The organism is Reichenbachiella sp. (genome assembly GCF_039969095.1).
GTDB lineage: Bacteria > Bacteroidota > Bacteroidia > Cytophagales > Cyclobacteriaceae > Reichenbachiella.
On record NZ_JBDVOL010000010.1, the window covers coordinates 173,014 to 230,684 of the forward strand.

Consider the following 57,671-nt stretch of genomic DNA (forward strand, 5'->3'; position numbering starts at 1 on the left):
GTTACAGAACTAGTGACGAATATGTCAGCCAGTATCACAGAAGAAATCATCTTTCGAGTCTTTCTGTTTTATATTATTTTCGAATCACTTTCTCTTGTGATGAAGAACCGAACAACGAGTGCGATTGTTACTTGCATTTTTACCTCGCAGCTCTTCGGATTTGCCCATTATGGCAATGACGGAGCCACACTTTATTCTTCCATCAATTTGGGATTCGACGCCTTGACGATCTGCATGCCTTTTCTATTATCAGGTAGATTGGGGATGTCGATTGGGCTACATTTTTCATGGAATGTTACGCAAGCCGCCATCTTTGGCTTTGCCAATAGTGGCCATATTCCCAAGGCATCCATCATTAGTTCAAGTATGCCAGATAATATGTGGACCGGAGGTGCTTTTGGTCCAGAAGGAAGTGTGCTCCTCATGGCCATGGATGTGGTGGCTGTTTTATTGATTTTGGTTTGGAAGTACAAAAGCAAGATTCAGCATTGGGTGCATCCCTCTATTGCTAATCATGATGCTTAATTCCATTGAAAACTAGAAATAAAGGATTAGACATTTTGCGAGCCGTGGCTATCATTTTGGTGCTCTTTCGGCATAGTAATTCTGACAACTTTGTTCAACACTTTGGGTGGTTGGGAGTGGATTTGTTTTTTGTACTGAGTGGGTTTTTGATTTCCAATCTGTTGTTTGAAGAATACAAAGCCACCAAAAGGATTGACATCAAAAGATTCTTTGCTAAAAGAGCGTTCAAAATCTTTCCACCGTTCTATTTCTTTTTGCTCACCACGCTAACAGTGAGCTATCTGGTCAGTGGCGAATCCTATTCTTGGAATCAAATTGCAGCAGAATTTTTTTACGTGCAAAACTATTGGTCTGGCATTTGGCTGCATACCTGGTCATTGGCTGTGGAGGAGCATTTTTACTTACTTTTTGGCTTGTTGGTTGTGATTCTGACAAAAAGGAACATGCTGTCGAATCAAGGATTTATGATTGGCGTTTTGACTTTCATTTTAATTCTGAGTTTAGTTATGAGAGTTTATGTTTCATATCCCCACCGAAACGATGAATTTTTTGGTTTCTTCCAAACCCACCTCAGATCAGATGGAATTGTGTTGGGTGTGTTGCTGTCTTACTTATATCATTTCACGAATTCATTAACATTTCTTAGACGGCACAAAAGAGCAGTTCTGATCTTGAGTGGTGTATTTATTGCTCCAGGTTTTATTTTCCACAGTGGCGGATTCTTTATGAATACACTTGGGTTGACAACAGTCAATATAGGTTTTACCTTATTGGTTTTATTAGCCTTAGATTTTGAGGAATTGTATGAGAGGAGTAAAAGTAGAGCCGTTGTACTAGTGGTGTCATGGCTAAGTTTCGTAGGTATGAATTCCTATTCCATATACATCTGGCACCTTACCATCAAAGACGTTTTCTATTCCAGTTTCAGCTTCGACCCATATCTGATGACATTTTCTTGTTTTCTCTTGTCAATACTTCTGGGAATAGCTATGTCTTATTTGATTGAAAAGCCTACGCTAAGGCTTCGGAATAGGATTTTTGTTTAAATCATTATAACTTGAAAACTCAAGGTGGGATCAGCAGTCCGCCTTATGCAGCACTTCTGAGGGAATTAATGTCACACAAGTTTTGAATGGTTTTAAATGGGGCTATCAAATAAAGAGCTAGAGAGTATCATAAAGCCTCTCAAAGATCAACGCTTTAGGAATATTAAAAAAGACTCAAAAGACATACTTGATAGAGTATCTAGGTTGAGGAAGAATCTCTTCATTTCAGGTGGTGCAATCTTTATTATTGTTATGGCAGGAATAAAAATTGATCGAATCAATCTACTTTTTGCTCAAGGAACTATTGATTATCCGTTTGTTATTCCATTATCGTTAGGAGTGGTCTTTATATACTATTTCTTAATGTATTCTTTAAATATTAATAGTATTAAAAAAACTCTGAATTTGAATTCGATTAAAGAATCATATACATATAATGTAGCTCAGGAAGTTCTTAAATTAAAGGTTAATAGATATTTTAGTTCAAGTAAATTTGAAAATTTTGATGATAAAACAAAGCCAAGAGTAGGTTCAACTCAATTACTTTCATTTAATAGAATTGATAATGTTGTTATATCCTTTAATCTTCTGTCTGGTTCGCAATCATATGAGTCTTTTTATGACGAACCCGATTTTTATAAAAGAGGAAAAGATAATGTTTTAAAGTTTTCTTATACGCTTAGTGAAAATGACTCTAGAATATTCATCAAGGGTTTTCCCTTCTTAAAGAAAATGAGTTGGATTATGCGAATGGATTATTTAATTCCATTATGGTTTGGTTGGTTTGTAATTTTTGGTGTTTTTATAAAATACCTAAACCAAATTTTTGATTTTTTTGCTTGTGCTCTTTCATGAAATCCACCAAACCCACTATCATCTTCTTAGTCACGCTATTCGTTGGCTGGTTCTTTATCGGGATAGGTTATGGGGATGTTGTAGCTGCCCCACTCAATTCGATCTTTTATATGGGAGGCGTCGTATTGTTTTTTGTAGGGCTGCTTGGTACTGTTTATTTGGTGTTTCGGTAAGAGCTTCTCCGTATCTCCGTCATCACCCGACTTGTTCGGGTGATCTGCTTGAGGTAAGCACTGTTCTTTTCTATCATCTTGCTAGACGAGAGGGATTGCCTGAACTTACGTTACGCCGGACAATGACGTGTTTTTAATTGTTCTCTTAACACACCCCCTCTATCTCATAAAATTGCGATAATACAGCCCTCCAATACTTAATAAAAGGTTAGTGGTCTGACAATCAGTAGTTAATAATCACACGCTTTTTTTGTAAAAAGCAGATTATGATTACGACACAACTAAAACCAAGCCTACCTCTGTCTGGCCCCAAGCTGTCTTTCAATTTTAAAAGACCGAAGATAAGAGTTTTTAACGCGATGCAGCAATTCGTAGAAGTGCTGACCCTAAACCTACTACTAAACTTAATTAGGCCCTTACACTCTCCGTTCAGAACCAAATGAGCCGCAAGCCTAGAAAACGAAAAGTAGATATTCTGGTCTTATCAGACATCCACTTAGGCACCTACGGCTGTCGTGCCAAGGAGCTTCTCAACTACCTGCGTAGCGTCTCTCCCAAGCAGGTTATCCTCAATGGAGACATTATCGACATCTGGCAATTCAGCAAACGCTATTGGCCCAAGAGCCATATGAAAGTGGTGAGCCACTTATTCAAATGGATGTCGAAAGGCGTAAAGATGAATTACATCACGGGCAATCACGACGAAATGCTTCGCAAGTTCGAAGGATTCAAGGTAGGTTCCTTTCGATTGCAAAACAAGTTGGTGCTGGAGCTTGAAGGTGAAAAAGTCTGGGTATTTCATGGCGATGTATTCGACGTCACGATGCAACACTCTCGCTGGCTGACGAAGCTGGGTGCGATTGGGTATGATACTTTGATTCTGATCAATCAGGTGGTGAACAACATCAGCGAATTTTTCGGCAAGGGTAGAATCTCCTTATCAAAAAAAGTAAAAAATAGTGTGAAAGGCGCAGTGAAGTTCATCAACAAGTTTGAAGAAACGGCTACTACAATAGCAGCTGAAAACGGCTACAAATACGTGATGTGTGGGCACATCCATCATCCGGAAATCAAAGACTATGAAACCGAGCATGGCAACGTGACTTATTTGAATTCGGGTGATTGGATAGAAAACCTATCATCCCTAGAATACAATAAAGGAGCTTGGTCTTTGTACAAATACACGGATGAGGAATTTGCGAAAAGCGAAACAGAATCTGAGGAACAACACGAAGCGGACTATCACTCAGACTTTTCGCCAAAAGAACTCTATGGGAAGATGCTTCAAGAGATGCTCATCGTAGCTCCAAAAATCTAAACGATTAATAAAATGAAGATTCTATACGCGATACAAGGAACAGGCAATGGCCACTTGAGCCGTGCTAAGGATGTGATTCCGGCCCTGATGAAACGGGCACATGTGGACCTATTGATTAGCGGAGTCCAGGCGGATATAGATTTGCCTTTTCCAGTAAAATATGCTTACAAAGGTTTGAGTTTCATCTTTGGCAAAGGAGGAGGAGTAGATATGCTGGCTACCTATAAAACCAATCGGGTGAGACGTGTTTGGAATGAAATCAAAAGTTGTCCAGTCAAAGACTACGATTTAGTGATCAATGACTTTGAGCCCATTTCAGCCTGGGCGTGTAGATTGAAAGGCGTCAAGTGCATTGGCTTGAGTCACCAAAGTGCATTACGTTCTAAAAAAGTGCCTGTGCCCTCGCATAGTGATCCGATGGGTTGGGCAGTGCTGAAGTCCTACGCCCCTTGTGATAGCTATTACAGCTTTCATTTCAAGAAATATGATGATCAGATTTTTACTCCGATTATTCGTTCAGAGATACGCGAGCAAGAGATGTCAGACGAAGGGCATTACACTGTTTATCTACCTGCTTATGGGGACAAGAAATTGATAAAAGTGCTGTCAGAAGTAAAAAGAGCAGAGTGGCAGGTATTCTCTAAACATACCAAGGAAGCCTATGAAGTGGGTAACGTGAAAATAGAACCGATCAACGCAGAGAAATTTGGCAAAAGCATGGCTTCAGCGACTGGTGTGTTGTGCGGTGCTGGATTTGAGACCCCGGCCGAGGCACTTTACCTGAACAAAAAACTATTAGTGATCCCAATGAAACGGCAATACGAGCAACACTTTAACGCAGAAGGCTTGAAAGATCTTGGTGTACCTGTTATTAAAAAGCTGAATAAAAAGAATGTGAAAAACATTAGAAAATGGGTGAAATCAGATCAACATGTGCCTGTTCATTTTCCAGATGAAACGCAGTTTATTGTAGATAAGGTGCTAGAGGAGCATATTCAGTCCCAACTGAAGCCTGCAGTCACTAAACCAAGCTTCTTCTCTTTTTTGAAATTGAAATTATCATAATAAGTGGGATATTCTAAGTTTGATTTTGGCGAAGACTTTCAATGGGGAGTCTCTACCGCCGCGTACCAAATCGAAGGGGCGCATAATATTCATGGCAAGGGCATGTCCATTTGGGACAAATTCGTACAAAACAGTTCGAAAATCAAAGATGGATCGCATGCCGATGTCAGCTGTAATTTCTATGAACATTTCGAAAAAGACCTTGATCTTATTCAGAAATTACACATTCCGAATTATCGATTTTCAATCGCTTGGTCGCGCATATTGCCTAATGGTATAGGGGAGGTTAATCAGGAAGGTATCGACTTTTACAATCGATTGATCGATGGTTGTTTGGAAAGAAATATTACCCCTTGGGTCACTTTGTATCATTGGGATTTGCCACAGGCCTTGGAGGATCAGGGTGGCTGGACCAATCGTGAAATTCTCAATTGGTTCGAAGAATTTGCTACCCTTTGTGCCAGAAGTTTTGGAGATCGGGTCAGCAATTGGATGGTTCTCAACGAACCGATGGTCTTTACCGGAGCGGGTTACTTTTTGGGTTATCATGCTCCAGGTAGAAAGGGAATGAGCAATTTTCTATCCGCCATGCACCACGCTACACTTTGTCAAAGTTTGGGTGCTCGCATACTTAGAAATGAATTGGAAGATGCTAAGATCGGCACAACTTTTTCTTGTTCACATGTAGATCCATTTTCTGACGACGACAAAGATATTGCTGCGGCCACTCGGTTCGATGCGCTGCTGAATAGACTTTTTATTGAACCTGCCTTGGGGTTAGGTTATCCGCTAGACGATTTACCAATTGCCAAACGTGTGGAGAAATACATGATGCCACATGATGAAAGCCGGATGCACTTTGACTTTGATTTCATTGGTGTGCAGAACTATACCCGTGAGGTGGTAAAATCCAACTGGATGATTCCTTACATGAAAGGACAGATAGTAAATGCGGATGAACGAAAAGTACCCTTGACTACCATGAACTGGGAGGTTTATCCCAAGTCCATATACAATGTACTAAAGAAGTATGATGCCTACGACGGCGTGAAAGAATTGGTCATCACAGAAAACGGCGTAGCCTTTCCCGAAAGAGTGGTCGAAGGGCGAATCAAAGATTTGGATAGAATTCAGTTTATCCAACAATATCTCAATCAGGTATTGAAAGCCCAACGCGAAGGGGTCAATGTGACGGGTTATTTTTTATGGACACTTCTCGACAACTTCGAATGGGCAGAGGGCTATACACAGCGTTTCGGCCTTATTCATACTGATTTTGAAACACAAGAACGTATCATTAAAGATTCCGGTCACTGGTACAAACGTTTCTTGCAGTCGGCCAAGGTGCGTAATTTGGTGGTTTGAAATCCTTACGTCGTCATCACCCGGCGATTGTCCGGGTGATCTGTAATAGGTAAGAGCTGCACACTTCGTGCATACTGCCATCCGCCCAGAATGCTGGGATAAATCGGTAGTTTGAAGAAGTGGTAATTACGCAATGTTAATTTAATTTTAATTTCATTGAATCAGTTGGCAAGTTAGTATTTATCACACCTGAAGGGAGTCATGAATCACTGAGAGAGTAGAGTCAAAAATCTGTTATATTCGCTATTTTTATTCCTATTTTGAATTGGGTATTACTACAAACAAACATTCTCATTCTATGAAACGATTCATATGTGTTATTTCAGCACTTTTCATTTTAAGTATTGCTCACCAGTCCTTTGGCCAGCTAGAGAAAGGAACTTTTTTAGTAGGTGGTTCTATGGATTTTGGCAAGGTTGATGGCGAATATTCCAAATCTAACTCGTACTTAGCTCAATCAGGAATTTCATCCAAAATTTTTAATTTCAATATAAGCCCAGATGTTTCTTATTTAGTAATTGATCGGTTGTCAATTGGAATTATGTTACCGACTAGCTATAGAATTGAGGAATTTGATGGTGATAAAACAAAGAGATTTAAGTTCTCCATTGAACCTAGGATTAGGTATTATATTCCATTTGGAAATTGGGCACTATTTCCGGAATTGTCGTATGCCATTGGTAAAGAATATTCCAGAGCAGATTTCTATTCACCACTTACAGGGGATTTTATTGAAGATAAGAAATTGGTTGCAAACAGTAATAAATTTAGCTTTGGAGTGGGGCTGTCTTATTTTATTACAAAAAATGTTGGGTTAGAAGGCACTGTTTATATAGATAAAAGTGAAAACAAATATGATGAAGATGACGGTAGGCTAGATGGAGATATTACTAGCGCTGGATTCAGAGTAGGTTTACAAATCTATTTGGCTAACAAAGAATAGGCGTATGCTACAAACTTGCCTAAGAAATTGATAGTCCAGATTAACCAGCCAATGATGGATTGTAATTCCATAAGTCAGTGTTTAAACCCTGACCTATGGGAAATGTGTTATCCGACCTTCTTCAATTTCATCTCAAAAAATTGTTGCCAATTTTCTTTATCCATTGAGCGTTCACCGATTTCAGTCCAGGTGCCATCTTTGATAGTGAGTGAGTAACGAATGGTAGAAGGCCCCGCTTCAATCCACCAGACCATATTATTAGCATCTTTAATCTCAAATTTTGCCTGTGTGCTCATGCCTTTGGAAATGAACGAATTCATCTGATACTGCTTGGTAAAAGGATGGAATGAAATAATACCCAAAGCGTTATGAATGACTTGTTCAGTCCCGTCTTCTAGGGTAATCACACCTTTGCCTTCTGCCATGATTACGGTGCTATCTAGTTTGTATCGTAATTTTTCAGTTACTTGAGAAGCTTCTTTTCCTTGAGGTGTTAGGAGATAACCGGTGCCTTCCCAGTCGCCAACCATCACGTCAAGTGCGGAGATTTTTTGTTTAGCCAATTGTGAGAAATCGGGTTGTGCCATGGCCAAAATGGGCATAAGACAAAGAGCGGTTATTAAGATTCTAGTTTTCATGATTATGGTGTTTATGGTTATTCTATATAATTTTTTAATGCTTGGACATAAGTTTCAAAAGCCGTGATTCCAGCTTTGGTAACCTTACAAGTAGTCAATGGTTTTTTGCCCTTGAAACTTTTGATAACCTCGATGTAACCAGCAGTAGACAGTTTGTCTATCTGTACACTGAGATTACCAGCAGTGGCCCCAGTTTTTTCTTTGATAAATGTGAATTCTGCAGACTCCAAACTAATGAGTAAGCTCATAACCGCCAGTCGGAGCTGTGAATGCAATAAAGGATCGAGTGGACTGAATCCTTTCATTTTTCTGCTGATTTCAATAGGTAGCCAGGGATTAAGTATCCAGCCAATATGCCTATAGCTCCGACCAGGTATTGGTCAGTCATGGGGAGACTGAAACAAACGATGCCGGCGAGCCAAAGTGCAAAGGCGCCAAAGATGAGTGGCCTGAATTTCAACATCCGTCCTGATAAATAAGTGCCTGCACCAGCGAGCAGCAGAATGATGGCTGAATGGTTAAAGTTGATTTTGGACATAAAAAGCAAGGTAAGCACCATGCAAATACCTATGGCCACCCATACTTCACCATATAATCTAGAGAAGTGGGTTTTGACTTGGGATTTGTTTTTTTGACGTGAGCCATGCCATGCAGCCAGAATGGCCGCAGGAAATGTGAGCAGCCAAAAGATGAATGGATATTCAAATGAAGTGAATTTATCCAGGAAGTAGTGACCCAAGTTGGCTACCATGACCACCCATCCCCACAACAAGAAGTAAAAGCTTCCGCTTTGTTCATAGTTGTTTTTTGCTTCGGAAATCATCTCATTGATGATTTTAAGGCTTTCTGTATGTGATAGTTCTTCTTTCATGATGTAATTATAAACTAGTTTATATTATAAACCAAATACGAATGTTGAATTCAAAAGGTTGTGTTTGGTGTTAACTCTATCATTTGATTAGTTTAGAGCTTCATAAAAAATGAATGATGAGAAATCTTTTTGCGCTCGCACTATTTGTATGCATTGGCTGCCAGCCCATTCAAAAAGAAGACTTAGTTGGTCTTTGGGAATTGAAATCTGCGCTCCGTGATAAAATGGTTATGTCAGATGATGCCACTTATTTGCAAATTCATTCGAATGGGTCTTACTCTATATCGCGTACGACTGGCGATATGAGTGGGGTATATCAACTGGGCAAAACTAAAATTCATTTTCAAGGGGCGGACCCCAAAGGCTGGTTCAATTCGCCTTGGAAAGCGCAAAGGATAAAAGACCACTTGCTACTGGCCGGTAGGGATGAGATCAATAGAAGGCTAGAATTGAAATTTGTTTTGGTGGATCAAATCCCTGCGTTTGGAGAGTTTGAAAAACAGGTAGTTGGGAAGTGGGAGATGTTTCTGATGATGAAAGATGGCATCCCTGAAAAAATGCCAGAAACATTCATGACTATCGACGATTCAGGAAACTACATGATATCTGATACGACCGGAGTTCAGGATCAAGGCCGTTCGGTCATCAATACCCGTCACCACAAAGTCATTTTCGAAAGAGACGATACGCATTGGGATGTTTGGTTTTGGGGAAAGGAGTTGCGCCTCCAAAACAAAGAAATGGGTATTCAATATCACTTGAAAAAGGTAGGCTAAAACATCTCCTCACTCATTTTAATGGTCACTTCCGAATCACTACTAATCGTTTTTTGCAAGCCTTTGCACCTCGACATTTCATACTTGTAGAAATAATCCATCGTATGGAGTTTGCCCGCTTTGAATGTAGCATCTGAACTTGCTGAAGCTGCAATTCCTATTTTTAACCATTGCCAACCAATAACCACAGTACTGAACAGATCCATAAATACAGTGGCATCTGCCAGATACTTTTCATGATTGCCTTTCATGGCAAATGGCATTAAATGACCTAAACTAGACTGAATGAGTTTGGTACATTCACCTAGCACCGAAGCATGGCCTTTCAATTCCTCATTTTCAATCGCGGTTGTGATTGTACTTTCTATTTCTTTCGCCAGTAGTTGCAATGCTTCTCCATTGTTCATGGTGACTTTTCTACCCAACAGATCTAGGGATTGAATGCCCGTAGTGCCTTCGTAAATTGAAATAATTCGAATATCTCGAAGATATTGCTGCAAGATGAAATCCATCATGTACCCATAGCCTCCCAGGATTTGTAAGCCAGTGTCCACAGCATCTTTGCCTGCCTCAGAAGGATACGTTTTGGCTACAGGATTGAGAATTTCAGTGAGTTGATGATACTTATTCTTTTCGTCGCCAGTGGTGGTCGCATGCTTGTCTAGATAATAAGAGCATTGAAGTACCAAACTCAAACTGCCTTCTACAATTGCCTTTTGATGCAGCAACATTCGTTTGACATCTGGATGATTGATGATGAGCGTTTGTTCGACAGATGGATCTTTCTTGCCAGAGCTTTGAAGCTTGCGCCCCTGTGGGCGTTCTTTTGCATATTGAAGAGAAGCATAGTATGCCGCTGAGGCAATGCCAGTCCCCATACGGCCAGTAGCGACGCGGGCTTCGTTCATCATTTGAAACATATAACTCAGCCCTTGGTGAGCCTCGCCAATGAGGTAGCCAATACTCTCACCACTATCTCCAAATGCCAGATGATTGGTGCAATAGCCTCTTTGTCCCAGTTTTACAAATTCTCCGACCACATCTACGTTGTTGTAGTCTCCTTTTGATCCATCCGCATTCACAAGATATTGTGGAACCACAAAAAGAGAGATGCCTTTGGTGCCTGCCGGTGCGCCATCGATTCTGGCTAGAACCAAATGAATGAAATTATCCGAAAACTGATGATCACTGGCCGAGATGAATATTTTTTGACCTTTGATCGAGTAAGTGCCATCATCCATAGGTTTGGCAGACGCTGTAATATCAGATAGGGAGCTTCCGGCTTGCGGTTCGGTCAAGCACATCGTACCTCCCCATTCCATCGTGAGCATCTGAGGTACATATTTCTTTTTCAATTCTTCCGATCCGAAGGTAAGAATCACATTGGCTGCGCCAGCAGTAAGACCCAGATAACCCGTCACATGATTGTTGGCGGCTTCCATGATGAAATACAGGGCATTGACCACCAGCATCGGCATTTGCAAACCCTGATCTTCTTCATTCATCGCTGCTCCGACCAAACCCATCTCACCCGCTTTTTTTAGGATAGGGCCAAATTGTTCATGTACCGTCACTTTGCCATCTTTAAATACACAGGGCTTTTCATCCATTTCCTGAATAAAGGGAAACAATGCTGTATCACTGAAATCTTTCACCGCGTCCAGAAGTAAATCAATAGAAGCTTGGTCATAAGCTGCATAACGGTCTGATTTCAACAAGTCATTTAATTGATGCACTTCAGTCAACAGAAAGGTGAGGGTTTGCGGATCGTAGTATTTCATTTTTAAGTGGTTAAGTCCTTAAATTAATATTGAATGTCTACAATTCCTTTGAATGGTTAGATTTTTGTTAGTCGAATGGACTGGAATGGATGATTAAGTTAACAGCCAGTGAATGCTCAATTAGACAAGTGCATTCCTTTATATTTACCCCTTTTTAAAAAATTGAATGAATAGAGTAGTATCCAGGATTCGAGATAGTTCTTCGGGACAATTCTTCATCAAGAACAAGAAGTACGCACCCATTGCCTTCTTTATTGGCGGCTTTATTTTCGATACCTTGACGCTGGGGCGCATAGATCGAACGTACGACTTGACCATGTTGTGTTTACACATGATCTCGCTCACTTTCATGATTTATGCTTTTAATCTAGCTGGTGACAAAAGGTGGAAGCATACAATTTTGGAGCGTTTTGAATCCTATTTCCCTTTGGCTATTCAATTCTTCTTTGGCGCTTTGTCTAGTGCTTATGTGATATACTTTTCTCGAAGTGTGTCGTTGACTAAAACAGTATCATTTTTTAGTATTCTGGTGTTGCTGCTGGTAGCTAATGAATTGCTGAAAAGGAAGTTGTCGAATAAATACCTTCAGTTTAGTGTCTACAGTTTTATCAGCTTCACTTTTTTCACATTTATGATTCCCGTGTTTATCAAACAGATGAACACCTTTGTCTTTGTGTGCTCGGGATTGCTCAGTTTGTGCTGTACGTTGGCGTTGGTAGTAAAAGTATATCGTAGAAGCGCCCGTACCAGAAAGGAGGTGCACCTTGGAAAGCTGCTCAGCTTGGTTGTTGGCATCTATTCATTGATCTATGTTTTTTATTTCTATAGACTCATTCCTCCTGTGCCTTTAGCACTCAAAAGCGGCTTGGTTGGGCATCAAGTGAAATACGAAGACGGCAAATATTCGGTTTTGTATGAAAAAGACGAGTGGTATGTCTTCTGGCGGGTACATCGTCTGAAACTTCTCTGGCGCCCCAATGAGAAAGTTTATGTGTTCACATCAATATTCGCCCCGACAGATTTGGAAAAGGCCGTATACCATCGTTGGAAGTGGTACAATGCCAAAACGGAAAATTGGGAGAATGTAGAAGATATTGGGATCAATGTGCGAGGAGGCAGAACTGACGGCTATCGTGGCTATACCTACAAGCACTGGGTGAAACCTGGCCAGTGGAAAGTGGAGGTAATTACTGAAGAAGGTTTGGTGCTCGGAATGGTTGATTTCGAAATCGTGAAAACGCGAGAAGGTGTGCCTAGAAAAACTGAAGTGAAGGTTTTTTAGTTTGTCTTGGGATCTACACTAAAAAATGCGAAATGATGCTGTCGTAATTCAAGGCCATATAAAGTAGAATGGCTAGATTGGCATAGATCACAACTGGAATTACCCAAATCAACACAATCAAAATTGAACCTTCATTGAGATAGATCATACCCAAGCTCAGCAGGAGTCCGAGGTATAAGTCCAAACCAATTTGTCTCGCCCAGTGCAGTGGATATAGTTTTCTGAGCGTAGAGAAGAAATTCTCTTGAGTACTGCAGTAAAGTGAATAGGCGAGAAAACTGAGATAGATTCCCCAGATCAAGTATTTACCCAGAGCATAGGGGCTTTCGCTTATGAAAGGATGTTCACGCTCATGATTGAGAATGACCAACAGGACAAACACTCCGTAGATCAGCCATAGTAGGTTACGTTTTAAGAATCTCGACATCAGATACTGGTTTAGCTATCTTAAAAATAGCTATTCTAATTATTAGATATGGTAGCGAAAAATGAGAATGCAGCGTTCTGCTTTGAATTTTGTTTTCGATCAAGAGCTTAAGATTGCCGCGTTGTGCATTTGATTGTCATCAAATTGCCCGCCTCGCAATGACGTACAGAAGTTTGAGAATCCCCGTCATTGCGAGAAGAGTTATTCATTGGCAAATGAATGAAGCGACGCGGCAATCCCTCTCGGCCTTCTTACGCCGCTTGTCTTTGATCTCACCTAAAAAATTCTTATTCTTGAGTAGTAGCCATTCTGAGAAAATTTAATTACTCAATTTTAACTGTTGATGCAGTGCGGATAAAGTGCATTGCGTTTATACAAATGTTCCCAAAACCTACCCTTTCAAAACCCCTTCTTCCAGCAACTTCTTGATCACAATCTCGGTCATTTCGCTTTTGAATTTGAACTCATCGCGGATGTCGAGGACGTAGGCTTTGATCTTCATTTTGATGATAGACTGGCGCTCCTTGTATTCGTTGGAAAAGACGACCACGATGGGCTTATTGAGGAAGATGTATTTGGAGACTTGGGCGGCTTGCGTGGCGAGGGCACGCACATGTACGGTGTCCGCATTTATGGGTAGATAGATTTCTGCCACCACTTGACAGTTGGCCTCTCCTGCATTGGCATTGGAGACGGAGGTGTTCATGATCTCCGCATTCGGAATGGTGACCAGGTTGTCGTCTGGAGTCACGATCCGAGTTGAGCGCAAGCCTATTTCTACCACTTCACCATACGTGTCACCTACTTGTATTTTGTCACCCGCATTGAATGGTCGATCGAATAAAATCACAATACCTCCGAAGATATTTTTGAGGATGTCCTGCGACGCAAAACCTACAGCCACACCGATCGAAGCAGAGAAAGCGAGCACCGTGGCTGCTGGCGGCTGATAAATGCCCACGATAATCAGGAAGATCACCACCACCCAGCCCATGATCTTGACGACTGGAATGATACTTTTGATGGTGATTCGATACTTTGTACTGCGTTCCGCAAAGATTTCCAGAATTCTAGAAGTGAACTTGATCAAAAAATAACCAACAAGAACAAACACCAAACTCCAGAACAGATTAGGGAAGGAGATCAATTCGCTCACGGGCGGAGGTGTGTTGAGTTTCACCTTTTTCTTGCCAGCGATTTGTTGGGCATTTTGAGCCGAATCCAACGTGTGAACGGAATCCACCTTGGCCACAACGATCGAATCTAACTTGGCCAGATTCAGACTGTCTGAAGCCTGACCAAAAGAAACGAAACTGGCTGTCAACCAAAGGAATATGAAAACTAATTTTTTCATTAGTGGATTAAATTTCTTGATTTCAACAAACTGATCGTATTTCTATACACGATCGGATTGACCATGTAATTCTCATCGGTTTTCACCAAAATACCATCTTCCAAAAGCGCCAACAACGTCAGCTCGCAATTCTTCACGGTCACATTTAGTATCTGAGCTAGCTGCTCAATAGTAAGACCGTCGTGTAAAACCAGTGCATGTAGCGCATAGATTTTGTCCATGGCTAAGACAGTCAAAAAGTTCAGGTTTGGTTTTTTGAATGTCCCCACAGTGATCGTGCTATCATCAACCTCTTTGGTAGACAATAGCCAGTAGATCAGCGCCAGACTGATGTTACTTTGTGCAAAGCTGTTGAGCTCTGAAAAGAACTTTTTCTTCAGCCATTGCTGTTGTTCGGCCTCATTCAGTTTCTTAAACTTCTTGTCATCTGCAGAGCTGGCATCAGTTTCAAACTGAATTTTAAATCCACTGATTCGATTCCGTTTCCAGATGATATTGATGATCTGCTCACTCGAAAGCGTTTTCAGTTCAATTACATAACTGAAATATTCATTGATATTGATGGTCTTTTGCAAGTATGACCACGTGTATACGGTGGTACTCGTCACCCAAAATACATTTTTATAAGTTTTATTCACCAACTGAAACAGCAACTGCATGGCTTCAAAACCATGTACTTTTCGCTGGAATAAGTTTTGAATATCTTCTAAGATCACTACTCTTTTGGAAGAAGAGTTGAGATAGTTAATCACATCATCCAGACTTTCAAATGAGTCTTCTTTGAAAGCGGATCGCATCAGTTGCATGAAGTGGTCTTCATTGCACCCGTTGTCTACCATCTTCATTCGTGTAATGGTAAATGGGAATTGACCTTGATGCAAGCTGTAGGTGAGGAAAGAGGTCAGTCCACTCCATTTTTCTCCTAAAACCACTGTAGCCGCATAGTGCCCTTTTTGCCAGCTATCAAATGCTTTTTTTAGCGTGTTCAGTTCGTCTTTTCGTCCTTCGAAGAGCTCCAAATCTTCCAGAGGTTCGATTTGGTACAAGCGTTTGTAAATCAGCGGAAGTTTATCGATGGCTTGGCGAGATTCAAGAAGGAAATCAGATACCTGCTTCGAGATCTCTGGTTTTTTTGCAGTGAGTACAAAATTTTCACTCAACCTGCTGAGTCCATGGCGAAGATCATTGTAACCAGCAAGAGCAAATAATACGATTCGCTTCTTTCTGGTTGTCATTTTTTCTTCCAGTTTTTGGCGCACCTCTTTGGCCTGTTGTGTGGCTTTGGCTTTGGTGATGCGTAAGCGTAGCTGACTGACGTTTTCATTGAACGTCAGCTCCATTACCCCATCGCAGAAAGTATTGATCGCCGTCTCCAACTCATTGCCATTGATTACCATGGCTTCATTGAGCTGATTGCGCTCTTCGATCAGTCTGGTAGCCGCTCGCTTGAGTCCTTCTTCTGCTATGGAGATCGCCTCTTGTGGGTCGCGTTGCTGATCCATAGATGCAATCCCTGACGACAAGCTGAACGTAATGATATGGTCAAGGTCTTTTACATTCTCTACCATCTTTTCAAGGGAAGAGAACGAGCTTTGCTTGATCAATTCTACTTGCTTTTTGAAAGCGGGTAAAGTTTCAAAAGCGATCAACTCATGGGGAGAAATGACATTGAGCTCAGTTGATTTGATGGGAGCACCATAGCTGCCACTTTTTACTATTACCCGTTCATCTGATAGTTCTGCTACCTGATTGGCAATCTTTACTTCCATTCTGTTGATCAGATTGATAATGGTCTGATTCGAAAGTTTGTCACAAAGTCTGGGTACAACTTCTTTGTCTAATTTCTTTACCGCCTGATAGTTGAGTCGTTTGAGTTCTTTGGCAATAGACTCATGTTCTTTGCTTAAAGAACCGATACTTTCATCAATGAATGATTTGATCTCATCCATTTCGGGGCCTATGTAATCGTCAATTTTCTTGAACTGGGCGGATTGAAACTCATGTAAACTAGCCAGTGTCTTATGCTTGAGCAAATGGATGTTGAGGTCCATTCGCCATTCTTCGAACAGGGCATAGTTGGTATTTCGCCATTCCAGATCGTTAAGACTCCAATGACTTTTGGCAGATTCAATTTTTTTGGTGGTAATTTCTTGACTCAATCTTGCCTCGGGTAATTCGAATGTACCTGCTTTCTCGTATTCTAATTCGAATTTTTCGGCATTCGGTCTGGTGATCCCTTTTATTTTCTTTTTAAGAGATTGGATCAATTCACTTTTGAAATTGAGAATATCTTCTGAAGTATGCTTAGGTGCATCTGAGGCTCCTTGATTCAGTTTCTCTTCCCATTCTTTGAGGTCATAATACTGTTTGGCCAGCTCGCTATAGTATAAACCTGAAATCTCCTGAAGGTCGAGGATTAATTGAGCGAAGAAGTGCTTTTTAGCTAAGTTTCTTAAGGGAATTTCGTGTTTCCAATAGGGCTTTTCTTCTTTCTCCTTTCTAAAAAGATTGGCCAAGTCATTGGGTAGAGAAGTTAGGAAGTAGCCTAGTCTCTTGACTATTTTAAATATTTTGACCCACGTCTGGTCGTGATCCACTACGAAAAACCGCTCACGACTTTGCGCTATGGTTCGATAAATCGGCACCTCTTCCAAAATACCTTGTAAGTCATGCAAGAAAGACTCATGCAGGACGGCGAGGTCATTGGATTCGGGTTTTGGCCATAGCGGTTCTATACGATCCAGTAACTCAGACTTGAATTTAGCCAATTGAGCATCAGAAGATCTTTTTTTAAGGGAAAGCGCATAGTAAGAGTTGACTTGCTCCACGATTAGAAGCATGTCGTCAATTTCCGATTCTAAGAGCTCAGTGATTCTTGTCTGAAAGTGTTTTTTCAGACATTTATCAATTTTACCAACTAGTTCCTCTGCGATAGGGGTCATTACATTTGATTTATAAGTAAAGATTAGTCAATAAAAGTGATTTTACCCCCAATTAAGGAGGGGCATTTTAAAATAATTTATAAGAAAGGTACTCAAAAAAATTCCTGAGTAAGAACTAGAAGGTTTCTCCAATTTGAAAGCTAATACTCCAGTCGTCTATGCCCACACCTGCATCAAGGCCGACGTTCATATGATTTTTTGGAAATACATTGATGCGGAATCCGCCACCGACTGATGGAAGTAATTTGCCATTGTCAGCACTTATGTTTTTATTATGTACCATCGCCATGCCGGCAAATCCAACTAAGCCAAATCGCTCCGTAGGATTCCACCGATACTCACCTTGGAGTGCATAGAGTTGTTCACCTCTGTATTCTCCTTGAGAATAGCCTCTCAGATCTTTTCCTCCTAAAATAAATTGCTGATTGAAGTCTAAATCACCAATGCCAATTCCCAGAAACAATCTAGCAGCAATAATATCTTTGTTTTGTCGGGCACTGAAATACTGATTGTGGTCAATGGTGATTTTATTCGAAGATGTTTCATTACCAAAAAAATCAGGATAGAAATTGTAATTAAAATTAGTGAGATAGCCTGCTCTGGGATAGTACACATCGTCTCGTTTGTCGTAAGACCAAATCAGTTTCCCTCCGTGCAAGGTGGTATACGCTGTGGGAGCATTCTCCACATCATAGGCTGTGGCAAAGTGCGTGAAGACATATCCAAGACCAGCATACATCGACGGGGCTACTTTTCGCTGTATATCTACGCTCAGGTAGTCGAGGCCAGTACTGTAATCGATACTTTCGGGAGCACTTGGTAGATCTGGGTAAAACTGAAAATTGACGTTCCCAGTAACCGCTGCAGCAGTCACTCTGTAGGTGTCTTCTTTTAAATAGAATTTACCAAAAAACCCGCCCATCCAGGTTTCATTGGACGTGCGCAGGATGATGCCTCCGGTCAATGATTGAGGAGAAATGGTATCTTTTTTATTGATAGTGTACATCGCCATGGGTATCAAACCATACGAAAACCCGAGGCTACGATCATAGTTTACATAGGGAATGGGTAAGAAACTGAAATTTTTGGTGCTGTCGGATCGGGAACCTGCAGCTCCCATCAATTGGCTGTGACTTAGGTGGCAAGAAACTAGTAGGACTGCTAGGAGGGAGATGTACTTCTTCAAATCTTTTAGTTAAATCATGTTTTGATTAGATAAATATAGACTGATATACTGAACCAGAGGAAGGACCATGTAAGGTTTATTCAATTGTAGGATTGATTTGTTGAAGTCGAGTAGTGGTGAGGGTTCGAGATTGCCGCGTCGCCTGATTTGTCTTTCGTCAAATCATTCTCCTCGCAATGACGGCAGTAAGTATGAATGGAGGTATCTACAATCGAGGCCAGCTCAAATCCTTCATTACGAGGAAATTGGAGGCGACCGACGGCCTTCTTTTACACTCTTTTTTTCCCGTCATTGCGAGGAGGTTGGAAACCGACGTGGCAATCCCATTTGGTCTTCTACTGCCACTTGTCTTTGATCTTATCTCAAAAATCCTTCTTATCCGCCAATCTCAATAGATTCAAAACCGGCACCAAAGCCCAAATAAACAAAGCCAAAAAGGAAAGCACAGCTCCAAGTCCAGAGCCAAAGAACTTCTGAAAGATCGCACCGGTATAGCCGAGTAAAGCAGCAATGTCTAGTTTGAGCAAAATCAAAATTCTAGACAAATCAATCGGGTTGGCAATGCTGGCGATGAGCGCAAACTGATCTAGCGGATAGTCTTTGAAAACCATCAACAATATCATAAAGATGCCATCGTACATGACAGCCAAAAACAGCCATAATAGTATAGCATAACTGAAACCCTTGATTCTGTTTTCATTGGCTAAGGCAATGTTGATGGCCAGCCCAACAAATATGAATGTGAGGAAGGTGCCTGTGATAATCAACAAAGCAAAATTCCAGAATTCAGAAGACTGACTGACTCCGTAAATGAAAAACGGAATCCCCAAACCCAAAATCAAACTCAGCGATAAAGAAGTGGCGATACCTAAATATTGTCCTAAGAAGATGGTACGTCGTCTGATGGGCTGCGCCAGTAGCAGTTCGGTAAATTCCCTTGCGCTGTAGTGATACATGATACCGAAAATAGTGCCTATCATGGGGGAGAGTACCACGATGATGTTCATCAATGTAATCACAGCTTTGGAGATATTACTATTCAAAAACAGCAATACAAACCCTAGAAGCAGATAAAAAGCAAAATAGACATAACTCCAGCGACTTCTGGCCAGATCGTAAAAGCTATATTTTAGAATCTTAATCATTTTAATATTTGAGCTATGGCGTGTTCTAAATCGGTTTGTTTCGTCTCCTTTTTCAATTGATCCAGACTGCCTTTGAAATATATTTTACCATCCAGTAAGAATACAATCTCATCAGAAAGTTCCTCTACGAGATTCATGATGTGCGTGGTGATCAAAAAGGTTTTTCCTTTGGCTTTCTCTTCTTGAATGAGCTCTTTGAGCTGGATGAGAGCAACCGGGTCCAATCCTGCCGTAGGTTCGTCGAGGATATATAGTTCGCAGTCGAACATAAAAGTGAGTACCAAATTCACTTTTTGTCTGGTGCCTCCAGATAGATTACCGAGCTTTTTGTTCATAAAGGACCACATTCCAAATCGATCCAACAACGGATTTTCATTGGATGCTTGCTCACGAATGGATTTGATCATCTCAATGACTTCTTGCACCGTGAGATTGTCTGGAAACCTGGCAATTTGCGGTAAGTACCCGATTTGATTGCGATACTTCCAGGCTCGGAGTGTAGACACTCCATTGAGTTGAATGTCTCCCTGCTGAGGCAGTACCATGCCCAAGATGCTTTTGAGCAGTGTAGTTTTACCCGAACCATTAGGTCCAAGTACGGCGAAGATGCCTGGTTTATCTATACTTAGACTGACGCCATCCAATACCTGGAGCTGATCGAAATTTTTCTTTATTTGCTCTATTTGTATCATAGGAGTTGTTGCATAGCTGGTGAAGGGTCTAGCAAATTGTCTGGAGTAAATACTGGAGAAACCTTCTCAGAAAAATTGATGATATCTACAAAAAGACTTCTAAGTAGGACTATGGACTCTGGACACTGCCCAATAATGTATGAAAAGAGTTTCACAGGCCGGTAGGGCACATCTCCAATACCATCTCTATCCAAGTCATAGCCTGAGTATCCACTCCAATGGTTGTGCGTGAATTCATTGTCATTCATCTTGCTATTGTAAGCGATGTCCAGTGCGTTGTTAATGAAATTGTTGTCAATGAATCGGTTGGTGTAACATCCACCAGAGACTTTAATTCCCCAGCCATTATTTAGAAATTGATTTTTTTGGTAGTTAATTCTTCCCGTGCCTTCGAGGAATATGGCGATGGTGTTTTCGTCGAACACGTTGCCCGTGACTTCTGCATCATAGATCTCTTTGAGCAAAAGCCCATAAGAAGCGGTTCCCCAGTTTTTGGCGAACGTGTTTTCCTTCATGATGATGAATTTAGAAAACATCACTGCCACACCAGCTCCATTGTGATGAAAATTATTTCCCGTGTATTCGTCTTGATTAGAAAACATGAAATGCAGGCCATAACGTACATTGTGATGACTGTTGTTGTTCTTTACCACACTTTCCGTGACGAACTCAAAATAGATACCATCCCGAAGGCCATAGGTTTCATTGTCTCGGATTTCCACATTGGAGCAGTGCCAGAGGTGGATGCCATTGCCAGAGTCTGTTTCAGTTTCTGTCTGGCTCGAAATGGTATTGTTTGCGATTAGGCCATGATGAGATTTTTCGATAAGGAAACCGAAGTAGGGCTGAATTACGTGGTTGTCTTTCAGTACAAAGTGATTCACTTTATGGGCATAGATCGCTGCATAGTCTTTGGTGAAACTCTTACCCGCATGGATAAAAGTGAGTCCTATGATGTGCACACTGTCGGATTTTAAATGAAGGACATGGCTGGTTAGATTACCATCCAGAATGGCGTCTTTTTCTCCAATCAAAGTGAGTGGTTTATCAACAATCACTTCTTCCGAAAGATAAGTGCCTGATTGAATCAATAAGGTATCGCCAGGAGTAGCTTTTTTGACAGCTGAAGCCAATTGATCATTGGGGCAAGTCTTGCACACCTGGATCGTGTTTGCACATACGAATGATGTACTTGCCAGAATAAATATAATCGTAAATAAGCGTTTCATCTTTTGAAATTATTTCGCAAGGGATTTCACTTCGTTCCAACTCAGTGCTTGATCTCCTGGGCTGTTAGAAAGCTCGTCTCGATTTGTTTTTTTGGCGAATGCCGAAAGATTGGCTCCCATCGGACTAGGAATAGAGTTGCTGATTAAATAATAGGCGTTTTGTGCGTCGATTAGCTGCTTAGGATTCAAATAATCCGTGACTAGAATAGTGGCTAGTTCTTCTTCTTTCCACTGATTCAAACTACTGGCCATGCACTCAATCGCATCGAATGAATAAGTTCTGCCTTTTTTGGTCATGAGTTGAGCGGCATGCTGCTGATCTACGATAGTCATTTTGCATGCATGGCAACTTGTAGTGCCATATTCTATGGCTACAGGTGTGCTATTGCAGCTAACTAATAAAAGAAAGAAAATAAAAAAGTGTGTTGGCCTGATCATGTTTGATAACTGTTATGTTTCGACCGTTTGTTCTTCCTTTCTTGCAACGAAGAAGGCGGCTAAAGAGATAAACATGCCTCCAAAAAGGCAATAAGCTCCACTCATAGGTAATGAAATGGCATTAAAATTCAAAATCATTTTGGAGCCAATCAATGGTGGCTGATAAGCCATTGGCTGTCCTTTCTCATCCAAGAATTTGATAGCAGCATTTTCCTTCAGGTTATGCCCATATTCATATTCCCATTTGTAGAAATCGTACATACCAGCAGTACCCAACAAACTCATGATAATGAACCAAGTCAGAAATAGTTTTTTGTTTCCTATCAGCCCAAAGATTACCCCGAGTACGGCCATAGCAATTATCACCGGAGGGAATATATCAAACTCTGCCATTTCGGTAGGAATGTCCTTCATTCCCACATAGTGATTCATCAAGTTGATATTTTTAATATCGTTTGGGTTGTGGTCGGTAATTTTATTGATCCAGATATCCATGCCGATGGCTTCCGGATATTGTGGTGCTTCGAGTGTGATGTTCCAAAGTGGAAATACAAAGAGTAGGAGGATCATCAACGAACCCACGATCATCATTAATTTGGATAGTTTCATTTTTATTTTGTTTGCGATGGATAAAAGGAGAAAATGTAGGGGAGCGAACCTTAGCGAAAGCGCCCCCCTATAACCAACACTTACTTACTCTCCATCGAGCGTCCAGCTCAATTCTATATCAGAATTTTTTGGAGATACTCTCACATATCCTTGCATTTCTTGGTGAAGGGCAGAGCAGAAGTCTGTACAGTAGAATGGCCATACGCCTTCTCCTTTTGGTGTCCAGGCAAAAGTCTCAGTCTGTCCCGGCATAATCAGTAGTTCGGAGGTATTTGCCCCGATCATTGCGACACCGTGTGGCACATCGTAATCCTGTTCCAGGTTGGTCACATGGAAGTATACTTTGTCACCCATTTTTACCCCTTCGATATTATCTGGAGCAAAGTGGCTACGAATCATAGTCATGTAGACATGCACGGTGTTGCCATCTCGTACTACTTTGGCATCTTTTTCTGACTTTGTAACAAATGGATGCTCGTTCTCTTCTAGTTTATAGATTTTCTTAGAATTTGGTTTGATCAAATCCGCAGGAATACCAGCAGCATAGTGCGGCTCTCCAATCGTAGGGAAGTCAAGTAGCAATTCCATTTTTTCACCTGAGATGTCATAGAGCTGAGCAGATTGAGTCACTTCCGGACCAGTAGGTAAGTATCTGTCCTTGGTGATTTTGTTCATGGCGATCAGGTATTTCCCGAATGGTTCTTGTGAGTTGCCACCAGGGATCATCAAGTGACCAACAGAGTAATAAGTAGGCTTTCTGTCGATTACTTCCCAAGTACCCAATTTCCATTTTACTACCTCAGAAGAGATAAAGAAAGTGGTGTAAGCATTGCCTCTATTATCAAACTCAGTGTGCAATGGACCTAAACCTGGTTGAACTACTACGCCCGCCAATACATCTTCAAAATTTAAGATTGGAATACCATAAGCTTCACCATCGAATTTTTCGTTTTCGATCGCGTCCATCATTTTAGTGAACGAGTGAACAGTGACGTTAGCGGATAATTTACCACTACCTACGATGTACTCACCAGATGGATCTACATCACATCCGTGAGGAGACTTAGGCATTGGCATGAAATACACCAATCCAGGGCACTTGGCAGGATCCAGAATTTTTACTTCTTTTTCCCATTTGGTAGTGGCCATATGTGTTTTTTCATCATACACGTTGTGCGCATAGTTGGTCTCCATGGTAGTGAAGTTGCCTTGAGCGATATACTCTTCTGCTTTTTTCCAATTGATAGCTGCTACAAAATCCTTGTCGTTTTGAGAAGCGTTCACTTCCATCAAAGTGTTGGCTTCTTCTGTATTATATGTGGTAAAGAAGAACCAGCCATGAGATTTACCTCTACCTGGGTGAGCTTTATCATAGTCGAATCCAGGCATCATCACTTGAAATTCGATATTCATTTCACCTGATTCCTGATCCACTTTCAAGAATGACATGGCACCTTTGAAGTTGCCTTTGTAATCAGCTATGGGCATGTCTCTTTGAGGAACGGGTACAGAAAATCGTGTGCCTGCCACTACGTATTCGGTGTTGTCAGTTACGTAAGATGAGCTGTGATTACCCGCTGAGTTTGGAATCTCAATGGTTTCTACTGTCTCGAACGTAGTTAAATCGATACGTGCGATTCTTGGTGTATTGTTTTCATTGATAAATACCCATCTTCCATCTAGTTTTCCATTCGTTTGGGAAATGTCTGGATGGTGAGAATCACCCCATGGGATAAAACCATAAGAGGTATTTAACAAAGCTTTGGTTTCTTCATTAAAACCATAAGCTTTTTCAGCATCTACTGAGAATACAGGAATATTTTTGAAAATTCTTCCAGATGGTAAACCAATAACCGAAAGTTGGCCATTGAATCCTCCAGAGATGAAACCGTAGAATTCATCATGCTCTCCCGGCGCTACGAATGAACGTGAGGCTAAATCACCGCTCAAGGCACCGCTATTTTCATTGCCTCCTGGCTGGCATCCTACTGCAAAAAGTAAGATGGCGCTTGCCAAAATGCTTGTTATGTTTTTGATATTCATTTTATGTTCGTTTAATTGATGATTTATAATATGATTTTGTCCACCACATTGATGACTCCATTGGTAGTTTGAATTGTGCCTAATATTTTAGAGCCAGCGATAAAAACGTCATCACCTTCTACCGTTACTTCCAGGTATTGCCCAGTGGCAGTATAGATTTTACGACCTTTTCTGGCCTCTTTCTTAAGTGCTTCTATGTCGTAGGAACCTGGCGCCGCATGTCCAGTAAGAATATTGGCGAGTTTTGATTTATTTTCTGGTTTTAACAAATCATCTACAGTGCCTTCTGGTAAAGCAGCAAAAGCGTCATTAGTAGGTGCAAAAACAGTCAGTGGACCCGCATTGACTAATACGTGTTCTATTTCCGCTGCTTGCACAGCTGCTACGAGTGTGCTGTGAGCTTCAGAGCCAATAGCTACTTGTAAAATATTGGCTTCGGATACATTGTCTTCTACAGAGGCTTGCCCTTTAGGGTGAGAAGCTGCAGATTCTGGTTCTTCCACAGCTACAGAATTGCTTTCAATGTTCTTATTGTTGCATCCTATGGTAGCGAATACCATAATTGCAAGTAGTAGTTTGCTGAATAGACGAGTTTTCATGGTGTTTTTGTTAGTTGTAAAGTCTTATTATAGTGTTCGGAAGTATTCCAAAACCGCTCTTGCTTCATCTTCAGTTAGGTTTTGATTGGCCATTGGAGATCCATTAAACTCAATGAGTAGCTGCTTGGCCAAGGGGTCTTTTTGAACCATCTCATCTGGGTTCAAAATCATGTTCATGACCCATGCAGGATTTCTTCGTTTTAATATGTCCTTTGGAGAAGGGCCAATGAATTTTTTATTCACTTTGTGACAAGCTGTGCATTTTGACTCAAAGATGGTTTTACCTTCTTCAGCCTTGGTCTGATCAATATCTGCAGGTATTTCGAATGCGGCTACTGGCCCAATTCCGTTATATTTTTGATACTCTTTTTCAAGTTCAGCTAGTGATTTTGGCGCTTTCTTAGCGTATTTATCTTTTACACTTTCGCTACTGCTTTTTTCACTGCCACATGCGCTAAATAATAGGAGGAGACCGATGATAGGATATACTAACTTTTTCATAGTTCGTTGAATTGTTTTTTAGTAAAAATATGGTTAGTAGGCAGGTCAAAATATGACAGATGTCAGTTTTGAAGCAGAGAGATATCACTTAATAAAAAGGATGATCGGGATATTTCGATTTTGTCATAATTCAAGTAGAATAGACTTAGTGATAGATTATTATCATAATGGCAATAAAACACCAGTATAATTGAATAATATATCAGAATTATTACCTATTACTTAGTACGTTTGCAACGCGCTAGCGCCCATAATGCAACTAACCCAAAAATTGTATTTCTATTGAAGTATAAATAAGCATGAAATGGTAATTGGTGTAGTGAAATGTAAGGAGGAACATCTGGTGGCACTAGTCCCACAGGTGGCTACCAAATTGATTAAAGACGAGTTTCAAATCGTGATTGAAGCCGGAGCTGGAAAAGCATCTGGTTACAGCGATGAACTTTATGAATCATCAGGCGCAGTCATTTCATCAAGAAATGAAGTCCTTTCCAAATCCGATGTCATTCTTACTGGCACCAGCATTCCTAAATCAGATATTGATCAAATCAAATCCAAAGCACTTCTCGTTGGAAAATTCAACGGAAGAGTAGAGTCTGAATTAATCACCAATCTCAAATCATCCAAAGCACTGGTTTTTAGCCTGGATTTATTGCCGAGATCTACCATTGCACAATCTATGGACGTGCTTTCATCATTGGCTTCGCTATCTGGTTACAAAGCCGTAGTGACTGCAGCTGATGAGTTTGCAGGTTATTTTCCTATGATGACTACCTCTGCTGGCACAATTCCTCCAGCACGGGTATTAGTACTTGGAGCCGGGGTGGCTGGATTGCAAGCCATTGCTACTGCCAAAAGGCTAGGAGCTATAGTAGAAGCATTCGATGTGAGAACCGCCGTAAGAGAAGAAGTACGGAGTTTGGGGGCCAAATTCATCGAAGTTGAAGGAGCTCAGGAAGATAGTGCTGCTGGCGGATATGCAGTAGAGCAATCCGATGAATACATAGCCAAGCAAAAAGGACTTATCCACGATACAGCAGTAAAGTCTGATGTGGTAATCACCACGGCCAATATTCCAGGAAGAAAGGCTCCCATACTGATAGAGAACCGTACAGTGAATGCTATGAAACAGGGAAGTGTGATTGTAGATATGGCCTCTGCGAGTGGAGGAAATTGTGAATTATCGAAAGACAATCAGACAGTAGATATAGATGGTGTTAAAATCATTGGCGATGCAAAATTGTACAATCAGATGGGCAAACAAGCGAGCTTGTTGTACAGCAACAATATTTACAATTTCTTGAAATACATTCTCAAAGAAGGCAAGGAGAATTTGCCGTATGACAGTGAGATTGTCAGCCAGTCATTGTTGAAAGTAGAAGAGAATTCTGCTGTATCCGCCTAATCATTATTAAAATTCAGAAAACATGTTAGAGATATTAGATTATCTGAAGGAGCACGTGCTCATGATCAACCTTTTAATTATCACCATTTACTTGGGGTTTGAGGTCATTTCAAAAGTGCCTACCGTATTGCATACACCATTGATGTCAGGGTCGAATGCGATCAGTGGGATTGTTATTGTTGGGGCCATCATACTTGTCAGACAAGCGACTTCGGATGATTATCTGACTTTGAGTTTGGGAGCCTTAGGAATTGTATTAGGTACCATCAATGTAGTAGGCGGTCATGCAGTGACCAATCGTATGTTGGAAATGTTTAAGAAGAAATAAGATGCAGTACATCGAGTTATTATATATAGTCTCAACGATCCTTTTAATCATTGGATTGAGAAAACTGAGCAGCCCATCGACGGCTAGAAATGGAAATGTGATTGCAGCTTTAGGCATGGGCTCCGCCATTTTGGTGGCTATATTCAGTCCAATGGCTAATGATCAGGGTAATCTATTGTATATTTTCGCTGCTATAGTTGTTGGTTCTATCATTGGATTGGTGTATTCCAAGAAAGTAGAAATGACTGGCATCCCGGAATTGGTTTCTGTTTTCAATGGATTTGGTGGTGCATGTGCAGTTAGTATTTCTATCCTTGAAGCCTACAAGTTTGATGCATCTTCCTCCTACGGGTTGATGGCGACTACCTACATGGCCTTGTTCATAGGAGGAGTGGCATTTACCGGTAGTTTGATTGCTTATGGTAAGCTTGCAGGTAAAGTGAAAGATTGGAGGAGTGCAATTTCTGCATATTTCAATCTGATCTGGTTGGTGTTGTGTTTGGGATTAATCATTTTCCAAGTGGCTCATCCTACTGTCTATCAATATTTACCTCTAGTTATTCTCATTGTTTCACTCATTTATGGATTGACTTTCGTTTTGCCCATCGGTGGGGCAGATATGCCAGTGGTCATTTCATTATTGAATGCTTTGACTGGCATTGCTGCCGCATTGGCTGGTTTGGTCTATGGCAATATGGTCATGCTTCTTGGTGGGGTGTTGGTAGGCTCTTCAGGGGCCATACTTACCGTTCTGATGTGTCAGGCCATGAATCGCTCATTGATCAATGTGGTGGTAGGTGGATTTGGAGCTTCAGCGTCTGCTGTAGCTACTGATCAAGGCGATATTAAAGAAACCACAGCCAACGATACGGCTATCATGATGCGGTATGCGCAAAACGTAATGGTGATTCCGGGTTATGGAATGGCGGTCGCACAGGCACAAAAAGCTTGTAAGGAATTGGATAAGAATCTGACCTCCCGAGGTGTGAATGTAAATTATGCCATTCACCCAGTCGCGGGTCGCATGCCAGGGCATATGAACGTACTTTTGGCTGAAGCGGATGTACCGTACAACAAGTTGATCGATCTGGACGATGCCAATGGCATGTTGTCTGATACAGATGTGTGTCTGGTAGTTGGAGCCAATGACGTAGTGAATCCATCTGCCTTGGATGATCCTGGTAGCCCTATTTATGGGATGCCAGTATTGGAAATTCTAAATTCTAAAAATGTGGTAGTATTGAAAAGAGGGATGAGCAAAGGTTATTCGGGCATTGAAAACCCGCTATTCTTTCATGATAAAACCAAAATGCTTTTCGGTGATGCCAAAGACACCATTGAGACTTTGAACAATGAGGTGAAGGTGATGGATTAATGTTTGATTCCTAAACTCTTCCAAGGTATCAAGTTTGGAATGGTGCATATGGAAGTGTAATTGACCCATCCAGCGAAAAATCAAGTGCTAACCAACGTGCATTTTTTAATTTGCTTGAAAATGAAGTTCAATGCGATATACTTTTTACATATTCTTATTTTCTATTGTTGCTCAAAGTTGCACACAAAATCCAACCTTGTACACGGCATCCGACTATGCTTTTGTAGGTGACTTTACTCAAGGCTTGGAAGGCCCTGCAGTAGATACTCAAGGCAATCTATTCTTTGTAAACCCTGAAAGAAATGGCACAATAGGCAAGGTAGACGCAAAAGGAAAATTTGAAATTTACATCGATAGTTTACCTGAGGGGAGTGTGGCCAATGGCATTAGGTTCAATCAAGAAGGATTGATGTTTTTAGCAGACTATGTGAATCATAATGTACTGACTATTGATCCAATACACAAAGAAGTGGTTGTATATGCTCATGATAGCACACTCAATCAGCCCAACGATATGGCCATTGCCAGCAATGGCACCTTATATGCTAGTGACCCTAACTGGGCAGAAAGTACAGGTAAGCTTTGGTGTATCAATCAAGACGGTGTTTTTGTTCTGCTAGAATCTAATACGGGTACAACCAATGGTGTAGAAGTGGCTCCTGGTGATAGTATATTGTATGTCAATGAAAGCGTTCAGCGAAAAATTTGGGCATATGATTTATCTGAAAATGGAGAAATATCGAATAAAAGACTGGTCATTGAATTTCCTGATCATGGATTGGATGGAATGCGTTGCGACATGGAGGGGAATCTTTATGTAGCTCGATATGGTAAAGGAGTGATTGCGATTATTTCGCCGAAAGGAGAATTGATCAAAGAAGTCAAACTCAAAGGTCAGAAACCCACCAATATAGCTTTTGGTGGACCTAAAGGTAAGACCTGTTATGTCACTTGTCAGGATCGAGGTTATATCGAAACTTTTGAAACGGAATCGGTTGGGAGAAGCTGGTCTCTATTCCAATAGTTAGTTTTATTTCTTCAAATTCTCTTTGACGATTTTTCTACCTTCAATTGAAACTAAAATGGCTTAAATCGGTACATTTAAGTCATGTATGTATCCATCACCCGACTTAAGCTCAAATCCATTTGGCTATTGCCTAGGTTTGCGAGGCAGTCCAATAAAGCCGCCCAACAGGCTAAAGCTGCTCCTGGTAATTTAAAAGTGAAATTATCCAATCGCTGGTTTAGGTACTTTTATACCATTACACATTGGAATTCAAAGCAAGCCATGCAACAGTTCATGATCAATGGAGATCATAAAGAGGCTATGCAACATTGGAATAAATATGCCTCAGAGGTTAAGGCACATGGATATGAAACAGATCAACCCCCGAACTGGAAAGATGCTCGATTAATAATGGAGAATGAAGGCAGAACTACCAATTGATTAGCCATGAATAGAATCGACAGATTGACCGCTATCATGCTCAAGTTGCAAAGCAAAAGACATGTCACCATCGATGACATTTCCGATCACTTTGACATCAGCGAAAGAACGGTTTTTAGAGATATTAAGGCACTTGGAGAAGCTGGCGTGCCTATTGGTTTTGAAAAGGAAAAAGGTTACTTCATTGTTGAAGGTTATTACATTCCGCCAGTGATGTTTACGAAGGAAGAGGCTGGGGCAATTTTGCTAGCGGGCAAATTATTAGAAAGACAAGGTGATAAATCTCTGGTTGATCAGTTTGAAAATGCACTTACAAAAGTGAGAGCTGTTCTGAAGAATACGCAAAAGGATTATGTACAAGATCTGGAGAAGTACATAGAAATAGTCTCTCCATCCATTCCAGTCGAAAAAGCATTTCCAGACCTGTTTCTAAATGACATCAAAAATGCTCTGGTTTCACATCAGGTATTGTCATTTGAATATTACGCTAATTACAGCGATACTTATTCTTCTAGGGAAGTAGAACCCTTAGGCATTTGTCATTATGCCAACCATTGGCATTTGATAGCCTTCTGCCGTATGCGAAATGGGGTAAGAGATTTCCGCACGGACAGGATTACGAAGCTTCAATTGCTAGATCAACACTTTGACCCTTCTCTTCGTGATGATTTTAAAGAGCACATTTTTGTGAGACAAATGCAGCAAGATGTAAGTGAGATCAAAATTTTGTTTGCCAAGAAAGTGGCTCGTATCATCGGAGATCAGAGATATTACTATGGCTTTATAGACGAGAAAAAAACTGAAGCAGGTGTAGAAATGACCTTCATGGTAGGAGAGTGTGAATATTTTGCCCGCTGGCTACTGATGTTCACAGACTCGGCTCAAATTCTCAATTCCCCTGAGCTTGAAAATCAAATGCAGCAACTGATTGAAAAATTGACTTGTCATTATTCGCCAGTTTTTTCGTGATTCGGAATTCAATTTTGAAAAAAGTGGTAATCATGTAATCTAAAACGGTTGCATAATATAAGATATCCATGGTCAATTGTTGTTTATATCATTAATAAGTCTTCGAAAGACTTCAATTCTCTTGGATTTTAATTTTATAATGTTAAAATTTAAGTAGGCAGCTCAAACCATGAACCTATGGATATGACTGCCAACCTCCCCGAAGAGCAAATTCTTGCTGTTGAAAATAAGATCACTGTAAATTTTAACTTTACCGCAAAATCTAAAAAGATCACGGTACTTTCATTTATGTCGGAAGGCAAAAATGTTGGTAGCCTTATGAACGAAAACGGTGTCGAATCAGGCACTTATGACGTCGAACTAGATTTTGAAGGTTTTGCTTCTGGTGTGCATTCCCTGACTGTCGAAGGATATGACCCGGCATCCGAGACTGAAATCGTAGATAGTCTGGAGGGTATTGATCTGGAAGTAAAAGGACTGGAAATCCCACTCAAGTATAAGTATGAACCTAGGGCAAGATTTGTCAACTTTTCTCCTAAGATCAGCAATATTCTGTTGCCGATCATTAGCTTTGATATAGAGTTGTTTCTTGTGAAGCAGGGTCTAAAAGAAGATGAAGAGAACCCTACAGAATACCAGTTTGATTCAAAGCAGGCTGATGCCACATCTACTATCCGTACTTTTTTGAATGGAAAGGATGTTACTTCCGTTACTTCTTTCGATCAAAAAAATGCGCAAATAAAGCTGTCCACACCACTCCAGGAAGGGCTCAATACAATTAAAGCAGAGCTTTCTTTTCAGGAATATTCCAATACCCAGGTTGAACTCGAACATACAATTGCATTGGATACCACAGCTCCAATACTTGAGATCGATCAATCAGAACTATTTTCAAGAGATCTTCGACCTTCATTTGAATTAACTGCTTTGGATGAAATTAGTGGAATCGATGACACAAGCCTAACATTTGAAATCAATGGTGTGGATTTTCCGTTCGAGTGCAATGTTCAAGATATTGAAGGCAATAACAAAAAGAAGCTGATATGCCGACTTAAAAGTAATTTGTGGGAGGGGCGCCATACCATAGCGGCATCAATAAGTGACCATGTAGGCAATAGGAGTGAGGAGTTATCATTTGATGTATTTATTGACACCATCCCGCCTAGTATAGTCAAAACAATTCCACAAAACAATGCTGTGGTGAATGCCAAAGACCCACTATTCCAAATTTTCTTCAGAGACGAACAATTACCGGCTATCGCGCGGAGACCAATTAAGGAAATGCTTGGAATTGGTGGAAGAAGCCTGAAAGCGTATCTCGATGCCGGGGTATATAAAATTTATCAACTCCTTGAACTCAACCCCAATAAGAATCCGATAGTAGGAATTAAAAGAGTTCCGTTGATCAGGAAAATATCTAGAGCAAGATTGGTTACCGATGTTGAGGTAGATGCTAATGTGTACCGCAAACTTTTACATCTAACTATTTATGATGTAGTCGCCATGTCCATTGAGGACATTGCTAAAAAAGGAAATGTCACCATCGACAAAGCGGGAGAGCTTTATAGTAAAATGAGCTATTTACATAATGCACTGGATATGGGCATTACTAAAAGAGTAGAAATTGGCCAATGTACTGCTGTGGAAGGAAGCGGAGTGCACAAAGTGACCATGATATTGGATGGTACAGATGTATCTAACAAGGTAATTGTAACTTCAGATCGGGCCGAATACAGACATGACGGAAATTTGACAGCTGGGCCTCATAAAATTGAATTGATATTTGAGGATGGGGTAGGCAATGAAGGTAAAAAAGTCATTGAGTTTATTGCTGATGATGAAGGCCCTGAGGTCTACGACATTAACCCTAAACCAGCAACTTATGTCAATAAAAAAGAGGTTAGCCTATTTGGGAAGTTTGCTGATCAAATATCTGGAGTCAATGTGACATCCATTCAGGTGATTCTCAATGGCAAGGATATTAGCGATGAATGTAAACTTACTGCTGCTGGATTTTCTGCAGCTCTTACCAATTTAAAAGAACAAGAACATAAAGTCGAAATTCTGGTAGAAGATATTGTGGGTAATCAACGGACAGTGAACACCAATTTTTTCTACGATACTACTCCGCCTACCGGATATTTGGATCACGAATTGCATCTTACGGCTACATCGTTCGGGAAATTGAAAATTAGTGGCAAGATCACCAGTGAAGACGCTGCTTACGATACTTTTCAGGTAGAAATCAATGGAAAAAAGGGCAAGGTGCTATCTGATTATAGCTTTAGCGCTCAGGTAAATCTGCAGGATGGATTAAATGAGGTTAAAGCTAAAATATCTGATCAGGCAGGCAATTTTGTGGAGACCAATATGCTCTCCATTTTTAAAACTAATGAACTGTCCACAGCAGTATATGGAAAATTACTGGACGAGGATGGTAAACCTTTGGTTTCAGGTAGGATTTACGTAGAACAAACCGAAAGCTGGAGTTTGGCAGACTCGGATGGTAAGTTTTGTATCTACACCAAGCCACTCAAAAGCGGGGTCAATTTGATAAAAGTTAAGCCCCCAGAGGCCAGTACAGATACCTATCAGCGATTGGGAATTCGTAAGAAGCTATCCTATAATAAAACATACGATTTAGGAAATCTAGTTTTACTAAATGCTGTTGTTGCCCAAGAGGGTGTTGAGTTGAAGTCTGGATCATATACAGAAATTAATGATTCCAAGGGTAAAGTGACAATTGTAATGCCACCTATAGAAAGTGTGATTTTTCCATTTGATACAGGTGGAAAAGTAGCAATACGGCTCCTGGATGCCGAGGATCTGCCTTACAAACCTGCAGGATTTTCAACAGCAAATCATGTGCTTTCACTTGAACCCAGCGGGCTCAAGATAATCGGCGAAAACGAAGCCACATTGGAGTTTAATAACCTCAATAACCTTGACCCAGATACTACAATTCCTCTATACAGTTTTGATCATCTGACTGGTAGATACAAAATAGCCGCAATGGCCAGAGTAAGCCATGATGGTGAGAAGATTAAAACCATTCCTGGACACGGAATTCGTAGCTTCTCCGAAAAAGCACTATCTGTTTACGAGCCACAAATTGAAGTATTGGAAGAGGCCATGCACCAGCAGGGATTCAATACCCTCAACAATGGCCTGACGGTCGATGTAGCGCTGCCTTCATTCAAGTACATGAATAAGGAAGTAACACCGGGATTGGTATACAATAGCCGAACAGCAGACCCAACCGTAAATGTTTCAGGAATATTTAAAGGCCTGAAAAGAGTAAAATCTTTTAAGAAGCTTGAACATACGCTAAATACGCAAACGCAAAAAGGGAAAAAAGTCATTCTTGATTTATATAGTACCGATTTTCGTTTTTTACCTGGGAACCTGTCCAAACCAGACCAAACGGTAATACAATATTTCGGACTTGAGGATGACCCGATCAGTACACTATCCGAAGACGAGCAGCTTCGAGACTTTGATGGGTTCTATACGATTAGTTCTAATGTAGTGACACTCTATGAAATAGAATGGGAAATCATTCCAGAAGTAGAAACCAACATGTGGCCAAGATCTATACAAGCAGAGTATTTTATGGGAGATCAAAAATCGGATGAGATTACCATTTATGGCAAGCCGGTCACTTATAAAGTAGAAGATACTACCATAGATACTTATGAACTTCCACTAAACCTTGCGATTAATGCTACCATAGAACCACCTATAGATTTACCAACTGGTATTTACTCATTTCTTGCCAAATACAGCGTAGCCTATGATGGTTATAATTTAATCAGGTATTCATCAATAGCTAAGTCCATGTTCATCGATCCAGGATTTATAGTTAGGATGAAAAACGTAAGAGAAGAAGTCACAGATCCAGATTTACGAGCTAAAATTGATGAACAAATCAGTTTCTTCGATAAAGTATCCAATAGTCTAACTAGTGGAGAGGCTATGCCAGAAGAGATGCAAGTCAGACCTATGGACACCACCGATCTACTTAATAGGAGCAATGCAGGATCTATCATTATCAACAATCAATCGCAGAGTCCATTAGGTAGAGGTTGGGTTATGAAAGATGTGGCAAGAATAATTCCAGTTGATCACTTTCAGGCTTTACTAATAGAAGGAGAAAGAGCCTTGAATTTTTCAATACGCGATACTTTGTCGGTGAAACTGTACAATGAAGCAAAAAGCTTTTGCCTGCTTGGTGATGGTAGACAAGCATTACTGAAATACGAAGACAAAGTCAGTCTATTCGATCTTGATAGTCAAACAGAGGTTTCTATTATCTCACATAATTTATCACCTATAGAAAACCGTGAAGAAAAATCTTTACAAACTAAGGTATACAAAAAGATCTCGTGGTCCGAGCCCGTATGGGCGTATTATTACCTATCCATTCCTTATCCTTGCGGTATTTCGTGGAGCGGTATCAAATGGTGCCATCATCGCATAATCGGCGGCCGGTTTGTGCTCTATCACAAACATCATTCTCGTTGGGATTTAATGCAAGATTGGAAGCATGATAAAGATTCGCCGAGTAGTCAAAAACATGAAAACACCAGTCTTATACCACAACTCGAAGGTATGGTCAAAGATGCCAACGGAGATGTATTCGTAGCTGATGCAGGCACACATCGAATTTACAAATTAACCAAAGCAAATGACTACAAAGATTGGGAAGTAGTAGTAGGTAGAATACAGGAGATTAAAGATGTCAGCCCTGATGTTAGGTATACGAGAACAAGTGGTAATTCTAAGACTGATTATCTGGAAAACAAAACAGAATGGACCTATCTAGCAGATACAGGATTTTCCGCTGATGGCACATTGGCTAAGGAAGCTTCGATATACTCGCCTTTCGGTCTTGCCATTGACAAGGAAGGAGATTTGATTTTCAGCGAAAAAGGACACCATAGGATAAGGAAAATTAATAAGGAAGGAAGGTTAGAGACTGTGGCAGGAGATGGAAGTATAATTTTCAACCCAGCAATAAATGATGCCAAAAATACGGGCATACCGTCCCCAGGATCGTTGTGTTTGGATACTGAGGGTAATGTCGTTTGCCTAATTGATATTTCTAAAGGAGATGACCTCAGTCAGGGTTTAGTAAAAGTGGATCCCAATGGCAACCTCATTCACATGGCAGGCAACCCAAATGGAAGCACTACCACAGGTATCAATGGTCAGCTTTTCAAACTAGATGATGCTCATCAAGTGATTTGCGATGATTCCGACTTATGTTACTTATATATAAATGCAGGTACTTATAGTAAAATCCTGAAAATAGATGAGCGTGGGCTAATCCATGAGTTTGCTGGAGGAAGCAATACTGACAAGGACGAGAATCTCGATCCATTGGATGCATCCATAGGGTCTGATGGACACATGGCTTTTACTTCCAATGGCAATTTACTGATTATGGATAGCGGTAAATTACGTCAGGTCACGAGATCATTTTTAGAAGCGGGCGCAACTAAGATGAGGGGACCAATAGGTTATTTCGACTCCACACTAGAACGAAATGCAGATGGTAGCTGGATTCGTCAATTTAAAGGAGGTAAAAAGGCATACTTTGACTCACAAGGCCTCCAACAAAAAACTGTGATCAAAGGGAAGAATGAGATCAATTATGCTTATGATGAAAAACAAAACCTTGTCAAGATAGATTTTGATAAAGGGCAATTCATAGCGCTAAGCTATAGTCCAGATGGTAAGCTTCAACAAATTACTGATCATGCAGGAAGGCAAACGGATCTTATCATAAGCGGAAAGGATCTCATTGAAGTAAATCTTCCAGATCAACGGACACTGAAATTTACCTATGACGAGTCTGGAAAAATATTATCTAAAGAAGAACGGTAAACCACTAACTGAAAATAAGATGTCAAGAATTACTAATTATACTTATACAAGATCGGGCCTATTGAAACAAATAGAAAGAGAAGGTGACGTAACGGAAATCATCAGACCAGAAGATCAAGCTAAACCAGTTGAAGGTGAAATTTCGATAGATGATGCCTCCTCCAAGGTTCAAACGAGTGGGTTTGAAGTAAAAATTGAAGCAGGAGATCAGGGTACAATCAGGAAAGTGATTTATCCATCAGGAAAGACTGTAAGTACGGTGTTTAACAAACAACTTCAGCCTATTTATATAACATCTGATGAACAGGAAGTCAGTATGACCTATGACGAGGATGGTCGTATGATCAAGAGAAAAGATGAAAAAAAAGGAACATTGGAGGTTTTCGAATACGAAGGGAATCATCTCATAAAACACAAAGATGGTGAAGGTCGATTTACTCTTTGGGATTACGAGGATGACCTGCAGACCAGAAAAAGCCTAATGAACTATCAAAAAGATGATGAAGGAAAATATGTAACGGATGAAAAGGGTAAAAAAATTGAACAAGTTAAAGTAGTTGAAGAGAGACAATACAATGATTTTGGTCAGATAGAATCAGTTAATTGCACCTCGGGAATGGATCAAACTTTCACTTATGATCACCATGGAAATCTTTCCGAATTCAAAAATAATGGTCAGACAGAAACTTTTGACAATGATGATTCAGGTAATGTTGTACGATCTGTACAGGGTAATCTTACTAAAGAATATCTATATGATAGTTTCAATCGACCTGTTGAAGTGATCGAAAATGGAGCCAAAACTGGCTACATGTATGACGAACATATGCGGATCATAGAGGTTATTCAATCCAATGGACAGTCATCATTTTTTGATTATGATGTCTATGATCGGTTGATCCAGAAAAGAGATGTCAACGGCAATACTTGGAAGTATGATTATGATCAGAAAGGTAATCTTAAACAATTGACTAAACCAGATGGGTTATCAATAAAGTATGAATATGACGAATCTGGAAATGCCATAAAGATAATTGCAGGAGGTGAAGTAATTGAACAAGAATTTGATATCAATAACCGAATGATCCGTAACAAAAATAATCTGGCAGACATCAGTCGTGAATATGATCTTACTGGGATGTTAAAAGAAGAATCATGTTTGTTTGAAGAAAAACAAGAATATGCTGTTAAATATAACTATGATCGTTCGGGACTTTGTACCAAGATTGCTGCTGTAGGCCAGGAGATAACTTTTGACTATGATGATTATGGTCAACTTATAGATATTGAGAGTGGAGAATTCCATTTGGGCTTAGGCACCATCAAAAACAAGCGCCCGTCAATTTTTGAGCATGACAAATTTAAGATAACCACCACTAGCAAAGGCTCAAACGAAACATCAATGCTGGTCAACAAAGGGGAATCAAAACTTTTTGAGCAGGAATACCATTACAATGAGCAAGGAAATTGCATATCCGCTGAAGTAGTGGGTCAGGCTTCCTGGTTGTTTGAATATAACATGTTTAATGAATTAACCACAGCAGAACTAAGTGGGCATGAGCAAAATGTATCCTATCAACGAACATTGGAGTATGATGACCTTGGAAACAGGATTAAAGAAAATAACTTTGAACTGATCTACGATGATTCGAAATATCAACTGCTTGAAGATGAACGCTACAAATACTCTTATGATCAAAATGGAAATCTTGCAACCAAGGAGAATAAAGCCGATGGTTCTTTAACTAGTTTTGAATATAATGCCTTTGATCTGGTTACAGCTTTCAGTCGAAAAGCATCTGATGGGCAGGTACTGGTGGAGGCAAACTATGGCTATGATGGTCTGAGTCGAAGGGTAAGAAAAGTGGTTAAAAACCACAGTCTGCCAGAACAAAGTATAGACAAGTGGTACATACATGATGTAAAAAATGTATTGGCTGAGCTAGATTCGGAGTTCAATACCACCAATTTTTATGTTGGGATACGTGAGTTGGACCATTCATTTGGTTTTGTACGAAATGAGAAAGCTTATTACTACGTAAAAGGAAAATTTGGCAGTGTACAGGCTATCCTAGATCATGATGGGGAGATAGTTGCCAGATATACCTATGGACCTTTTGGTGAGTTGTTGTATGAAAATGCATCAATCAGCAATGACTTTCTCTATATAAGTCGTGAATACGACCGCGAACTAGAGGCCTATTACATTCGTGCGAGGCATTATGACCCGGCAACTGGTCGCTTTTTTCAACTTGATCCAGATGCTGGCAACCTACACGATCCCAGGACACATTTGTTGAAATATGCTTATGGCAACAATAATCCACTTCGATTTTTCGACCCTGATGGCAGAAAATCACTATGGGAACATATTGGAGATCTTTGGGATAATTATCATCCTTTTGCTGGATTCAAGCATGGTTTTTTTGCTGGCTTGGTTCATCTAATATTTTGGCCTGTGTTGTTCCTAGGTGCATTAATCGGTGGTATTATTGGTTATTACGCTAATGATGATTTTTGGGAAGGAGCTAATGTCGGAGCGAAAGTGGCTTCTATTATCAGCTTAGCATTTATTCCAGGCTATCTGTTTGGTTATTCTTGGGACGAAATAGATGATTTAATATAAGTAGGTTTCATACTTTAGGATAGCAATTTCTTGATCTTTTCAAGAGATTAATCAAATATTTTCTTTTCAAAAAAATCCACTGACATAGGGTTGTCAGTGGTCGGTATTTCATTTGTATAAAACATATTCAAAAACTAAACTTTATACAAATGACCGATCAAATAACGGAATTGGTGATTTACAAAATCAAACCTAATCAGGTGGAAAATTACCAGTCCAACATTATTCATCATTTCAGAGAGCTCGTCAAAAGTTTTGACGGAATGCTCAATTATCAAACCTATCATTCTGTAAAAGAAGAAGGGTTGTTCGTTGATCAAGTCCAATGGAAGAACTTAGAATGTGCTGAGTTTGCCGCTGAAAAAGTAAAGGAAATGCAGCAGGAAGAACTCTACGCACCTTATTTGTCTGCATTCGAAGAAGTAAAATTTTTCTTACACGTAAAACAAGTGGCCTGATGGAAAAGATAAATCTCATAAAAGAATATCCTAACTATTACAAAGCGAATAGTAAGCCTATGGAGCTTGAGGTTGAACAGCTTAATTGTTTAACCATAAGTGGTATTGGTGCTCCAGATGGAGCATTGTTTCAGAATAGCATCGGTGCCATCTATGCAGTGGCGTACACGGTAAAGAAATATTGCAAATCAGATAAGAAAGATTTTGTGGTGCCTAAGTTGGAGGCTTTTTGGTGGGTAGAAGAAGGACTTGTCTTTGATGAGACCCCTCAGAAAGATTGGCATTGGCAATTGATGATCAGAATGCCAGAATTCGTGACTACTGATCACGTCGATCAGGCAGTGGAGGAGGTCATTCACAAAAAGCAAATTGTACTGGCTAATGAAGTCCAACTCAAACCGGTCTATGAGGGGAGAAGTGTGCAGGTATTACACAAAGGGTCTTATTATAAAGAGGAGCCAAGTATCAATAAGATCATGGAGTATGTCAAAATGAACAATTTGCAACTCAATGGACACCATCATGAAATTTACATTTCTGACCCTACTAAAACTGCTGAAGAAAAATTGAAAACAATTATTCGATACGCCGTTAAATAGTAGAATACTCAGTTCTCAGCTGCATGCTCTTGATTGTTGAGAACTGAGTGTACTTTCAACTTTGAACTTTCAACTCACTCCAAACTATGCCTGAACCACTCAAAAACGAATTCAATGAAGCTTTTGTCACCAAACTGGGAGATGAATTAGCTAGAAAAGATGAGTCTTTTAATTTGGATGGTTTTGTCCGCTCAACAATTAATGAAAACTGGGAAGTCAGAGAACTGAAAGATCGAATGAGACATATCACCCATATGATTCATGCTCACACTTCTCTCGACTATTTGAGTCAATTGCCTATAGTTGTAGACATAGCTGCTCAATTTAGCGGTCTTAGGGGCATGACATTTCCAGATTATGTGGAAGTGTATGGGTTGGATCACCCTAAAGAGTCTTTGAAAGCTTTGTATGAATTGACAAAATATTCTTCATCAGAATTTGCCATTCGTCCATTTATACTAGCTTTTGAAAAGGAAGTTATGAAGGAGATGTTACAGTGGAGCAAGGATGAAAATGAACATGTTCGGAGGCTCGCTTCAGAAGGTTGCCGTCCGAGGTTACCTTGGGCGATGGCTTTGCCTGCATTTAAAAAAGATTCTTCGTTAGTATTACCCATATTAGAAAATCTAAAATCAGATGAATCACTTTATGTACGGAAAAGTGTAGCCAACAATATCAACGACATCACCAAAGACCACCCTGAAGTTGCCTTGAATCTTTGTGCCAATTGGTATGGCGCGAATGATCACACGGACTGGATTGTGAAGCACGGACTACGAAATATGCTCAAAAAGGGAAATGCAAAAGCTTTACAAATCATTGGTTTTGATGATAAAGCAAAGTTTGAAGTATCAGAACTCCAGCTATCCGAAAAAGAAGTAAAGATGGGGGGAAGTTTCAATTTTGAGTTCCAGATTTCAAATTTGGAATCAAAGCTTGCTTTCGCCAAAGTAGGATTTGTAGTTTCTTATCAAAAGTCCAATGGTTCCTTGTCGGACAAAATTTTTCATGTGACTGAAAAGGAGTTTGCCTCGGACGATTCAGCCAAATTCAATAAAAAACTATCGTTTAGGGATTTAACTACTAGAAAGCATCACCCTGGATTGCACAAGATTGGCGTGCTGGTGAATGGTAAAAAGTTGGCAGAGGAAGAATTTGAGTTAGTGTAGATAAACCCATAAGGTTTTCAAAATCTTATGGGTTTGGTGATGTATCTTAGCCTCATGTCCGAAGGAACCATAAGAAAAAACATCCATATAGGAGCAGAAGTAGAAATTGTGCAAAAGCACCATCAGCGATCTGGTGAATTAACAAATGGTATCGTCAAAAGGCTCCTGACCAAATCACCCAATCACCCACATGGCATTAAGGTTCAACTCGAAACGGGAGAAGTGGGAAGGGTAAAGGAGATCGTGGAAGAATCCTGAATGATTTAACTAACTAAACCTGTTAGGGTTAATTGCTAGAATACCTAATTTCAGGTATTTGCTTCTCGGCTCGGGCCTTTCATCATTGAATTAAATCGTACGAATTAATTTAAAAAATGAAAAACCCGTTGATCAAGTACATTCTATGCAGTAACAAACCAATCCACTTAATATTGAAATGGTGCTCATATTAGGTACAATTGGTATACTGCTTAGTAGTCATTGTGTTGTTTATTTACTTGTATTAGCGCAGCTCACTAAGCTTAGTTCGGAATACCAAGAAATCGAAGATATACGCAAAAACAAGAATTCAAGTCAGCCTACGCCATCCTCGAAGGACAGTAGTGGGCTTACATGCAAGTGTTCTTAGTGTTGCATGATTTTGGAAGTTAAGGTATCTTTCATGGATAAAATCTAAACATTCATTTATGCAATTTGTGCCCCATAATTCGAGTGAGCATTTAACGCCATTTATTCAATCCATATTTCATATAAGCCAATTTGTGCCAGATCATTCTATTCAAAGAGTAGTGCCAACAGGGCACATCTTCATCATATTTGAACTTGATGGTTTTGTTCGTCATACCTATGACAATGAAAACTTAACAGAGCAAGGCAGCTTTACAAAAGTCTGGATATCAGGTATGCATAAAAATTACATTTCAATTTCTGCACATCAGCAATCTGAAATGTTTGTGATTCAGTTTAAGCCTTTTGGTGCCTATCCATTTTTTCATTTTCCACTGGAAAAATTAAATGAAAAGGTTGTACAGGCAGAAGAGGTTCTGGGACAAGAAATTTTGGAGCTTCGCGAAAAGCTGTATCAGGCAGAAACTTCTCATGATAAGTTTGCCTTGGCGGAAGCTTGGCTCACAAAGCGGTTCGATAGTCAAAAGGTGCCAACTAATGATTTATATGTCATTTCTGAAAAATTACAGCAAGAATCTGTTACTAATTATGCAGAGGCCATAGCCGATTACCCAAATACTCAAAAACATCTTATTGACCAGTGTAAAAAATACTTAGGGCTAACACCGAAGTATTTTCAGCGCATCTTAAGGTTTAATGAACTGTTGCAACAAATACAAGAAAAAAAGAGTGTGCCATGGTCTCAGGTGGCGTATCAATGCGGCTATTCAGATCAGTCTCATTTCATCAAAGAGTTCAAACATTTTTCTGGATTTAATCCAAAGGAATACATCGAGCAAGAATATAATCAAACCAGTGATCCAAATTTTTTTCCACTAGATAAGTAAGGTTAATTTTTTACAATACTCTTTTCGACTCCTTGCTTAAAATTGTTTTAAAAAACTTAAAACATGGATTTAACAACAACTTTTGGAGCCATTGGATGGGGCTCAGTAACTTTAGCAGCTATATCATCTTTTCTAGTAGGAGGTATATGGTATGGACCTCTTTTTGGAAAAGCTTGGATGCAAGCATTTAATTTTACGGAAAAGGATCTGAAGTCAAGAAATATTCCAAAGACATTTGGACTTTCATTGCTCCTGGCTTTTATAGCGGCAATAACATTGGACATGTTCATTGGCACCGAGGCTACTTTTGCATTTGGGGCAATGGCTGGCTTTTTAGCTGGTTTTGGATGGGTGGCAACGATGCTCGGCATTCTTTATCTATTTGAAATGCAATCGCTGAAAGCTTATCTTATTAATGCTGGTTATTGTGTGGTGTCGCTCACACTAATGGGACTTATTTTGGGAGCTTGGTAAAATAAATAGTTATGGAAAAAGGATTATTAGAAAAGACTGGAAAATCACTGAAGTATTGGATCGAACTCGTGAAAAGTGCTAAAATTGAGAAGCATAAAATAATTATTGACTATCTAAAAAAAGAACACGGATTTACACATGGTTATGCAAATTTCGTAGCACTAAAAGCCAGAAAGTCTGATGCAGCTTCTATAAATGATCAGGATTTGCTCCAAGCACAGTATAAGAATAAAGAAGTGCTGAAACCTATTTATGAGAAGCTAATTGATGAAATTGAGAAGTTCGGATCTGACGTTACAAAAACACCAAAAAAAGATAGCGTGAGTATGATTCGAAAGAAGCAATTTGCTCTAATCAAGCCAGCGACAAAAAACCGAATAGATTTGGGTATTAAGCTCAAAGGAAAACCTATTGGTTCGAGACTTGAAGCTTCTGGTCCTTTTGGGTCTATGTGCACTCATCGAGTCAAATTATCTGATGTAAGTGATGTGGATGATGAATTAATTGAATGGCTTGGAGAAGCTTATGAAGCAGCAGTATGATAGAGGCACTAAGCATAGTGATCTTCCTTATTCAGCTCTTAGATCTGTGCTTTTTGATTCTAGAAAAGTAAAGACTAATAACAGTTTTTGCTTTTCTACAGATGGAAGAAATCTAATGATATCAGAACTCATAGTTCTATTATTTAATAATGGGAATTTACGTCAATACTTTACCTATTTCATGAAGTAAATAGTCAAGTATGGGAGGTTATTCTATCAGATAGGTTTGAAAAATGAAGGTAGGTGAAAGATAGATTTCAATTTCATAGTCAGCGGGCATAAGTTTTTAATTCCTAATTCTATTTGACTTGTCTTGCAGCCACTAAGCCATATATTTGTGTACATAGATCATTAAACAATTGTAACCAAAATATTTTCTATACGCCCATAACTTTAACACTTGACGTAATGCCCCAAAACTTAAAAAAACTCGACAAAATACTTGTAGCGAACAGAGGAGAAATTGCTATTCGAATTTTGCGAGCTGCCTCCGAGCTACAAGTCAGGACTGTAGCCATGTACACCTATGAAGACAGGTATTCGCTACACAGATACAAAGCGGATGAAGCCTATCAAATTGGACAGGATGACGAGCCTTTAAAGCCATACTTAGATATTGAAGCCATTATCAAATTGGCTAAAGAGCATCATATTGATGCCATCCATCCAGGATATGGCTTTTTGTCTGAAAATGTAACTTTTGCCAGAAGATGTGAAGAAGAAGGGATCATTTTTGTAGGGCCAAGATCAGAGATCATGGCTCGCTTAGGAGATAAAGTCGAGGCCAAGAAATTAGCGATTGATGCCAACGTGCCTGTTATCCAGGATAGTCAAGAAGATTTGGTAGACGTTGCAATTGCCAAAAAAGAAGCAGGACGAATTGGTTATCCGATCATGCTCAAAGCAGCTTCTGGTGGAGGCGGACGTGGTATGCGAGTGATTCGTTCTGAAAAGGAACTCGAAAAAGCCTTTTACGACTCCAAAAGCGAAGCAGAGAAATTTTTTGGGGATGATACGGTCTTCATTGAGAAATTCATTGATGAGCCTAAGCACATAGAAGTGCAACTCATGGGTGACAACCATGGAAATATATTGCACCTACATGAAAGGGATTGTTCCGTTCAGCGTCGATTTCAGAAAGTAGTGGAAGTGGCGCCCAGCCCAAATCTGAAGGAAGAAACCCGTCAAGCGATATTCGATTATGCCATCAGCATCGCCAAACATGTTGATTATAATAATGTAGGTACCGTCGAGTTTTTGGTGGACAAATCTGGTGAAGTATATTTTATTGAAGTCAACCCTAGAATTCAAGTAGAACATACTATCACAGAAGAAATCACGGGAGTGGATATTGTGCGATCTCAAATACTCATTGCGCAGGGTCATCCTTTGACCTATAAGGGCATTTTCTTAAACAGTCAAGAAGACATCAAAGTCAATGGATTTGCCATTCAATGTCGGGTGACAACTGAAGATCCCGTTCAGGATTTTAAACCTGACTATGGAACTATCATAGCCTATCGGAACGCTGCTGGTTTTGGGATCAGATTGGATGAAGGATCCACCTATCCAGGCATGCGTATTTCTCCCTTTTTCGATTCGATGTTGGTGAAGATTAGCGCCAAAGGCAGAACGCTTCGTGGAGCGAGTGAAAGATTGCAACGTACTTTGACAGAGTTCAGAATTCGAGGAGTCAAAACCAATATAGGCTTTTTAAAGAATGTGATTTCTCATCCGGTATTTAATACAGGAGACTGCACGGTCAATTTTATTGGGAATCATCCTGAATTGTTCAAAATCACAAGAACACAGGATAGAGGAACTAAGACCTTGAAATATTTGGCCAAAGTCAGTGTCAATGGCAATCCAGATGTGAAGTTCGTTGACCAGAATAAAAAGTTTGTGACACCCATTGTCCCTTCTTTTGATAAGTACGCCGAGTATCCAAAAGGCACAAAGGACAGACTCAATGAACTGGGTCGTGAAGGTTTTGTGAAATGGATGAAAGAGGAAAAGCAGATTCTCTTCACGGATACTACCTTCCGAGATGCGCACCAGTCTTTGTTAGCTACCAGATTCAGAACCATTGATTTATTAGGCGTCGCAGAAAGCTACGCTAAGAATGTGCCACAAACCTTTTCTATGGAAATGTGGGGAGGAGCCACTTTCGATGTGGCTATGCGCTTCTTACATGAATGCCCTTGGGAGCGACTGAAGCTGCTTCGACAAGCAGCCCCAAATATCCTTTTTCAGATGCTATTGAGAGGGTCTAATGCGGTGGGATACACGGCTTACCCTGACAATCTGGTGGAGAAATTCATAGAAAAAGCTGGAGAAGAAGGCATTGATGTATTTAGAATATTTGATTCACTCAATTGGCTCGAAGCCATGAAAGTGAGCATCAAGGCTGTGAAGGAACGAACCAATTCACTGGCCGAGGTTTGTATCGGGTACACAGGAGATATTTTGAATCCAGAAAATAAAAAATACAACCTGGACTATTACGTCAATATGGTCAAGCGTATCGAAGATGAAGGAGCACATATTTTGGCCATCAAAGATATGGCTGGTTTGCTTACGCCATACGCAGCAGAGCAACTGATTCCGGCATTGAAGGAAGCGGTTGATTTGCCTATCCATTTGCATACACATGATACCTCATCTATGCAAAACGCCACCTATTTGAAAGCGATTGAGCAAGGGGTAGATGTGGTGGATTGTGCGTTGGCTTCTATGTCAGGATTGACCTCTCAGCCTAATTTCAACTCATTGGTTTCTGTACTGGGGCATCACGACCGAAAGCCGGAAATCAACTTGGAGGCGATCAACAAACAGTCCAATTATTGGGAAGACATACGAGAGATTTACTACCCATTTGAGTCTGGTCTCAAAGCTGGAACCGCACAGGTCTATGAAAACGAAATCCCTGGGGGTCAATATTCGAACCTCAAACCGCAAGCAGCTGCTATCGGATTGGTGGGAGAGGACTTTGAGCGCGTGAAGAAAAACTATGCCGTTGTCAATAAGATGTTTGGGGATATTATAAAGGTGACACCAAGCTCGAAAGTAGTGGGAGACATGGCAATCTTCATGACTTCTAATAATTTGACACCAGCTGATGTGTTGGACGAAAGCAAGAAGCTTTCTTTTCCAGATTCCGTGATTGGATTCTTTAGAGGTGATTTGGGGCAGCCAGAGGGAGGGTTTCCTGAGCAACTTCAGAAGGTCGTACTCAAAGACATCAAGCCGATGAAAGGCAGGCCCAATGAGCATCTGACTCCTATCGACTTTGACAAAGAGTTTGCTGCTTTTCAAGAGAAATATACGGAGTATGCTGACTTCTTGGATTTCTTGTCATTCAAACTTTACCCTAAGGTGTTTGAAGATTATTACAAACACCACGCAGAGTTTGGCTATGTGGATAAGATACCGTCTAAGGCCTTTTTCTATGGAATGAAAAAAGGAGAAGAGATCTTGGTGACATTGGGTAAGGGAAAGACCATTATGGTCAAACTCATGTACATCCTGGAGCCAGACGAAACGGGCATGTGCACGGTCGGTTTTGAGCTCAACGGTCAGGTGCGTCGTGTTCAGGTGAAAGATATCCACGTGAAAGCCACGGCTATTTCTCATCAAAAAGCAGACAAAGACCATCCGAATGAAATTGGAGCACCATTGCAGGGCAAACTATCGGGCACTTTTGTGAAAGTAGGCGATGTAGTAGAAGAGAACGATCCGCTTTTTGCCATCGAAGCTATGAAAATGGAATCCACCATTTCTGCTCCTAAATCTGGAACGGTAATAGCGGTAAAAATCAAAGCTGGCGAAATGGTCGATCAAGATGATTTGATCGTGGAGCTGGAGTAGCATATTAAACCTATAAGGTTTTCAAAACCTTATAGGTTTTTTTTTTAGATTGCAGTAACTGATTCCTCCAGCATTTGAGTGAGATAAACCTTATTAAAATAATTTTAAATCGAATATGTACAAGGTATCTATAATAGATATATAGTCACCTTTGTCTACATATCACTACGTTAGCTTTAATTATGCACAATTTTCACAAACAATAATTTTAAAATCAAACAGATGAAAACAAAACTATTAGCAGTTTCCTTAGCACTTTTCTTAATGTCAAGTTGCGCATCAATCATTCATGGTCCGACTCAAACTGTAGACTTTACAAGCCAACCTACTGGAGCAACCATAACTATAGATGGGAAAGAATATGGAAAAACACCACAAGCCATTGAACTTAGAAGAAAGGGACGTGAAAAAGGAGATAAATCAGACAAACAGATGTATGATGTTAAAGTTGCACTAGATGGATATTACCCATACGAACTAAAAATCAAAAGAGAAATGGACGGATGGTTTCTTGGAAATATTCTTTTTGGCGGACTTATTGGAATCATAGTAGATGCTTCAAATGGAGCGATGTACAAATTAACCCCAGACCAAATAATTGCTCAAATGAATAAATCTACTGCCATGAATTATTCAGATGAAGATAAAATTTACTTTGCTGTGACTCTTGAAGCTGATCCATCTTGGATGAAAATAGGCCAACTAAACAAAGTAGATTAAATAAAGCTAACAATAGATAAAATGAATGCGCTTACTTTTTTCATAGAAACTTAAGCACCAAATCGAAAGATTTGTACTTCAATCAAACTGTGAGCGCACTCATTTTATCAAGACGTTGGCGTGCATTCAAAGAAACCGATGAAAAATATTTATTTAATAATCATAGTTTGTTTGCTAGGGTCTTGTAATTCTAATACAAAATCAGAGACAGAGAAATCCGAAAGTACTGACCTAACTCAAAAAGTTGATTCGACTGAAAAATCGACACAAACAGGTTTTCAACCAGAAAAACTCGATATTCCTGTAATTGGGTTATTTGAACTATCCGAAATGAAAATGGATAGTTTGAATGAGTATGGTGCAGGTGACTGTTGGGGAACCATAAGAAGATATTCACTACCAAATACCGGACTTGCAATTGACTCCATGACTTGCGGAGAGTATGGTTTTACGTACACTTATTATCTTTTGAGTGACAAGGACTTTATTCAAGTGATTTACACGAAAAAGTCTGAATCAATTCCAGACCCTGAAACAAATTCATACTACTATGTTCAAGAAGAACAAGTAATTGATTTCAACTCAGACCCTGCTATCTCAATGACAAAAATTGACACTATCACAGATTATAAGTTGAGAGAAAAGCCAATTGACAAGGAATTCAAATCCGAAATATTAACTGACAAACAAACAACCTATGAACACTTTGAAATCGATTATCAAGGAACATGGGAAATGGAAATAGAGTATTAAATAAATATAAAACGACACGCCAACACTGTATATAGCAAATAGGGCGTTCGGTGGTTTACTAAAGTTCAGTGCTACATACCAACAACGCCAAATCATTGATTTGGCTTTTAAGGATGAATAAATTAAAAACAAAATACAACGCTTTGGCTCAGTGCAAACTTGAAAGTTTATCGCTTTCTATTGCCCTACTTGCCATATACTAAACGTTATAGACCAGAATTATGAAGTTTTTTCTCATTTCGCTACTTACGAGTTTTTCAGTTTATTACGCAAACTGTCAGACGAATTCGGCAAAACGGATATCTCCACTAACAGATACAGAATTTGAGAGAGAGTTTCAATTCGAAACTCAGAAGGGAAAATTGCATTTCAACCACGATGGAACTTTTAACATAACCAACGAAGAAGGAACCCAGAAAGGTAAAATATCACTTGACCAATACTTCGAAATCCACAAATTGTATTTCTATCATCAAAATGCCAACCTCTTTTTATTTCTCGAGCTCACGGACGGCATTGACTCGTACGTTCAAGTTAATTGTGTTTCTTTAAAAGACTTATCTACAACTTGGACACACGTAAGTGCAGGACTGAACCTTACTGAAAGTGTAATCGAAGATTCTAAAGCATATCTAGCTCACATCAATTTTGTCGGGTGTCTTGACCTTAACACAGGAACAACATTGTGGTCATTAGAGAACTTATATAATTCGTTCAAAATCACATACTTCAAACAGATTGAACTAACGGAATCATCAGTAAAATTCAAATACGGCACTAAATCACTAGACTTCAACAAAATATCGGGAGAAAGACTGAACTAAAAAATAAACAATATGAAAAGAATTTTAATGTTCCTATTTCTTTTGTTGGCCATCACATCAATGCAAGCTCAAGTCCAATTAATTAAAGCAGACTCGTATTTAGATGTAAGAACCGGCAAATTGATTAAACCAGCAAATCTTCTGATTGAAAACGGGTTAATAAAGTCCGTCAACCCCAAAACAATTTCTGATAACGTAGAAGTCATCGACTTGTCGGGCAAAATTTTACTGCCGGGTTTAATGGATATGCATGTTCATTTAGATATGACTTTCGAAGACAATTATCAATATCAATTGCTAACTGAAAATGCGAGTAAAAGAGCTTTAAGAGGAGCAAGAAATGCAGAAAAAACGTTGCTCAGCGGGTTTACAACAGTTAGGAATATTGGACAGGTTCATCCTTCAGTTGAACTAATAGATGTGGCATTATCAGAGGCATCTGACAAAGGCTGGATCGTTGCACCCAGAATTATTGCATGTGGGCATATGATTGGAATAACTGGTGGACATGCAGATCTTTCCATGATGGGAGGATTTGCCGAGAATGTCATGGATTTAGGCCCTAAAAATGGTATTGCAGATGGTACAGAAGAAATGTTGAAAGCCACTCGATATCAAATAAAGCGCGGAGCAAAAGGAATAAAAATAATGGCAACTGCTGGTGTTTTATCATTAGAGGAATCAGTAGGTGCACAACAAATGACAAGCATAGAAATGGAAACAGTTGTTCAAGAGGCAAAGAGACATAATGTAACAGTTGGCGCTCATGCGCATGGTACTGCCGGAATTATTGCTGCAATTAATGCAGGGGTAACCTCCATAGAGCATGGTTCGATTTTAAACGATGAGGCTATTAACCTCATGATTGAGAAAAATACTTTTCTTGTGCCTACAACAGGGATCATGGATTTCATCCCATTAGATTCCAAAATGAACCCTAAGCTTGTTGAGAAGGGAGAATACATCATTCCATTAGCTATAAAAAGCCATGAAAATGCCATAAAAGCAGGTGTAAAAATTGCACTTGGGACAGATGCACCTCTCATGCCTCACGGTAGTAATGCTTTGGAATTATCAGCAATGGTTAAAAGAGGAATGACTAATATTGAAGCTATCAGAGCAGCCACTATTAATCCCGCTGAAATGTTAAAACTTGATGACAGGGGAGAAATAAAAAAAGGTTATTTAGCGGATATTATTGCTGTCGATTCAAATCCTCTGAATAATATTAAAACTCTGGAAAATGTAATATTTGTTATGAAAGGTGGTACAATTTATAAGAATGAAGATTAATCGGCACCTAACAAGGTATCAAAATAATAGCCGAAATCGGCTACTATTCTTTTACAAACTGTAATATGACAGGAAGCTAAAGATTAGCAAATTTAACGAGCTACAATAGCATCTCATTCACTTTTGAGCGCTTATCTTTTTTAAGCTATTCTCAAGTACTTATTAAACGTATTCAACTAAATTCAAAACATGATAATAAGAAAGATTATTGGATCAGCATTCACAGTTGTAGCACTTGTTACTTGCCTTATTTTCATTTCCAGAACAGAATTTAGTATACAGCTTCAAGCTTGGGTTAGCTTTAAATACTACATGCAGTTTGCTCCATATTTTATTAGCATTATGCTCTTTTCTTGTGGAGTATTTTTATTTCAAAAGAATGTAAAGTCGAATTTCGCTATGGCAATATTTGGGTATACAATTCTTGAATTAAATCTTTTGAACTGGATAGGAATATTGCCCAATAACTTAGGCATCTATACAACTATTATGTTTGGTTGTTGTGCTTTGGCGGCTCTTTGGATTGCTCATGCAAATTCATTTAACTTAGAAAAATTGTCTTTAAAAGAAATCCTAATAAGTATTTTTATCGGAGCTTTGGAGAGTCTACTTCTTTACAATCTACAGTAACTATATCTGGGAGTTAAGCAGATCACATCCGCTAATGAATGAATGGAGTTTAATCGATCTGGGCATTTTTGCAGGGCTAGGAAAGTCCGCCACAAGTAATAATTTTGAAATAAAGCGTGGCTATGTGCGAAGCAAGAGGTTATGCATTCTAATCCTTACCACTCATTTAGCTGATCATCCGCAAACAACATGAAAACTGAATGGAGCAAAATAAGTTTGATTTTTCTCTTCCTGGTAGCTCTCATAGGAACGTTGCTACGTTCGGCAGCTTTCATTTCAATTCCATTTAATTATTTGAATCTTGTTCATGCGCATTCTCATACGGCCTTTCAAGGCTGGGTATATCTGATGATGCAACTGCTTCTTGCGAATACTTTTTTGACCAAAAACCAAATCGAAACAGGACGATACCCATTACAATTTAAACTGACTGTGTCTATTGTTATTGGGGTTTTGGTTTCTTTTGCCTTACAAGGTTATGGCTTGTATTCTATCGTATGCTCCACCTTGTTTCAATTGCTTAATTATTGGTTCATTTTTCGGTTTTTGAAGGACACTAAAAAAACGAACACTTCAGATCAAAATACCTTATCTCTGAAATTCGTAAAAACCGGGTTATGGTTTGGCTTAGTCTCTACGGTCTTTCCTTATGCGATTGGCATCACATCGGCCAAAGGGTTGGGTGGAACAGAAGTTTACACTTCATTGGTCTATTCCTTCATGCACCTTCAATACAATGGTTGGTTTCTATTTGTGGTATTGGGCTTGTTCTTTAATTATTTGGATAGGAATCATATTCATTATAATAGAAAACAAGGTATTCGATTTTATTGGCTGTTTGCAATTATTGTGATTCCTGCTATTAGTCTATCTCTTTTAGGAATGGAATTTTCTAATCATATTCAGCCTATTGCTTACCTTTCAGCCCTAACCTTGGGAGTTGCATTTGTCTTTTTTATACTGACTTTGCCAAAAGACCTCACTTCTCGATTTGGGCAAGAAAGCATTTGGTTCAAATTTTATTTCCTGACTTTTTTAGCTTCGTTCGCATTAAAAATAATTTTACAATGCCTTTCTGTATTTCCCTTCTTCGAATCGTATGCATTCTACAACAAATCCCTTGTTATCGCCTATTTACACCTAAGCCTCATAGGTTCCATTTCCTTTCTGTTTTTTGCACTATTAATCGAAAAAAGGTGGTTGGTCTTGAATGCATTTGTAAAGATGGGAAGCGCACTATTGCTACTAGGCTTCGCAATAACAGAAGTGGTATTAATCTTAGCTGGATTTAACATTTGGCACAACCAAGTGATTTTAATTCTTGGAAGTGCCGCCATGGGCTTAGGAATATTCATGATGATCGTTAGCGGAATTAAAGAAAAAACCAACTAAGAAACCATTTGAATTATTTACTTGAGCAAAATTATTACATGTTAGGTATGCTAAAACGTTATCCATCTAAGCCGGAAATCTATTATTTTGCATGAGCATATTAACCTTCACTTGCATCTATGTCGAATTCCTGCCTCAATTGTGGTGAAACATTGAACGGTCAGTATTGTACCAACTGTGGCCAACAAAACAAGGATAAAGACCGTTCGCTAAAGCACCTATTAGGTGATTTGCTTAATAATCTCTTTTTTGTTGACAATCGGTTTTGGGTGAGTTATAAGTATTTACTTTTCAAGCCTGGGGTGATGACATATGAATTTCTGGAGGGAAAACGACGGAAGTTTATGTCGCCCATTACACTGTTTTTGTTTGTCAATGTATTGTACTTTTTTGTGTCGCCATTGACTGATTATTCACTTTCACTGACTGATCAGATGAAGCAGCCTACGCACGGCACCTTGGCTTCAAGAATGGTGGAAGATAAGTTGGTGCAGGAGGAGTTGGACTTGGAAGCGTATGCCCCGATCTATAAGCAAACCTCAGACAATGTGTCCAAAACCATTATGATTCTGAATGTGCCTATGATAGCCTTTTTTGTCTATTTGATCGCGATAAGAAAACGAAAGTACTACTATGATAGTCTAATATTCAGTGTTCACTTCTTTGCTGTTTTTCTCTTATGTATTATAGCTGGGATATCATTGGCTCCTGCGTATCGGTGGGTGATCAACGGTTTGCTGGAGATACATATGAGTCCTTGGACTATTTGGATGCCATTTTTCATGCTTGTGCTTCCGACAATCTATGCCATTGTTAGTATTAAAAAATTTGCGCAAATGAAATGGTACCACACGATTTGGAGTGGTTTACTCATTTTTATATCAGGGTTTGTAGCTCAATTCATTTATAGAAGTATTGTATTTTTTGTTTCTTTTTGGATGACTTGATAGAATTTTAGTTAAGCTCATCGATTGAACTTAGCAAACATTTTTTTTTATGGCAACAATGGAGCGTTGACTTTCTCCGCTTGTTCAGTAGTAGGTTGAGAACCATAAAACGGTACAGTAGCAGAAAGGTCAGGCACTTTTACCTCCATCATATTGGATATCCAACCTCCAAAACAGCATCTTCATAGTTGGGCATGAGAAGCTCATCAAAGATGAAATGATAATGCCTCCAACGGCATAAACATAAAGCTTCTCAATGAACCTTCTTCGAGTCATTTTGTTGTAAGCGTAAGTATATAATTACTTGCTGCTGGATATCTTCTTTGCATAGTTTTTTATGGGATTTGATTAGATAATTATGGTTCCGTTCATTGGTGGACTTAAAGTAGATGCTGTGATTAGAAATGAAAACACCGTATTCGTATGAAAAGATTTAATTAAATTCTTCCATATTTAAATTGGTCGACCAATTTTCGCTTAGTAGATTTGAGCTTATGACATTTCACTTTCGCCTCCTTGCTGCAATGATGATTGGCCTCTTGGCTGATGGAGTAGCATACGCTCAATCCACTAATTTTTCAGTTTCTACACAGGCAGGATTTGATGATGCCATGCAAAATGCAAGCGCAGGTGATTCTATCATTTGGGAATCAGGCTCTTATCAGGATATTTTCATGGATATTGATAAGGATGGAGTGATTGTGACTGCTGAAAAGAGCGGAGGTGTGAGTGTGACAGGAGCTTCCAAAGTGGAAATTCCTGCCGATGATGTGACGCTAAGTGGCATCCAGTTTCTATCTGGTGACATTGGTACCGACCACGTCATCCAAATAGATGGAAGTGATGTTTTGGTGACTCAAATCAACATCAAAGATTATACAAGCTACAAATACTTAATCATCGATGAATTGTCTCAGCGAGTCATTGTCAGTTATAGCAATTTTGAAAATAGACTGAATCTAGACGATCAGAACATCCTTTCTATCCTTGTTGACGAAAACACACCCGGTTATCATAAGGTGCAATATTGCTCGTTCAAAAATTTTGACGGTACGGGTAACGATATGGGAATAGAGCCTATAAGAATAGGTGTAAGCACTCAGGCCGAATATGAAAGTCGGTCGATTGTGGAGTATTGCTATTTTACCAATTGCGATGGAGATGGTGAGTTGATTTCAAACAAAGCAGCTCAAAATGTCTTTAGATACAACACATTTGAAAACAATACGAAGGCGGAGCTGGTTTTAAGACATGGTGATCAAGGGGTGGTTTATGGTAACTTTTTCATCAATAATATGGGAGGAGTGAGAGTAAGAGAGGGTCAAAACCATTTTATCTATAACAACTATTTCGAAGGATTAGACAAACGGTCGATCTATCTGCAAAATGAAGAATCAGATCCATTAGAGAATATTCATATCTACTTCAATACTATAGTAAATAGCGCAGCGGTTTTACTCGGAGGTGAAGGAAGTTTTGAACCAAAAGGCGTTGTATTTGCCAATAATTTATTTGCCCAGCCTACTGAATCCTTGTTCGAAGACGCTACAGGCAATGAGACTTGGATAGCCAACTTGACAGAAGGGACATTGGGTATTACTCGACCTGATGGACTTACAGAGGTAGATTTGGAGTTGGAAACCAATAGCGAGGGCTATTTGCAAATAGGATCTGGGAGTGCTGCCATAGATGAAGGAGCTTCTGAGTATCCCGCCATCCCCACCATCGAAGGGCTGGATATTGATGAAGATATATTATTGGATTTGATGCGTCAAACCCGACCAACGGATGCTGCGACCAAAGATGTAGGGGCATTCGAGTACTCCGCTGATGGAGTGGTCAAACCACATGTGAACGAAAGTAATACAGGCCCAATCTACCTTTCTGATCAGGAGTTTTTCACTCTCAGCACGACAGTAGTTGGTAGTGGAGAAATTAATTTGAACCCGCCTTCAGGGTTTTATGCCTCTGGGACTTCCGTCATCGCCACGGCTGTTATCGTCAATGGGAGTCAATTCACGGGCTGGTCAGGGGATCTTTCTGGTACGACAAACCCACAGACCATCACAATAGATGGAAACATGGACATTACAGCCAATTTCACTGAAGTATTGAATATTGACAATGAGATCAATGGGAAGGGCTGGCGTATTTTTCCAAACCCGTCTCAACATAAGCTCAATGTTGATATTCGTACAAACCAGGCATCAAAAATTCAACTGGAACTGCTAACTATCACTGGCCAGCAAACAGGTATTGGTCTCCAGGATTCTTTTGTAGTTGGTGACCATTCTATTCAACTAGATATTTCTGATTTGTCAAAAGGGATATATGTAGTGAGCATCAAGCAGTTTGGCTTCGATGACCGACTGATTCATAGTGAGAGACAAAATCTCATCAAGCAATAAGAATTTTACAGTACTCATTCGTGTGATTGATCGCGCCAATCTTAGAGCGTTTCCATTTCGGAAATGACCGGATCGAATTTATAGATGTGATAAAATTGCTATATTGCAAATTAGCCTACCAGTAATTGGTAGACCAATTAGAAAAACAAAACAATGGATGGTTCAAGGCGCGCATTTATCAAAAAAATGGGTACAGTTTCCTGTGCTGTGCCTTTAGTATCCAATCCTCTGAATTTTTT

51 protein-coding genes and 1 pseudogene (2 of these 52 only partly in view) are annotated in these 57,671 nt (G+C 39.7%); 35 read left to right on the forward strand and 17 right to left on the reverse strand.

Annotation, left to right across the window (positions count from 1 at the left end; translation table 11 throughout):
* The 8 genes from ABJH98_RS04070 to ABJH98_RS04105 form a co-directional block, all read left to right on the forward strand.
* Positions 1–525 carry the 3' portion of a CPBP family intramembrane glutamic endopeptidase gene (locus ABJH98_RS04070; RefSeq protein ID WP_348306353.1) on the forward strand. 396 nt of this gene lie to the left of the window's left edge, so only the last 525 of its 921 coding nucleotides appear in the window; the start codon falls outside the window, past its left edge; the stop codon is at positions 523–525.
* Positions 526–530: 5 nt separating this feature from the next.
* Complete coding sequence (locus tag ABJH98_RS04075) at positions 531–1,571, forward strand: acyltransferase (RefSeq protein WP_348306354.1); 1,041 nt, start codon at positions 531–533, stop codon at positions 1,569–1,571.
* Positions 1,572–1,667: 96 nt separating this feature from the next.
* Complete coding sequence (locus ABJH98_RS04080; protein WP_348306355.1) at positions 1,668–2,426, forward strand: hypothetical protein; 759 nt, start codon at positions 1,668–1,670, stop codon at positions 2,424–2,426.
* Positions 2,423–2,599 carry a hypothetical protein gene (locus tag ABJH98_RS04085; protein ID WP_348306356.1) on the forward strand — a complete coding sequence of 59 codons (177 nt, stop codon included), beginning with the start codon at positions 2,423–2,425 and terminating at the stop codon, positions 2,597–2,599. The genes ABJH98_RS04080 and ABJH98_RS04085 overlap by 4 nt, the downstream gene beginning before the upstream one ends.
* A gap of 439 nt (positions 2,600–3,038) precedes the next feature.
* Positions 3,039–3,917 carry a metallophosphoesterase family protein gene (locus ABJH98_RS04090; RefSeq protein WP_348306357.1) on the forward strand — a complete coding sequence of 293 codons (879 nt, stop codon included), beginning with the start codon at positions 3,039–3,041 and terminating at the stop codon, positions 3,915–3,917.
* A 12-nt stretch (positions 3,918–3,929) separates the two neighbouring features.
* Positions 3,930–4,982 (forward strand): glycosyltransferase family protein, encoded by a 1,053-nt coding sequence (locus ABJH98_RS04095; protein WP_348306358.1) that lies wholly within the window; start codon positions 3,930–3,932, stop codon positions 4,980–4,982.
* A gap of 3 nt (positions 4,983–4,985) precedes the next feature.
* A complete protein-coding gene (locus ABJH98_RS04100) occupies positions 4,986–6,347 on the forward strand; it encodes a GH1 family beta-glucosidase (RefSeq protein ID WP_348306359.1) in 1,362 nt (453 codons plus the stop codon).
* 298 nt (positions 6,348–6,645) lie between these two features.
* Positions 6,646–7,290, forward strand: coding sequence for a hypothetical protein (locus ABJH98_RS04105; RefSeq protein WP_348306360.1), 645 nt, complete (start codon positions 6,646–6,648; stop codon positions 7,288–7,290).
* Positions 7,291–7,397: 107 nt separating this feature from the next.
* Here ABJH98_RS04105 and ABJH98_RS04110 read toward each other — a convergent pair whose 3' ends face one another.
* The 3 genes from ABJH98_RS04110 to ABJH98_RS04120 are packed head-to-tail and all read right to left on the reverse strand — an operon-like array spanning position 7,398 to position 8,799.
* A complete protein-coding gene (locus tag ABJH98_RS04110) occupies positions 7,398–7,928 on the reverse strand; it encodes a hypothetical protein (RefSeq protein ID WP_348306361.1) in 531 nt (176 codons plus the stop codon).
* A gap of 17 nt (positions 7,929–7,945) precedes the next feature.
* Positions 7,946–8,233: a transcriptional regulator gene (locus ABJH98_RS04115; RefSeq protein WP_348306362.1), complete on the reverse strand. Its 288-nt coding sequence runs from the start codon at positions 8,231–8,233 to the stop codon at positions 7,946–7,948.
* On the reverse strand, positions 8,230–8,799 hold the full coding sequence (locus tag ABJH98_RS04120; protein ID WP_348306363.1) for a hypothetical protein: 570 nt from the start codon (positions 8,797–8,799) through the stop codon (positions 8,230–8,232). Before ABJH98_RS04120 ends, ABJH98_RS04115 begins: the two co-directional genes overlap by 4 nt.
* 113 nt (positions 8,800–8,912) lie before the next feature.
* Between ABJH98_RS04120 and ABJH98_RS04125 the strand changes: the two genes are divergently transcribed.
* Positions 8,913–9,575, forward strand: a complete 663-nt coding sequence (locus tag ABJH98_RS04125; RefSeq protein WP_348306364.1) for a hypothetical protein — start codon at positions 8,913–8,915, stop codon at positions 9,573–9,575.
* Here the strand turns inward: ABJH98_RS04125 and ABJH98_RS04130 are convergent.
* A complete protein-coding gene (locus ABJH98_RS04130) occupies positions 9,572–11,356 on the reverse strand; it encodes an acyl-CoA dehydrogenase (protein ID WP_348306365.1) in 1,785 nt (594 codons plus the stop codon). The two genes, ABJH98_RS04125 and ABJH98_RS04130, sit on opposite strands and share 4 nt — an antisense overlap.
* Before the next feature lie 166 nt (positions 11,357–11,522).
* On the opposite strand from ABJH98_RS04130, the gene ABJH98_RS04135 reads away from it, so the two are divergent.
* Positions 11,523–12,638, forward strand: a complete 1,116-nt coding sequence (locus ABJH98_RS04135) for a DUF2914 domain-containing protein (RefSeq protein ID WP_348306366.1) — start codon at positions 11,523–11,525, stop codon at positions 12,636–12,638.
* A gap of 13 nt (positions 12,639–12,651) precedes the next feature.
* On the opposite strand, the gene ABJH98_RS04140 is transcribed toward ABJH98_RS04135, so the two are convergent.
* The 12 genes from ABJH98_RS04140 to ABJH98_RS04195 all read right to left on the reverse strand — a co-directional run bounded on the left by ABJH98_RS04140 (position 12,652) and on the right by ABJH98_RS04195 (position 25,803).
* Positions 12,652–13,065 (reverse strand): hypothetical protein, encoded by a 414-nt coding sequence (locus tag ABJH98_RS04140; RefSeq protein WP_348306367.1) that lies wholly within the window; start codon positions 13,063–13,065, stop codon positions 12,652–12,654.
* A 391-nt stretch (positions 13,066–13,456) separates the two neighbouring features.
* On the reverse strand, positions 13,457–14,419 hold the full coding sequence (locus ABJH98_RS04145) for a mechanosensitive ion channel domain-containing protein (protein WP_348306368.1): 963 nt from the start codon (positions 14,417–14,419) through the stop codon (positions 13,457–13,459).
* The gene (locus ABJH98_RS04150) at positions 14,419–17,361 is read right to left on the reverse strand and encodes a hypothetical protein (protein ID WP_348306369.1); all 2,943 of its coding nucleotides are present in this window, start codon (positions 17,359–17,361) and stop codon (positions 14,419–14,421) included. Before ABJH98_RS04150 ends, ABJH98_RS04145 begins: the two co-directional genes overlap by 1 nt.
* Positions 17,362–17,476: 115 nt before the next feature.
* Positions 17,477–18,547, reverse strand: coding sequence for a BamA/TamA family outer membrane protein (locus tag ABJH98_RS04155; RefSeq protein ID WP_348306370.1), 1,071 nt, complete (start codon positions 18,545–18,547; stop codon positions 17,477–17,479).
* 362 nt (positions 18,548–18,909) lie between these two features.
* The gene (locus ABJH98_RS04160; protein WP_348306371.1) at positions 18,910–19,692 is read right to left on the reverse strand and encodes an ABC transporter permease; all 783 of its coding nucleotides are present in this window, start codon (positions 19,690–19,692) and stop codon (positions 18,910–18,912) included.
* Positions 19,689–20,384: an ABC transporter ATP-binding protein gene (locus ABJH98_RS04165; RefSeq protein WP_348306372.1), complete on the reverse strand. Its 696-nt coding sequence runs from the start codon at positions 20,382–20,384 to the stop codon at positions 19,689–19,691. Before ABJH98_RS04165 ends, ABJH98_RS04160 begins: the two co-directional genes overlap by 4 nt.
* On the reverse strand, positions 20,381–21,613 hold the full coding sequence (locus ABJH98_RS04170; RefSeq protein WP_348306373.1) for a nitrous oxide reductase family maturation protein NosD: 1,233 nt from the start codon (positions 21,611–21,613) through the stop codon (positions 20,381–20,383). Before ABJH98_RS04170 ends, ABJH98_RS04165 begins: the two co-directional genes overlap by 4 nt.
* 9 nt (positions 21,614–21,622) lie before the next feature.
* Positions 21,623–22,051 carry a nitrous oxide reductase accessory protein NosL gene (locus ABJH98_RS04175; RefSeq protein WP_348306374.1) on the reverse strand — a complete coding sequence of 143 codons (429 nt, stop codon included), beginning with the start codon at positions 22,049–22,051 and terminating at the stop codon, positions 21,623–21,625.
* 12 nt (positions 22,052–22,063) lie between these two features.
* Positions 22,064–22,660, reverse strand: a complete 597-nt coding sequence (locus ABJH98_RS04180) for a hypothetical protein (RefSeq protein WP_348306375.1) — start codon at positions 22,658–22,660, stop codon at positions 22,064–22,066.
* Between the two features lie 84 nt (positions 22,661–22,744).
* Entirely contained in the window at positions 22,745–24,703 is a 1,959-nt protein-coding gene (nosZ, locus tag ABJH98_RS04185; protein ID WP_348306376.1) for a Sec-dependent nitrous-oxide reductase, read from the reverse strand.
* Between the two features lie 23 nt (positions 24,704–24,726).
* Complete coding sequence (locus ABJH98_RS04190) at positions 24,727–25,302, reverse strand: fasciclin domain-containing protein (protein ID WP_348306377.1); 576 nt, start codon at positions 25,300–25,302, stop codon at positions 24,727–24,729.
* Positions 25,303–25,329: 27 nt separating this feature from the next.
* Positions 25,330–25,803 (reverse strand): cytochrome c, encoded by a 474-nt coding sequence (locus ABJH98_RS04195; RefSeq protein WP_348306378.1) that lies wholly within the window; start codon positions 25,801–25,803, stop codon positions 25,330–25,332.
* A 304-nt stretch (positions 25,804–26,107) separates the two neighbouring features.
* On the opposite strand from ABJH98_RS04195, the gene ABJH98_RS04200 reads away from it, so the two are divergent.
* The 23 genes from ABJH98_RS04200 (at position 26,108) to ABJH98_RS04310 (ending at position 55,024) form a co-directional block, all read left to right on the forward strand.
* A complete protein-coding gene (locus ABJH98_RS04200) occupies positions 26,108–27,208 on the forward strand; it encodes an NAD(P) transhydrogenase subunit alpha (protein WP_348306379.1) in 1,101 nt (366 codons plus the stop codon).
* A gap of 22 nt (positions 27,209–27,230) precedes the next feature.
* Positions 27,231–27,536, forward strand: coding sequence for an NAD(P) transhydrogenase subunit alpha (locus tag ABJH98_RS04205; protein WP_348306380.1), 306 nt, complete (start codon positions 27,231–27,233; stop codon positions 27,534–27,536).
* A 1-nt stretch (position 27,537) separates the two neighbouring features.
* A complete protein-coding gene (locus ABJH98_RS04210) occupies positions 27,538–28,911 on the forward strand; it encodes an NAD(P)(+) transhydrogenase (Re/Si-specific) subunit beta (protein ID WP_348306381.1) in 1,374 nt (457 codons plus the stop codon).
* A gap of 130 nt (positions 28,912–29,041) precedes the next feature.
* On the forward strand, positions 29,042–29,935 hold the full coding sequence (locus ABJH98_RS04215; RefSeq protein ID WP_348306382.1) for an SMP-30/gluconolactonase/LRE family protein: 894 nt from the start codon (positions 29,042–29,044) through the stop codon (positions 29,933–29,935).
* An 84-nt stretch (positions 29,936–30,019) separates the two neighbouring features.
* Positions 30,020–30,358, forward strand: coding sequence for a hypothetical protein (locus tag ABJH98_RS04220; RefSeq protein WP_348306383.1), 339 nt, complete (start codon positions 30,020–30,022; stop codon positions 30,356–30,358).
* Positions 30,359–30,364: 6 nt separating this feature from the next.
* Positions 30,365–31,327, forward strand: coding sequence for a YafY family protein (locus tag ABJH98_RS04225; protein ID WP_348306384.1), 963 nt, complete (start codon positions 30,365–30,367; stop codon positions 31,325–31,327).
* Between the two features lie 183 nt (positions 31,328–31,510).
* The gene (locus ABJH98_RS04230; RefSeq protein ID WP_348306385.1) at positions 31,511–37,216 is read left to right on the forward strand and encodes a hypothetical protein; all 5,706 of its coding nucleotides are present in this window, start codon (positions 31,511–31,513) and stop codon (positions 37,214–37,216) included.
* A gap of 19 nt (positions 37,217–37,235) precedes the next feature.
* Positions 37,236–39,842 carry an RHS repeat-associated core domain-containing protein gene (locus tag ABJH98_RS04235; protein WP_348306386.1) on the forward strand — a complete coding sequence of 869 codons (2,607 nt, stop codon included), beginning with the start codon at positions 37,236–37,238 and terminating at the stop codon, positions 39,840–39,842.
* Between the two features lie 149 nt (positions 39,843–39,991).
* Positions 39,992–40,300, forward strand: coding sequence for a hypothetical protein (locus tag ABJH98_RS04240; RefSeq protein WP_348306387.1), 309 nt, complete (start codon positions 39,992–39,994; stop codon positions 40,298–40,300).
* Positions 40,300–40,899: a GyrI-like domain-containing protein gene (locus ABJH98_RS04245; protein WP_348306388.1), complete on the forward strand. Its 600-nt coding sequence runs from the start codon at positions 40,300–40,302 to the stop codon at positions 40,897–40,899. The genes ABJH98_RS04240 and ABJH98_RS04245 overlap by 1 nt, the downstream gene beginning before the upstream one ends.
* Positions 40,900–40,985: 86 nt before the next feature.
* Positions 40,986–42,068, forward strand: coding sequence for a DNA alkylation repair protein (locus ABJH98_RS04250; protein WP_348306389.1), 1,083 nt, complete (start codon positions 40,986–40,988; stop codon positions 42,066–42,068).
* A 54-nt stretch (positions 42,069–42,122) separates the two neighbouring features.
* Positions 42,123–42,326 carry a YwbE family protein gene (locus ABJH98_RS04255; protein WP_348306390.1) on the forward strand — a complete coding sequence of 68 codons (204 nt, stop codon included), beginning with the start codon at positions 42,123–42,125 and terminating at the stop codon, positions 42,324–42,326.
* 428 nt (positions 42,327–42,754) lie between these two features.
* On the forward strand, positions 42,755–43,582 hold the full coding sequence (locus ABJH98_RS04260) for a helix-turn-helix domain-containing protein (RefSeq protein WP_348306391.1): 828 nt from the start codon (positions 42,755–42,757) through the stop codon (positions 43,580–43,582).
* A gap of 63 nt (positions 43,583–43,645) precedes the next feature.
* Positions 43,646–44,056, forward strand: a complete 411-nt coding sequence (locus ABJH98_RS04265; RefSeq protein ID WP_348306392.1) for a DUF1761 domain-containing protein — start codon at positions 43,646–43,648, stop codon at positions 44,054–44,056.
* Positions 44,057–44,067: 11 nt separating this feature from the next.
* Positions 44,068–44,598, forward strand: a complete 531-nt coding sequence (locus tag ABJH98_RS04270) for a DUF5655 domain-containing protein (RefSeq protein ID WP_348306393.1) — start codon at positions 44,068–44,070, stop codon at positions 44,596–44,598.
* 408 nt (positions 44,599–45,006) lie between these two features.
* The gene (locus ABJH98_RS04275) at positions 45,007–48,465 is read left to right on the forward strand and encodes a pyruvate carboxylase (RefSeq protein ID WP_348306394.1); all 3,459 of its coding nucleotides are present in this window, start codon (positions 45,007–45,009) and stop codon (positions 48,463–48,465) included.
* Between the two features lie 222 nt (positions 48,466–48,687).
* Positions 48,688–49,185, forward strand: a complete 498-nt coding sequence (locus ABJH98_RS04280; RefSeq protein ID WP_348306395.1) for a PEGA domain-containing protein — start codon at positions 48,688–48,690, stop codon at positions 49,183–49,185.
* A gap of 138 nt (positions 49,186–49,323) precedes the next feature.
* Complete coding sequence (locus tag ABJH98_RS04285) at positions 49,324–49,938, forward strand: hypothetical protein (RefSeq protein WP_348306396.1); 615 nt, start codon at positions 49,324–49,326, stop codon at positions 49,936–49,938.
* Between the two features lie 221 nt (positions 49,939–50,159).
* On the forward strand, positions 50,160–50,762 hold the full coding sequence (locus ABJH98_RS04290; protein WP_348306397.1) for a hypothetical protein: 603 nt from the start codon (positions 50,160–50,162) through the stop codon (positions 50,760–50,762).
* A gap of 12 nt (positions 50,763–50,774) precedes the next feature.
* Positions 50,775–52,055, forward strand: coding sequence for an amidohydrolase family protein (locus tag ABJH98_RS04295; RefSeq protein WP_348306398.1), 1,281 nt, complete (start codon positions 50,775–50,777; stop codon positions 52,053–52,055).
* 189 nt (positions 52,056–52,244) lie between these two features.
* Complete coding sequence (locus ABJH98_RS04300; RefSeq protein WP_348306399.1) at positions 52,245–52,685, forward strand: hypothetical protein; 441 nt, start codon at positions 52,245–52,247, stop codon at positions 52,683–52,685.
* Positions 52,686–52,874: 189 nt separating this feature from the next.
* Positions 52,875–54,077, forward strand: coding sequence for a hypothetical protein (locus ABJH98_RS04305; RefSeq protein WP_348306400.1), 1,203 nt, complete (start codon positions 52,875–52,877; stop codon positions 54,075–54,077).
* A 119-nt stretch (positions 54,078–54,196) separates the two neighbouring features.
* Positions 54,197–55,024 carry a DUF3667 domain-containing protein gene (locus ABJH98_RS04310; RefSeq protein WP_348306401.1) on the forward strand — a complete coding sequence of 276 codons (828 nt, stop codon included), beginning with the start codon at positions 54,197–54,199 and terminating at the stop codon, positions 55,022–55,024.
* 53 nt (positions 55,025–55,077) lie between these two features.
* On the opposite strand, the pseudogene ABJH98_RS04315 reads toward ABJH98_RS04310, so the two are convergent.
* Positions 55,078–55,200 (reverse strand): annotated as a pseudogene (locus tag ABJH98_RS04315) (dienelactone hydrolase family protein); the annotation flags it as partial.
* A gap of 318 nt (positions 55,201–55,518) precedes the next feature.
* Between ABJH98_RS04315 and ABJH98_RS04320 the strand changes: the two are divergent.
* Both ABJH98_RS04320 and ABJH98_RS04325 read left to right on the forward strand, forming a co-directional pair.
* Positions 55,519–57,432, forward strand: coding sequence for a chondroitinase-B domain-containing protein (locus ABJH98_RS04320; RefSeq protein ID WP_348306402.1), 1,914 nt, complete (start codon positions 55,519–55,521; stop codon positions 57,430–57,432).
* Between the two features lie 153 nt (positions 57,433–57,585).
* On the forward strand, positions 57,586–57,671 hold the 5' end (the start) of the coding sequence (locus tag ABJH98_RS04325; RefSeq protein ID WP_348306403.1) for a sugar phosphate isomerase/epimerase family protein. Its footprint extends 862 nt past the window's final position; only the first 86 of its 948 coding nucleotides appear in the window; it begins with the start codon at positions 57,586–57,588; the stop codon falls past the right edge of the window.

Excerpts from the sequence above, each read along its gene's own strand:
- ABJH98_RS04080 (WP_348306355.1), top strand. The coding sequence starts at position 1,668 with ATGGGGCTATCAAATAAAGAGCTAGAGAGTATCATAAAGCCTCTCAAA.
- ABJH98_RS04085 (WP_348306356.1), top strand. The coding sequence starts at position 2,423 with ATGAAATCCACCAAACCCACTATCATCTTCTTAGTCACGCTATTCGTT.
- ABJH98_RS04090 (WP_348306357.1), top strand. The coding sequence starts at position 3,039 with ATGAGCCGCAAGCCTAGAAAACGAAAAGTAGATATTCTGGTCTTATCA.
- ABJH98_RS04095 (WP_348306358.1), top strand. The coding sequence starts at position 3,930 with ATGAAGATTCTATACGCGATACAAGGAACAGGCAATGGCCACTTGAGC.
- ABJH98_RS04105 (WP_348306360.1), top strand. The coding sequence starts at position 6,646 with ATGAAACGATTCATATGTGTTATTTCAGCACTTTTCATTTTAAGTATT.
- ABJH98_RS04110 (WP_348306361.1), bottom strand. The coding sequence starts at position 7,928 with ATGAAAACTAGAATCTTAATAACCGCTCTTTGTCTTATGCCCATTTTG.
- ABJH98_RS04115 (WP_348306362.1), bottom strand. The coding sequence starts at position 8,233 with ATGAAAGGATTCAGTCCACTCGATCCTTTATTGCATTCACAGCTCCGA.
- ABJH98_RS04120 (WP_348306363.1), bottom strand. The coding sequence starts at position 8,799 with ATGAAAGAAGAACTATCACATACAGAAAGCCTTAAAATCATCAATGAG.
- ABJH98_RS04125 (WP_348306364.1), top strand. The coding sequence starts at position 8,913 with ATGATGAGAAATCTTTTTGCGCTCGCACTATTTGTATGCATTGGCTGC.
- ABJH98_RS04130 (WP_348306365.1), bottom strand. The coding sequence starts at position 11,356 with ATGAAATACTACGATCCGCAAACCCTCACCTTTCTGTTGACTGAAGTG.
- ABJH98_RS04135 (WP_348306366.1), top strand. The coding sequence starts at position 11,523 with ATGAATAGAGTAGTATCCAGGATTCGAGATAGTTCTTCGGGACAATTC.
- ABJH98_RS04140 (WP_348306367.1), bottom strand. The coding sequence starts at position 13,065 with ATGTCGAGATTCTTAAAACGTAACCTACTATGGCTGATCTACGGAGTG.
- ABJH98_RS04145 (WP_348306368.1), bottom strand. The coding sequence starts at position 14,419 with ATGAAAAAATTAGTTTTCATATTCCTTTGGTTGACAGCCAGTTTCGTT.
- ABJH98_RS04150 (WP_348306369.1), bottom strand. The coding sequence starts at position 17,361 with ATGACCCCTATCGCAGAGGAACTAGTTGGTAAAATTGATAAATGTCTG.
- ABJH98_RS04160 (WP_348306371.1), bottom strand. The coding sequence starts at position 19,692 with ATGATTAAGATTCTAAAATATAGCTTTTACGATCTGGCCAGAAGTCGC.
- ABJH98_RS04165 (WP_348306372.1), bottom strand. The coding sequence starts at position 20,384 with ATGATACAAATAGAGCAAATAAAGAAAAATTTCGATCAGCTCCAGGTA.
- ABJH98_RS04170 (WP_348306373.1), bottom strand. The coding sequence starts at position 21,613 with ATGAAACGCTTATTTACGATTATATTTATTCTGGCAAGTACATCATTC.
- ABJH98_RS04175 (WP_348306374.1), bottom strand. The coding sequence starts at position 22,051 with ATGATCAGGCCAACACACTTTTTTATTTTCTTTCTTTTATTAGTTAGC.
- ABJH98_RS04180 (WP_348306375.1), bottom strand. The coding sequence starts at position 22,660 with ATGAAACTATCCAAATTAATGATGATCGTGGGTTCGTTGATGATCCTC.
- nosZ (WP_348306376.1), bottom strand. The coding sequence starts at position 24,703 with ATGAATATCAAAAACATAACAAGCATTTTGGCAAGCGCCATCTTACTT.
- ABJH98_RS04190 (WP_348306377.1), bottom strand. The coding sequence starts at position 25,302 with ATGAAAACTCGTCTATTCAGCAAACTACTACTTGCAATTATGGTATTC.
- ABJH98_RS04195 (WP_348306378.1), bottom strand. The coding sequence starts at position 25,803 with ATGAAAAAGTTAGTATATCCTATCATCGGTCTCCTCCTATTATTTAGC.
- ABJH98_RS04200 (WP_348306379.1), top strand. The coding sequence starts at position 26,108 with ATGGTAATTGGTGTAGTGAAATGTAAGGAGGAACATCTGGTGGCACTA.
- ABJH98_RS04205 (WP_348306380.1), top strand. The coding sequence starts at position 27,231 with ATGTTAGAGATATTAGATTATCTGAAGGAGCACGTGCTCATGATCAAC.
- ABJH98_RS04210 (WP_348306381.1), top strand. The coding sequence starts at position 27,538 with ATGCAGTACATCGAGTTATTATATATAGTCTCAACGATCCTTTTAATC.
- ABJH98_RS04215 (WP_348306382.1), top strand. The coding sequence starts at position 29,042 with ATGCGATATACTTTTTACATATTCTTATTTTCTATTGTTGCTCAAAGT.
- ABJH98_RS04220 (WP_348306383.1), top strand. The coding sequence starts at position 30,020 with ATGTATGTATCCATCACCCGACTTAAGCTCAAATCCATTTGGCTATTG.
- ABJH98_RS04225 (WP_348306384.1), top strand. The coding sequence starts at position 30,365 with ATGAATAGAATCGACAGATTGACCGCTATCATGCTCAAGTTGCAAAGC.
- ABJH98_RS04230 (WP_348306385.1), top strand. The coding sequence starts at position 31,511 with ATGACTGCCAACCTCCCCGAAGAGCAAATTCTTGCTGTTGAAAATAAG.
- ABJH98_RS04235 (WP_348306386.1), top strand. The coding sequence starts at position 37,236 with ATGTCAAGAATTACTAATTATACTTATACAAGATCGGGCCTATTGAAA.
- ABJH98_RS04240 (WP_348306387.1), top strand. The coding sequence starts at position 39,992 with ATGACCGATCAAATAACGGAATTGGTGATTTACAAAATCAAACCTAAT.
- ABJH98_RS04245 (WP_348306388.1), top strand. The coding sequence starts at position 40,300 with ATGGAAAAGATAAATCTCATAAAAGAATATCCTAACTATTACAAAGCG.
- ABJH98_RS04250 (WP_348306389.1), top strand. The coding sequence starts at position 40,986 with ATGCCTGAACCACTCAAAAACGAATTCAATGAAGCTTTTGTCACCAAA.
- ABJH98_RS04255 (WP_348306390.1), top strand. The coding sequence starts at position 42,123 with ATGTCCGAAGGAACCATAAGAAAAAACATCCATATAGGAGCAGAAGTA.
- ABJH98_RS04260 (WP_348306391.1), top strand. The coding sequence starts at position 42,755 with ATGCAATTTGTGCCCCATAATTCGAGTGAGCATTTAACGCCATTTATT.
- ABJH98_RS04265 (WP_348306392.1), top strand. The coding sequence starts at position 43,646 with ATGGATTTAACAACAACTTTTGGAGCCATTGGATGGGGCTCAGTAACT.
- ABJH98_RS04270 (WP_348306393.1), top strand. The coding sequence starts at position 44,068 with ATGGAAAAAGGATTATTAGAAAAGACTGGAAAATCACTGAAGTATTGG.
- ABJH98_RS04275 (WP_348306394.1), top strand. The coding sequence starts at position 45,007 with ATGCCCCAAAACTTAAAAAAACTCGACAAAATACTTGTAGCGAACAGA.
- ABJH98_RS04280 (WP_348306395.1), top strand. The coding sequence starts at position 48,688 with ATGAAAACAAAACTATTAGCAGTTTCCTTAGCACTTTTCTTAATGTCA.
- ABJH98_RS04285 (WP_348306396.1), top strand. The coding sequence starts at position 49,324 with ATGAAAAATATTTATTTAATAATCATAGTTTGTTTGCTAGGGTCTTGT.
- ABJH98_RS04290 (WP_348306397.1), top strand. The coding sequence starts at position 50,160 with ATGAAGTTTTTTCTCATTTCGCTACTTACGAGTTTTTCAGTTTATTAC.
- ABJH98_RS04295 (WP_348306398.1), top strand. The coding sequence starts at position 50,775 with ATGAAAAGAATTTTAATGTTCCTATTTCTTTTGTTGGCCATCACATCA.
- ABJH98_RS04300 (WP_348306399.1), top strand. The coding sequence starts at position 52,245 with ATGATAATAAGAAAGATTATTGGATCAGCATTCACAGTTGTAGCACTT.
- ABJH98_RS04305 (WP_348306400.1), top strand. The coding sequence starts at position 52,875 with ATGAAAACTGAATGGAGCAAAATAAGTTTGATTTTTCTCTTCCTGGTA.
- ABJH98_RS04310 (WP_348306401.1), top strand. The coding sequence starts at position 54,197 with ATGTCGAATTCCTGCCTCAATTGTGGTGAAACATTGAACGGTCAGTAT.
- ABJH98_RS04320 (WP_348306402.1), top strand. The coding sequence starts at position 55,519 with ATGACATTTCACTTTCGCCTCCTTGCTGCAATGATGATTGGCCTCTTG.